We start from the raw sequence: 54,584 nt of genomic DNA on the forward strand, positions 1-54,584 counted from the left end.
GCGTGGGGCCGTGGGCCAGGCCTGTACCGCCTGCAGGGCACTGAGTGCAGCCCGGGCGGACCGGCCGGCCTCGGCGAGCTCGGGCACCTCCGGGCCGATCACCACTGGGCCGGAGCCGAACCGGGGCAGCAGTGCTCCGGCCTGGTCCCGCAGGTTCCCCTCACCGCCGAGCACCACGATCAGCCGGTTGCCCTGGATACCCACCAGGGCGTCCTGGGCGGCGCGGCGGGCGGCCCGGCGCAGCTCGGCTGCGCCCACCTCGTCGAGCGGATCGTCTGCGGTGCCCACCATCACCAGCGCGCTGCCGCGACCGGCCCAGCCCAGCGCCGCCACCCGTGAGTGCAGTGAGTCGTCCGGGTCGCCTCGCAGCAGGGAGTCCACCACCAGCGCCTCCAGGCGGGCATCCCACGCACCCCGGCTCTCCGCGGCGCGGGCGTAGACCTCGGCAGCGGAGAAGGCCACCTCCCGGGAGTAGAGCAGGACCGCCTCCCGCAGGGCCGAGTGCTGCCCCGGGGCGGCCAGCTCCTCGGTGTGCTGCTCCACCACCTCCACCACGATCCGCACCAGCTGCAGGGTGTGCTGCAGCGAGATCGATCGGGTCAGCTCGGGCGGGGCGGCACGGAAGATCTCGCTGGCGTTGTAGGCGCCGCGGCCTGGGTTCTCGTACCAGGCGATGAAGCTGGCGATCCCGGACTGGGCGACCAGTCCGATCCAGGAACGATCCTCGGCGGGCAGCGCCCGGTACCAGCCGAGCTCGCTGTCCAACCGCCGCAGTGCAGCCGCGGTGAGCAGGTCGCTGCCGCCGCGCAGCCGCCGGACCATCTCGCCGGTGGCCACCGCATCGCCGGGGGAGGTGGTCATGAGCACGAGGATACGAGGGCTGACGATTGTGGGAAACCCACAAAGAGCCGGCGTGGCGAGGATCACCGGGTCCGCTGCCGCCCCCGACCGGGTGGAGGTCCGGCTCGGCTCACCAGGAGATGGGAATCTCTTGGCGTTACCCTGACGCTATGGGATGGCGCGAACAGGTCCGGAAGGTCTTCCGTGCTGCTCCCGCCGAGCGCGGGCCGCAGCGGCGAGAGAGCAGTGCCCCACCGCCACCGGACGCCGCCCGCGAGGATCGGCTGCGCGCCGTGCTCGCCGAGGACCCCAATGACGTGGCCGCGTTCAACGAGCTCGCCGAGATCGTCCGCGGGCGTGCCGCGGAGGTCGCTGCACCGGACCCGTTAGCAGCCGATGCCTCTCCGATCAGCTCAGCTGACGCCGCGAACACCGCCCACTGGGCCCTGGCCGAAGAGCTCGCCGGGAAGCCGCACGGCTGGTACGCGCTGATCGAGATGGCTCGGCTCTCCCTGGATGAAGATCGGGGAGGGCGCGATGCGCCGGTTGGGTGCCGCGTGCGAGCGGGACCACAGCGGTGCCGCCCTGATCCAAGGTGTCCGGATGCTCCGGGAGGCCCACCTGCCTGCCGAGGCTCTCGGCCTGGGCGTGGGGCACTGGTCACCGGCCGACCACGACCCGGAAGCGGGCCGGGAGATCGTCCAGGCGGCGCTGGATGCCGACCGGCCTGCGGAGGCCCGCCGGCACCTGCGCGACCTGGCCGAGCTCGGCGCTCGGCAGCGCGGCACGGCCCGGGTGGTGGCCGAGCTCGAGCCGTTCGTGCAGGCGGCCGAGACGGCGCCCGCGGGAGACTAGCCGGCGCCGGCCGGCCCGCGACTTGCCAAAATCCGTTGCCCAGATCGTGTGTGTGGGCAACGGATTCTGACCAGTCGGCAGCCTAGGGCAGCCGGGTTACGGCAACGGTCAGGAGTCTCCGCCGGCCGAGCCGGTGGTGCCGGCGTTCACATCCAGCAGCCGGTACTTCTCCACCGCCTGGCCCGGCGCCGCCTCGTCCACCTCGCCGCGCTGGGCCAGGGCCTGCAGCGCACGGGTGACGATCGACTCGGTGTCGATGAGGAAGTGCCGGCGCACCGAGGGCCGGGTGTCGGAGAAGCCGAAGCCGTCCGCCCCGAGCGTCAGGTAGTCGCCCGGTACCCAGGCCCGGATCTGGTCCGGCACCTGGAAGTCGTAGTCCGAGGTGCCGATGAACGGGCCTTCGGCACCGGACAGCTTCGAGGTGACGTAGGCCTGGCGCTGCTCGCCACCGGGGTTGATGAAGGCCTCCCGGTCTGCCGCCAGACCGTCCCGGCGCAGCTCGTTCCAGCTGGTCACCGACCAGACCCCGGCGCGTACGCCCCAGTCCTCGGCGAGTACCTCGCGGGCCTTGAGCGCCCACGGCACCGCCACACCCGAGGCGAGGAGCTGGACCACGGGACCATCGCCGTCGGCCGGAGCCTCGAGCTGGTAGATGCCGTTGAGGATCCCCTCGACATCGACGTTCTCCGGCTCGCTCGGCTGCAGCATCGGCTCGTTGTACACGGTGAGGTAGTAGATGACGTTCGGGTCGCGCTCATCTTCGCCGTACATCCGCTGGAGACCGTCCTTGACGATGTGCCGGATCTCGTACCCGTACGCCGGGTCGTAGTGCACCACCGCGGTGTTCGTGGAGGCGAGCACGGGGGAGTGCCCGTCCGCATGCTGCAGGCCCTCACCGGTGAGCGTGGTGCGACCGGCGGTGGCGCCGATGAGGAACCCGCGGGTGAGCTGGTCGCCGGCGGCCCAGAACTGGTCACCGGTGCGCTGGAACCCGAACATCGAGTAGTAGAAGTAGAACGGAACCATGACCTCGCCGTGGGTGGCGTAGGAGGTGCCGACCGCTTGGAACGCCGCTGCGGACCCGGCCTCGTTGATGCCGGTGTGCATCAGCCCACCGGACTCGGACTCCTTGTAGGACAGCAGCAGGTCCCGGTCCACCGGCAGGTAGTGCTGACCGGTGGTGTTGAAGATCTTCAGGCTCGGGAAGATCGCGTCCAGGCCGAAGGTGCGGGCCTCGTCCGGGATGATCGGCACGATCCGCTTGCCGAAGTCCTTGTCCTTGAGCAGGTCCTTGAACAGCTGCACCAGTGCCATGGTGGTGGCAGCTTCCTGGGTCCCGGAACCCTTGGCGAGCCGCTCGTAGGCCTTGTCCGCCGGCAGGGTGACCTCGGTGTGCTTCGAGCGCCTCTCGGGCAGGAACCCGCCGAGCTGACGGCGCCGGTCGAGCATGTACTCGATCTCGGGTGCGTCCTTGCCCGGGTGATAGTACGGGGCGTTGAACGGGTCCTCGAGCTCGGAGTCGGGGATCGGCAGCCGCAGCTCGTCCCGGAGCAGCTTGAGGTCGTTCTCCTTGAGCTTCTTCATCTGGTGGGTGGCGTTCCGCCCGGCGAACGCCGAGCCGAGGCCGTAGCCCTTGACCGTGTGCGCGAGGATCACCGTCGGCTGACCGGTGTGGTTCATCGCCGCGGAGTAGGCCGCGTAGAGCTTGCGGTAGTCGTGCCCGCCGCGCTTCAGCGCCCAGATCTCGTCGTCGGTGAGGTTCTCCACCATCGCCTTGGTGCGCGGGTCGCGACCGAAGAAGTGCTCCCGGATGAACGCGCCGTTCTCGGCCCGGTAGGTCTGGTAGTCCCCGTCCAGGGTCTGGTTCATCAGGTTCACCAGGGCGCGGTCCTTGTCCGCCTCCAGCAGTGCGTCCCACTCCCGGCCCCAGACCACCTTGATCACGTTCCACCCGGCGCCGCGGAAGAAGCCCTCGAGCTCCTGGATGATCTTGCCGTTGCCGCGCACCGGCCCGTCGAGGCGCTGCAGGTTGCAGTTCACCACGAAGGTGAGGTTGTCCAGGCCCTGCCCAGCGGCCAGCTGCAGCATGCCGCGGGACTCCGGCTCGTCCATCTCACCGTCGCCGAGGAACGCCCAGACGTGCTGCTGGGAGGTGTCCTTGATGCCCCGGGACTGCATATACCGGTTCGTCCAGGCCTGGTAGATGGCCGAGGCCGGGCCCAGACCCATCGAGACCGTGGGGAACTCCCAGAAGTCGGGCATGTTGTGCGGGTGCGGGTAGCTCGGCAGGCCGCGCCCGCCGGCGGTGCGGGAGAGCTCCTGGCGGAATCCGTCCAGATCGGCCTCGCTGAGCCGGCCCTCGAGGTAGGCGCGGGCGTACATCCCGGGGGAGGCGTGCCCCTGGAAGTAGATCTGGTCCCCGCCGCCCGGGTGGTCCTTGCCCCGGAAGAAGTGGTTCAGCCCGACCTCGTACAGCGTGGCCACCGAGGCGTAGGAGGAGATGTGCCCGCCGACGGCGATGTCCGGGCGCTGCGCGCGGGTGACCATCACGGCGGAGTTCCACCGCAGGTAGGCGCGGTAGCGGCGCTCGACCGCCTCGTCACCGGGGAAGTAGGGCTCGTCCTCCACGGCGATGGAGTTCACGTACGGCGTGGTCATCGCCGAGGGGACGGCCACCTGCCGCTCCCTCGCCCGCTTGAGCATGTTCAGCAGGATGTAGCGCGCGCGGGGTCCGCCGCGGTCGTCGATCAGACCATCCAGCGACTCCAGCCACTCGCTGGTCTCGTCCGGGTCGATGTCCGGTACCTGGCTGAGCAGCCCATTGATCAGAGGACCGGCTTCGTTGCGTGACGTCACGACTCTACTCTTCTCTCCGCGCCCGGTGGGGCGCTCAGCGACATCAGCCCTGGCCCGAGGTGTCTCCTGGCTGGGGCTATGGTGACGCTCCCATTGTCGTGCCTTGACGCAGGTGCGTCACCTTCTTGGGGTGTGAGATCCGTGACATCACCGTTTCACATCGCGGGCACTGGCGCGCGTTGCCAGCATCTCGGTGGGCGAGCATGCGATTCCGTGCAGTTGCCCCGGGTGGTCCCGGTACGGTGTGGTGAGAAGCACACCTCCGCCGCTGGGGCGGAGTGGACGAAGGAGAGGACACACGTGGCAGGGACCACGAACGCCGCGAGCGACAGCGCAGGCGTCCGTTTCGGAGTGAAGCAGGGGCAGGTCATCCAGGAGTTCGGTTACGACGACGACGTCGATTCCGACCTGCGTAGCGCCCTGGAGGAGGCTACGGGCACCGAGCTCGTGGACGAGGACTATGACGACGTCACCGACGCGGCACTGGTCTGGTGGCGCGAGGACGACGGTGACGCGCACGATCTGGCGGATCTGCTGATGGACACACTCACCACCTTGGAGGACGGCGGTCTGATCTGGGTGCTGACCCCCAAGCCGGGGCGGTCGGGGCACGTGTCTGCACCCGAGGTGGACGAGGCTGCTCGTACTGCCGGGCTGCACAGCACGAGCACGATCTCCGCGGCCGAGCACTGGAGCGGGTTCCGGCTCACCACCCGCGGCCGGGGTAGGTGAACGACGCCGGCACCTCGCCTGGTCCGGGCGGGTTCGCCCGGACGATGGATACGCCCGACGGCGCAGCGCTGCCGGGCGTAGGCGACCTCGCCCCGGACTTCACCGCACCGAACGTGCATGGCGCACCCGTGTCCTTGGCCCGGCTACGTGGCGGGCCGGTGCTGGTGGTGTTCGTCCCGTTCGCGTTCACCCCGGTGTGCACGGCCGAAGCCGCGGCCCTGCACCGGGCCTGGCCCGGGTGGCGAGAGCGGGATGTGCAGCTGCTGATGATCAGCTGTGATGCCGTGCCGACGCTGCGGCGCTGGGCCGAGGAGCAGCAGGTCGGCTTCGAGGTGCTCTCCGACTTCTGGCCGCACGGCCAGGTGGCCCGCGCCTACGGGGCGTTCTCGGAGCTGGACGGCGCGGCCGACCGGGTCAGCGTGCTGATCGACGCCGACGGGGTGGTCCGCTGGCGGAGGAGTACGGGTCGCGGACTGGCTCGGCCGGTGAGCGACTATCAGGGTGCGATCGAGGAGCTGCTCCGCGGCGGTAGCGAGGGCAGTCTTTCGTGAGGCTCCAGCTGCCCGCCGGGCCGCTGGCGATCGCCCACCGAGGCGGCGCCGGGCTGCCGGCGAACGCCGGGATCGAGAACTCGCTGCAGGCGGTGGCGCACGCCGTGGACCTGGGCTACCGGTACATCGAGACCGATGTGCAGGCCAGTGCCGACGGAGTGGCGTTCGTGCTGCACGATGCGGACCTGCAGCGGGTGGCCGGCCGGGCCGTGTCCGTGGAAGGCCTGACCGCGGCGGACCTGCGCGCGATCACTCTCAGCGGCGGAGAGTCGATCCCCACGCTGGCCGATCTGCTTGAGGAGTTCGACGGTCTGCGGTTCAACATCGACCTGAAGTCCGATGCCGTGGTGAACCCGGCGGTGCGCACGCTGCGGGCGGCCGGGGCAGGGGGCCGAGTGGTGCTGGCAGCGTTCAGCCATCGCCGGTTGGTGCGAGCCCGCCGGCTGCTGCCGGGAGTGGCCACCTCGGCCTCACCGCGAGAGATCGCGGCCCTGCGGTTCGGCCGGCTGCCGCTGGCCGCACGTGCCGGGGCGGTGGCCTTCCAGGTGCCGATCCACACCACCGTCCGGGGTCGGCGCGTGCGGATCGTCACCGACTCCTTCATCGCTCGGGCGCACGCCCGCGGCCAGCAGGTGCACGTGTGGACCATCGACGATGCCGCGACGATGCACGAGCTCTTCGAGCGCGGCGTGGACGGGATCGTTGCCGACCGCATCGATGTCCTCCGCGAGGTGCTGATCGAGCGCGGCGTGTGGCCCGCGCCGGGGGAGTGGAGCTGAGCACCGGCAGCACCGCCGTCGTGCTGGTCGGCTGAGGTGTGGACAAGTCCGGGGAACTGCGCCGTCCCACGGGGTTGGCACCAGCACGGCCTCGGCGTACAGTCGGAAGTAAGTAACCACTTACTGACGTGGGAGGCCCACGATGTCGAAACGGTCCCAGCGGTCCATCGCCACACTCTCGGATGCGGCCAGTCCCGACCTTCGCCGGCTGGTGGCCAGCGGCACCGTGCTGCTGCAGACGCGCAAGCGAGACGGGACGTGGGTGGGTGCCCCGGTCAGTCTTGTCGGAGACGGTGACCATGCCTACTTCCGGTCCTGGAGTACCGCCGGAAAAGCGAAGCGGCTGCGGAACTTCTCCGCTGTGCGCCTCGCCCCCAGCAGCTTGACCGGGACGCCCACGGGCGGCGAGGTCGATGGTCGCGCGCACCAGGTGCACGGCGAGGAGGAACGGCGGGCGCGGGATCTGCTCTCCGCCCGGTTCCCCGTGCTGCACCGCCACCTCGTGCCGTGGCTGCACCGCCGGAAGGGGCGCACCACGGTGCACTACGTGCTGGCCGTCCCCGGTGAGCGCAACGACGATGGTCGCTGAGGGCTCTGGTCACTCCGGCGCAACCGCACCGCGCGGAGACACCCGGAACCGGGTCCTGGCGGTCGCGATGGAGCTGTTCGGACGGCACGGTTACGGCCCGACCACTGTGGCGCAGATCGAACGAGCGGCCGGACTGTCGGCAGGAGCCGGTGGACTCTACCGGCACTTCCCGTCCAAGAAAGCCCTGCTCATCGAAGGGTTGCGGCGGGAGGGAGGAGCGGGTCGAGCGCTCCTGGAACGCCTCGATGACCTGGGGCAGGTGGGTGCAGCGCCGAGGGAGCGGCTGCTTGCAGTAGGGCGCGCGGGGTTAGCGCGCTTGGAGCAGGAGCGGGACCTGAACCGGCTGCTGGTGCGCGATCTCGACCAGTTCCCGGAGCTGCTGGAGCAGGTCCGGGAGCAGGAGGTCGAGGCCGTGTTCCGGGGGTTGTCCCGCTGGCTCGCCGGCCAGCCGGACGGACGGCCGGACACCGACTGGGACGCGCTGGCCGCGGTGCTGCTCGCTGCCGTGAGCCATTACTGGATCCTGCGCGACGTCTACGGCGGCAAGCATCCGCACCAGATCTCGGCAGAGCGGTTCCTCGGCATGCTCACCGATCTGGCCGCGACGGTCTTCACCGGCGTGCCCGACCGGTAGCCGCGGTATGCATCGACAGCGAGCCGTGGATGCGCGTCAGGCCACGGTCTTCACCATCCCGCCGTCAACGAGGTAGTCGGACCCGGTGATGTTCGCAGCCCGGTCGGAGGCCAGGAAGGCAACCAGGGCTGCGATCTCTTCGGGTTCGCTGATGCGACCGGTGCTGATCGCCATCTGCGCGGGCAGCACTCGATCCATCACGTCCGCCACAGTGGTCTGTGCCTGCGCGGCGATGCCATGCGCGAAGCCTCCGGTGCCGGTCCACATCGGAGTGCGTACCGGCCCGGGGGAGATGGTGTTGACCCGGATGCCCTCCGGTGCGAGTTCCTCCGCCCAGGCCTTGGACACGTTCGACAGCGCAGCCTTGGCTGCGCAGTATGGAGCGATCGGACCGGAGGGAACCTTGGCGTTCACCGAGCCGATCGTGACGATGGCTGCCCCGGGACGCCCCCGCAGGTGAGGAACCGCGGCGCGTACGGTGCGCACCGCACTGAACAAGGTGACGTCGAAGATGCGCTGCCACTGTCCGTCGTCGAAATCGATCGAGGACGGAGCCGGCTCACTCCCGCCGACGTTGTTCACCACGATGTCCAACCCTCCCGCAGGGCCAGCAGCCTCGGTGATGAGGTGGTCCGCTCCACCCGGTGCCGCCAGATCGACGGCGACGAAGCGCACATCGTGACGACGTTGCAGGTCAGCAAGCTCCACGGTGCGTGTCCGTGCGCCCACGACGACGCGGGCTCCCCCCTGGGCGAGCACCTCGGCGATCGCCAGGCCGATTCCGCCATTGCCCCCGGTCACCACGGCGGTCTTCTCGGTCAGGTTCAGGTCCATCGTCTCCTCGATTCGGGTGGGGATGTGGTCACGGATGCGGTGGCTGCCATCCACGGTGTAGACGCATCGGGTCACCGAGATGTGAGGTCCGATTTGCGTGAGAGACTCACAGCGTTCGATCGCGGAGAAGAGGGTGCAGATGACCAGGCAGCGACTGACCGACCTTCTCGGTGTACAGGTCCCGATCGCGCTCGGCGCCTTCGGCGGCGTGTCCTCGGTGGAGCTGACCGCGCAGGTGAGCCGGCTCGGTGGTCTGGGGTCCTATGGGCTGTACGGCTACGACGCGGCGCGAATCAGCGAGACCATCGGTGCGCTGCGAGCGGCGACGACCGAGCCGTTCGCGGTCAACCTCTGGGTGCCGACCGGGGATGAGGTCCGGCCCGAGGACGTGGACCTCGACCCGGCCCTGGCCGCCGCCGAGCCGCTGTTCGACACCGTCGGTGTGCCTCGCCCGCAGCTGCCGGCCGCGTTCCTGCCCGATTTCGGTGCTCAGATCGCAGCAGTGATCGAAGCACGGCCACCGGTGGTCAGCTTCGTGTTCGGTCTCCCGGAGCCGGCGGTGATGAACCGGCTGCAGAAGGCAGGGATCCGGGTGCTCGGCACCGCCACCACGGTCGAAGAGGCCGTGCACGTCGCCCGTGGCGGCGCGGATGCCATCATCGCCACCGGCCTCGAGGCCGGTGGGCACCGCGTCTCCTTCCTCCGCCCCGCGGAGGAGTCCCTGGTAGGCACGTTCGCTCTCGTACCCCAGGTGGTGGACGCCGTCGACGTGCCGGTGCTGGCCGCGGGCGGTATCGCGGACCGCCGCGGAGTGGCCGCTGCCCGGGCGCTCGGGGCCGAGGGGGTGCTGGTGGGGACAGCCTTCCTGCGTACCCGCCAGTCTGCGGCCAGCAATGCACACCGCCAGGCGATCGCAGACGCGGGCGCAGCCGGCACCGTGCTCACCCGGGCGATGAGCGGAAGACTCTCCCGCGGCGTGCGCAACCGGGCGGTCGAGGTGCTGGAGAGTGGTGGGCAGGTCGCACCGTTCCCGGCGCAGAACTGGCTGACCGGACAGTTCCGGGCGGTGGCCAACCGGGAGGGGATCGGTGAGCTGCAGTCGCTCTGGGTGGGGCAGGGCGCCGGACTGGCCCGGTATGCCGATGCCGCGGAGGTGTTCGCCGAACTGCGCGCCGGGCTCTGATTGAGCCGTTCGGCAGGGCAGGTGCCGGTACAGCCTCAGTAGCCGCGCAGCTTGGTGATCTCGCGCCGTTCGCGTTTGGTCGGGCGCCCCGCACCTCGCTCACGCCGTGGCACAGCGGGCTGTTCCACCTTGGGTGGGGGAGGGGGAGTGTGGTCGATCATCGCCTGGGCCGCCCGCGGGGCGCTCACCCGTTTGCGTAGCGGCTCACGAACCTGCAGGTCGCGCTCGCGATCGGGTGCGGTGACCACGATGCGAGTGCCGATCCCGACCAGCGTGGCGGGCTTGACGCTCTCGCCGTCGATCTTGACGTGTCCGCCGCGGCAGGCGTTCTGTGCCTGGGTGCGGGTCTTGAACACGCGGACCGCCCACAACCAGCTGTCCACGCGTACCGAGTCGGCCATGGTGGGAGCCTACGTGGCACGGGCATCAGATGTGTCCGGTGCGGCTCGGGTCCGAAGCCGAAGGGCCGGAACCACTGCGATGAGGCTGAGCAGTGCGAGGAGCAAGAAGACGTCGGAGTACGCGGGCGCCGCCGTGGTGGCCATCGGGTTGACGGTCTCGTTGCTGCCGGTCTGACGCCAGGACAGCAGCACACCGAAGACTGCGGGTCCGACCCCGGCGCCGAGGAACTGGGCGCTCTGGAAGATGCCGATCCCGCTGCCGACCAGCGGGGCCGGGAGCACCTGGCTGATGGCATGAGTGCTGAGGGTGACCACGAACGCGAAACCGGCGCCGAGAATCGCGACCGCTAGGGCAGCGAGGACGGGCGTACGTCCCGCGACTGCGGACATCACCAGCATCGCGACAGTGAGGAGACCGAGGCCGAACACGGTCAGCCTGGTGGGGCCGGCACCGTTGGCGGCGAGTCGGCCGGCGAGGGTGGAGGTGAGGGCGAGCGTGATGCCGCCCGGGACCATGATGAGGCTGCCTTCGCCCGGGGTGAGTCCGTTGACGTCGATGACGAGGAGGGGGACGAGAACGAGGGCAGTGAGGTTGACCAGCATGGCCAGGAAGATGACTCCGACAGCGGCGAGGTAGCCGCGGTACCTGAACAGGGCTGGCGGAATGAACGGGTCTGTCATCGTGCGACCGCGCACTGGGACCAGGATGAGTGCGACCACACCCAGGAGCAGGCAGCCCCACGACGCCGGGGCCGAGAACCCGTGTTCACCTCCGGCACGGGTGACGCCGAAGAGCAGAAGGCCGACACCCGCGCCGAGCAGGGTGCCACCCACCAGATCAAGGCGCCGAGCCACCGTCGGCCGTGAGTCCGGGAGTATCCGGGCCACAGCAGGGATCAGGGTGATCCCGAGGGTGGTCATCAGCCAGAACAAGGACCGCCAGCCGAGCCACTGGCCGAGCCCACCGCCGACCGCCGGACCGAGCGCCGCACCCAGACCGCCGGCAGCGGCGATGAACCCGACACCGAGCGCGGTCTGACGGCGTGGCAGAAGGCGGGTGGCCGCGACGATCGTCAGCACGGGGATGGCTGCACCGCCGGCACCGGCGACGATTCTCCCCGCGACGAGGACCGGCAGCACCGGCGCGACCGCACTGATCAGGCTCCCGGCCGCGTACACCGCTAGGGCAATGACGAACAGGCGGCGCAGGCTGAAACCGTCAGCCATCCGGCCATAGAGCGGGATGCCGATCCCACAGGCCAACAGGAACCCGGTGACCACCCAGGCGACGTCCGCCGTCGATGCTCGGAACTCAGCGGTGATACCCGGCAGGACCAGCGAGACCATGTCGCTGGAGACCGGGACCACCATCATCGCGGGGACGAGGACTAGGAGCAGACGGCGGAGGGTGGGTGGCGAAGCCATGTCGAGTGAGTGCCGTGGGGATGGGCAGGCGAGGGTCATCGTGCCTCCGTTCAGATAATGAAACTGAAATGGTTACAGTTGTGGTCACGGGTGTGAGCCCAGTGCTACGGGCCAGTTCAACGGGAGGAGGCTCCGGTGTGCTCGTGGCCGAGGATCCGATCGAGGATCTCGGCGATCGAGGTCTGCGCGAGGCGCTCGTCCAACGCCCTCTGCGCAGCAGTGAATTCGGCCTCGAGCACGGACTGGGCGTGGCGGCCGATCACGCAGCCCTGGTTGGGCGTATGTGCATGGGTCGGCAGCAGCGCACGGCTGTCCTCGACAGCCGCATAGGCGTCGAGAAGTGAGATCTCCTCGGCGGGTTTCGTCAGCTGCCAGCCACCACCACTGCCCTCGAGGGCGTAGACAAGACCGGCGTCTCGCAAGGCGCCGAGGACCCGGCGGACCAGCACGGGGTTGCTCTCCAGGCTGTCGGCGATCGTGGCTGAGGACTGCACGCCGTCGTCGGTCCAGTAAGCCAAGAAGGTCATCGCGTGCGCAGCCGTTGCCGTTCGTGTGCTCACGGCCATCGGTACTCTCCTGATCCTTTGCGCATCGGACGATCTAAAACTAACACGGTTACAGTTATGGTCGGCCGGCGACGTCGTGCTCCTCCTGGCCCGCCGGGTTGGTAGCATGAGCCTCCGCCAGGGCCTATAGCTCAGTTGGTTAGAGCGTCGCGTTTACACCGCGGATGTCGGGGGTTCGAGTCCCTCTGGGCCCACCCAGTGGTCGACGTTCCAACCCTGCCCCCGTGATCGGTGGGCAGGGTTGCTTCGTTGTGGTCCAGGTCGTCCGCCGACACTTCCGTTCGCGTGCATGTCTAGACGGTATGTAGTGACCTGTCCGGCGTGGAGGGGTTGCGGGCCGGGGCCTCTCTCACACATGTTCGTGGGTTACCGAGCAGGGGCCGCCTGCTCGGCCTATCCGACAGTTGTGGGAGGCCCCGGTGTTTACCGAGCGTACGAGTGTGGGGCTCGACGTGCACGCAAGGTCGGTCGTTGCTGCAGCGATCGATGGCGTCACGGGCGAGTTCTTCCGAACTAGATTGACGCCTTCGCATGAGGAGATCCGATCCTGGGTGAACGACCTGCCTGGCCCGGCGGCGGTCGCTTATGAGGCTGGCCCGACAGGGTTCGGGTTGTATCGGCATCTGATGGCGACTGGGATCCGGTGCGAGGTGGTGGCGCCGTCGAAGTTGCAGCGCCCCAGTGGCGATCGTGTGAAGACCGATGCCAGGGACGCGGTGCATCTGGCGCGGTTGCTCCGGCTGGATGAGTTCACCGCCGTGAGGGTCCCGACCGTGGACGAGGAAAATGCTCGTGATCTGGTCCGTGCTCGTGAGGACGCCCGTGGTGATCTGATGCGGGCTCGCCACCGGCTCTCCAAGCTGCTGCTGCGCCATGGGCTCGTCTATTCCGATGGGCGGGCCTGGACCGGCGTGCATGAGGCGTGGCTACGCCGACAGCGGTTCGAGTCGCACGCACTGCAGTTGACTTATGAGTCTGACTTCGAGGCTGTGTTGACGGTCCAGGCGCGCCGGGACCGCCTCAATGAAGCGATCGCGGCGATGGCCGCGGACAGTGAATTCACTCCGATCGTGCGACGCCTTGGCTGCCTGCGCGGGATCGGCGACCTGACCGGACTGGCCCTGGCGGTCGAGGTTGGCGACTGGCACCGCTTCACCGGAAACAGCATCGGCTCGTTCGTCGGCCTTGTCCCTTCGGAGTACTCCTCCGGTGCCTCCCGGGTCCAGGGCTCGATCACCAAGACCGGCAACACTCACGTGCGGCGGCTCCTGGTCGAAGCCGCCTGGCACCACCGAGCCCGCTACGTGATCGGCAAGACCATCCAGGACCGCTGGGAACTGGCCCCACCGGCTGCCCGGGCCCGTGGCGATGCCGGGAACCGGCGCCTGCACCAGCGCTGGAACACCTTCCGCGAACGCCGCAAGCGCCACGTGGTCGCCAACGTCGCCATCGCCCGAGAACTGGCCGGCTGGTGCTGGTCCCTGGCAGTACTCGAGGAATAGTCCCCACAGACCGCTTCGCCGACCAACGCGGTGGGAGCAGCGCGTGGAGCGACCCGCGACACAGCTATGAGCAACCGGGCCCCTGGGCCAGGCCACGCTCGACCCTAGACACGCGGACCGCTCCTGCCGAACACCCCGTCCTGCGGTAACCAACCCGCGCATATCAGTCTGACCGCGCGTCGCCAACGACACGCTCACCACCTACCCAGGCCGGCGAAGCAGAGGCGCCCGCCCCCAGTAACGGGGGACGGGCGCCTCACCCTGCCACTTGACAAAAACGGCTACATATCAGCTGGTGCTGGATTGAAGGGCGCGGAGCCCGAGGACGAAGCCGAGGATGGCCGTGGCGATCGCTGCGAGAAATCCGGAGCCGACATTCCAGGTGGCGAGGTGACCGGCGAAAAGGTCGCGTTCGGCGTTGACGACGTGGGTGAGGGGGTTGAACTGTGAGAGGACGCGAATCCACGGGGGGCCGTCATCGAGAGGAAGCAGCATGCCGGAGAGGATCATCAGCGGGAAGAGGAGTGTCTGTTGGATCGTCCAGAACATCCAGTCCTGCTTGCGCACCGCGATTGCCAGGGCGTAGCTGAGTGAACCGATGCCGACTGCCAGGATGCCCACGAGCAGGAGCCCGATGGCGCCGCCTGGAATGCTTGGCCTGAATCCGAACGGGATCATGACGAGAACGATCACCACCGCCTGGATGACGATCGGCACGAACGCTTTGAGTGATCGTCCGATGAACAGTGCGGATCGGGTCAACGGGGTGACCAGGAGGCGTTCGTGGGAGCCGCCCTGCATGTCGTACTGGAGGTTTGAGCCGGTGGCTGCGGTGCCGAAGAGCGAGGTCATGACGAGGATGCCGGGGACGAACCATGCCCAGGGTGATTCCTGGTTCGGCGCTGCGGTGGCTGCGACGAGCGGGCCGAAGAGCAGCAGGAAGAAGAGCGGCTGGATCATGCCGACCACGATGGAGAACGGGTCGCTGGCGACTGGGCGCAGTTCGCGGCCCATCACGATGAGGGTGTCGGTGAACGGGTTGCGGCGTGGTGGGGCTGTGGTCGTGGTCATTTCGAGGGCTCCTGGAGTTCTTGGTTCGGTTCGTTGATCTGGTTCTCGTCGGCGGTGATCTCGCCGGCGTCGCGCAGGCTCCGCCCGGTCAGTTCGAGGAACACGTCGTTGAGCGTGGGGAGCTTCGTATCCGCGGCTGTCACGGTGATGCCGTGGCTCTGCGCGGCGGCGATCGCGGCGGGGAGGGCCACGCGCCCGTTGCCCACCTGTGCGATGACCGTGCTGCCCTGTGTGGCGACGGTGTGAACCCCGTCCGTCGCCGCGAGCAGGCTGCGGAGTTGTTCGGCGGTGGTCGCCTCGAGCGTGTCGAGGGTTAAGCGGTCGCCGACGTGTTTCTGCTTGAGCCGTGTCGGGGTGCCGTCCGCGATGATGCGTCCGTGGTCGATGATGACGATGCGATCTGCCGCCTGATCTGCTTCCTCCAGGTAGTGGGTGGTGAACACGATCGTCATGCCGGTCCGCTGCCGGGTTCGGGCGACGTGATCCCAGAGATTGCTCCGGTTCTGGGGATCGAGCCCGGTTGTAGGCTCGTCCAGGAAGAGCAGGGGCGGGAGATTCACCAGCCCGATCGCGAGGTCGAGACGGCGCCGCTGACCACCGCTCATCTCCTGGCTCTTGCGCTTCTGCAGTTGCTCCAGGCTCAGGATCGACAGCAGTTCGGCGGCTCGTGCTCGGGCCGCCGCGCGGCCGAGGCCGTAGATGCGGCCCTGTGTGATGACCTCGTCGATCACGCGTTGGGTGTGTCCTGCGCCGTTGCCCTGGCCGACGTAGCCGATGCGCTCGCGCACCTGCGAACGTTGCGTGATCACATCCAAGCCGGCGACTTCTGCGGTACCGCTCGTGGGAGGCAGGAGGGTGGAGAGCATCCGCATGAGCGTGCTCTTGCCAGCGCCGTTGGGGCCGAGAACGGCCACCGTCTCTCCCTGCGCGACGGAGAAGTCGATGCTCTGGACGGCGAGGACGTGGTCGCCGTCGGGTGCGCGGAAGCTCCGCGAAAGGGATGTCGTCGTGATCATGTGCTGGCTGTGCTCCGTTCCTTCCGGTGATGACATGCACCAACCTCACGGTCGTTGTGGTCGGTATACGGCCACAAGTGGAGATAGCCTTGCTCACATGTCCACCGGCACCCGAGCGCTCGAACTCCTCGGCCTGCTCCAGGCACGACGCCATTGGCCGGGCGACGAGCTCGCACGCCGCCTCGGGGTCAGCCAGCGCACGCTCCGCCGCGACGTCGACGGGCTCCAAGAACTCGGCTACCCGATCACCACGACACGCGGGACCGGCGGCGGGTACCAGCTCAGCCCGGGTGCGTCGCTCCCGCCGCTGGTGCTCACTGAGGACGAGGCTGCTGCGGTTGTCTTGGGTCTCAAAGAGACCGTCGCGGGCATTCACACCACCTCGGGGGATGCCGCGGTCAGCGCGATGGCCAAGATCGTCCAAGTGCTTCCGGTACGCATCCGCCGCCGTATCGACAGCCTCCGGAATGTTGCGATCCCGCGGGCAGCACCTCGGCGGGCCGGGATCACCGATGTCGTGGCCTTGACGACCGTGGCTCTCGCCTGCCGTGACCATGAAGCGCTGAGATTCACCTACCGGGCACGAGACGGTCAGGTCTCGGAGCGAAGCGTCCACCCGCACCGAACCGTGAGTGTGGACGACCGCCTCTACCTCGTGGCGTGGGATCTTGACCGAGGCGACTGGCGCACCTTCCGGATCGACCGGATCGACAACCCGATTCGGAGCGGACAGCGGTTCGTTCCACGCCGATTTCCCGGTTCCGATCCCGTCGAGTTTGTCCGCAGCCAGATCAGGTCGATGCCGGCGAGGTATCCCGTCCGCGCCACGGTCCGGGCACCGGCCGAACGAGTCAAGGAGGAGGTCGGGCAGTACGGGACCGTCGAGTCGATCGATGACACCTCATGCGAGGTGTTCATCCCCTCCGACTCACTCGATTGGGCAGCGTTCTGCCTCGCAGCGACCGATGCTCGCTTCCTCGTCCACGGGCCACCGGAGGCGATCAAGTACATGCGTGGCTGGGGCGAACGCCTGATCGCCGCCACGAACGAAGGACCCGCAGATGCCCAAGGCTGACACGCCGACCGTCCGGCCGGTGACGGACCGGGAGCGTCGCGCTCGAATCGGCGTCAGGCACGCTCTCGCCAGATCATCGAGAGTTCTTACTCCCGACGATGCGGCCCGGTCGGTCGTCTGCCTGCACGCGACCGACCCGCCGAGCGTGCATCTGTCCTGCTGGGCGCGCAGCGACACGTTGAGCATCGATGACGTGGAGCGGGCGCTCTACGAGACCCGTTCACTGGTGCGACAGCAGTCCATGCGCGAGACGATCTTCGTGTTCCCCCGCGAACTCGTCCCCGCGGTGTGGGGCAGCGCCGCCGCGCGAGTCGCTGCCGTCTCGCGGCGGCGACTCGTCCGAGACCTCGAACGCTGGGGCGCCGTGCCAGAAGGGGAAGGCGCCGGCTGGCTTCAAGGTGCGGAGCGCGCCGTCTTGGATCACCTTGCCGACGGGGTGCCGCGATCGTCCAGGCAACTGCGCGAGGAGGTGGCGGAAGTCGGCGGGTTCATCGTGCAGTCCCCGGACAAGGCTTGGGGCGGCAAAGTCGCCATTGCACCGAGACTGCTCGCCCAACTCAGCATGGACGGCGTCGTCGCCCGGGCTGGCAATGCCGGGGCGTGGTACACAAGCCGACCGCTGTGGACGACCACTGAAGCATGGTGGGGTGGTGACGTTCCGAAGGCACTCGAATCACGAGAAGGCTACGCCGAGCTGGTGAACCGGTGGCTGTGGTCGTACGGTCCTGGCACGGTCGAGGACATCACATGGTGGCTCGGCAGCACCAAAGCGACGGTGCGCGCGACCCTTCAGGACCTCGGCGCAGAGAAGGTGACTCTGGACGACGGCTCGATCGGCTGGCTGCGGCCAGACGACCTCGATCCCGTCAATGATCCCGAGCCCTGGGTCGCGTTGTTGCCGCTTCTCGACCCCACCATCATGGGCTGGAAAGGGCGAGACTTCTTCCTCGGGCCGCACGGATCCCAGCTGTTCGACAGCGCCGGCAACGCCGGCACCACTGCCTGGGCCGATGGGCAGGTGGTCGGCGTCTGGGTACAGGACGCCAAAGGAGTCGTGCAACTCAGATTCCTGGAAGAGATTGCTCCGCTGGCTCGTGACGCGCTGCGCGCCGAGGCTCGACGGCTCACCGAATCGTTGGACGGTCAACGAGTCTTCACCGTGTACCCGTCACCAGCGATGCAGCCCGGAATCAAGCTGCCGGAATGGTGAGGTGGGTGGTCCGCCAAGCACGGAACACTGGACTCCGACTCGCCATCCAGCCTCCTCAGAGTCACCGCACACCAGTCAGGGGAGCAGGAAATCGACGGGCGTCACACCGAGAAGTTTGCGGAAGTGGCGGGTCAAATGGGCTTGGTCATAGAAGCCAGCGGCCGCAGCAGCGTTGGCCGGGCTCATCCCTGTGAGCAGGAGGCGTCGCGCCGCGTCGACGCGCCTGCCGATCACGTAGCGGTGTGGTGGGATCCCGTATGCGTCGGAGAACGCTCGGACAAGGTGGTTCGGATGACTGCGGAGCGTGCGCGCGGCCTCCGCGATCGTGAACCGTTCGGTCAGACGGTCGTCGAGAAGTTCTCGAAGTCGACGTGCGAGAGGGATGTCCCTGGTGGTGACAGAAGTGTGCTCGAACTGTGCCTGGGCAACTTCCTGCAGCTTGTGGATGCCGTATTCGGCGCTGAGCGTGTCGGTCCGCGACGACAGCGCGCCATGTATGTATCGAGCCACTTGCACCGCACCGTCGTCGCACAGCCACGGCGATTTGGCGGCAGCGTCGACACTGCGAGGTGGTAGCCAAAACGGATCGAGGTAAATGACCCGCTTGCGAAAGGGGTGTCCTGGCGTGGCCGATTGGCCGTCGTGGGGCACACCGGGGGGCAGGAGCGTGAGTTGGGACGGTTCCGCGTGCCGTTCGGCACCGTCGAGGCGATAGGCGACTGCTCCCTCGTCGATCAGGAGCACGGTCCAGGAATCGTGCGTGTGCGTTGGATAGGAGTGCCGTCGGAACGTGGCATGCAAGACCTCTTGGACGAGTGGCACATCCGGATGCCACGCATTCACGATGTCGCCCACGTGAGAAACGTACAAGACGCGCCCGGGCGCCGGTCCGAAACTGGTGATATGGATATCGATGCCGCTGCTTCCCCTGTTCGATTCGATACGAAGGTTGCAGTTCTTCTCCGCGATGACCTCCTGTCGTGGCAGGAGCTGAACGTCACCGCGTTCCTGATGAGCGGGATTGCGACGAGTGCGCCTGACCTGGTAGGCGAGCCCTACCTCGACGGCGACGACAACGAGTACCTCTCGATGCTGCGACAGCCCATCCTGGTGTTCACTGCAGAGGCAAACAAGCTTGCCGAAGTGCGCCGGAAGGCGGTCGAGCGCGACCTCTCGATCGCCCTCTACACGCACGACCTCTTCGCCACGGGGCACGATGCGGCCAACCGTGCGGCGGTGGCCGCCGTGCCCGCGGATGAGCTCGATCTCGTCGGGCTAGCGCTGCGCGGTCCGCGCAACGTCGTCGACCGGATGACCAAAGGCGTGACCATGCACCACTAGAGGAGGAGTATCGGCCCTCGGGCCACTTTCTCAGGATGACGTGACGTCTGGCGGTCGGCAGGAAGCCTGCGACCGCGCCGACTGACCGCCGGTACACCCACTGGACGGCGTGGTCAGGGCGGGGCCGGCACAGCGATCACCGCCCACCGTCGTGGACCGGAAGAGGGGTCGCGTGAATAACCCGCTCCGGGTCGAAACGGTCCTTGATCTCCATCAGCCGGGCGGCGTTCGGTCCGTAGGCCGCCTGGGCCTGTTCCTGGTCGTCGGGCCCGAGGAAGTTCGGATAGCCGCCGGGCAAGGCGTGCGGTGCGAGCGTCGCGCTGGTGTTCCTGGTCCAGCCCGAGAGAGGTTCCCCGCGCTCGATCATCTCCACCATCAGGTGATCCTCGCGCCGACCGAAGGCCGTGTCCCGGACGTCCAGCTGAGTCGCGCGCCCGTGGAAGTGCTGGACGTTCAGGAACGAGGTGGTGTGCACCCGGGCGCTGTAGGCCTCGAGCAGGGACGCCGCTGACGCTGGGGTGAGTTGTGCGAGGTTGCGGGTCCGAATTTCATAGTGGGGACCGTTCGGAAAGGCACCGTCGAGCTGTCGCAACCTGGTCAGTGGCGACATCGCTGCGACTGTGGTGGCCAGCGGCGTTCCCAGTGCTGCGACCTCGTCCATCGCTGCCGGGCCGTCCGGAATAGCTCCCGACCAGGTGGGCGAGACCACGATCACCGGGGTGCCGTCCGCACCGGGCACGATCGCGAGCAGCACGGTGAGATCGTCAGGGGCCCTACTGACCAGCTCGGCGTATCCCGCCAGGACCTGGTCCGCCTCCTCGAGCGAGAACCGAAACGAGCCCACCAGCACCTCTGGCAGCGGGTGCAGCGCCACCTCGATCGAAGTGACCACACCAAAGTTCCCGCCGCCACCACGCAGTGCCCAGAGGAGATCGGCATCACCGTGCTGGCCGGCGCGAACCACCTGACCGTCGGCGAGCACCACTTCCGCAGCCACCAGGTTGTCCGCGGCCAGGCCGAGCCGGCCGCACAGCGGGCCGTATCCGCCGGCCAGGGTCAGTCCGACGATCCCGACCGCCCCGACCGTGCCGGTCGCCAGAGCCAACCCCTCGCCATCGGCCGCCGCGGCCACGTCGTCGGCGGTGGCTCCGCCTGCCACTGTGGCGATGCCGTCCCGGATCGAGACCTCGCGCATCTCCCGGAGGTCGATCACCAGGGCGCCTGGGCGGATCGCGCGACCGGTCCAGTCATGTCCGCCAGAGCGGACCGACACGGGCAGGCCGCACTCTCGAGCCGTGCGGAGCGCCTGCTGGACCTCCGCAGTCGACCTGCACCGCACGACCATCCTCGGCCGGTGGTCAATGGCACCGCTCCACACTGCTGCCGCGGCAACAAGCTCTGCGCAGCCGGTCACTATCCGTGCCGGATCGATCGTCCTGCTCAACGCCCCCAGCGCAGCAGCGATCCGTTCCCCCTCAGTGGTCCCCATCGGCCCATCCCCTCATCGTGAATCGTGGCTGCCAGGGTACAGATAGCCGGAAGTCGCACCACGTGTCGCGTTGCCCTAGCTTCGGACGGCGCACGTCTCGGGCCATGTCGAGCGTCACTACCCAGGCGTAGAATGCCCTGCGGACGGCTGGCCTCCACTGTCAGGCGCGAGGTGATGTCGCCACGATGGTCGGAGATGGCATGAGACAGGCCCACATCATTCAGCGGTTCGAGGCCGGAGCGATCGCCCTGCTCGCTCTCGGTGCAGTAGTGGTCGTGTATTCCGGATGGTGGTGGGTCATCTTTGCTGCCTTCGTGCTGTTCGACCTCTCGATGCTGGGATACGTGCGGTCTACCGCTGTAGGGGCGACGTCATACAACCTGATCCACAACTACGGGTTCCCGGCCCTGATCGGGCTGACCGCGTTCGTGACGCAGTCCTCATTCCCGGGCGTCTCGACGGTGGCGGGACTGCTTGCCTGCGCATGGGCATTCCATGTCGGCGTCGACCGCGCCCTCGGCTACGGCTTGAAGCTGCCCGACGCCTTCGGGCACACCCACCTCGGATGGGTCGGCAAGGATCGAGAGAGCGGGGACCAACGTTCCGAGAGCGACGCTCCGGGCAGGTGAGGCCGACGAGGGAAAAGAACTATCACCAGCTTGATAGCTTTCCGTTGTGGCTCATCTCGACGTTGCTGCAGTGACGTACTCCCTTCCCGATGGGCGGCCGTTGTTGGACGGCGCATCCTTCCGAGCAGGGGAGGGGGAGCGGGTAGCGCTGATCGGTGCCAACGGTGCTGGAAAGAGCACGCTGGTGCGGATCATCACGAAAGAGCTCACGGCCGATGCCGGCGCGGTCGCCCGCACCGGCACGCTGGGTGTGATGCGGCAGTTCCTCACCGGCGGCACGGTCCGTGAGCTGTTGCTCGCTGTGGCCCCGCCCGCGATCCGGGACGCGGCAGCGCGGCTCGCCCGGGCGGAGGCGGCGATGGAGGAGCGGGGCAGCACAGACTCGCAGATGGCGTTCGCTACTGCGGTGACCGCATGGGGCGATGCCGGCGGCTATGACGTCGAGGTGCTCTGGGACAGCTGTACCGTGGCGGCACTCGGCCTGCCGTTCGAGCAGTGCCACGATCGCCCGGTGGCGACGCTTTCCGGTGGCGAGCAGAAGCGGCTCGCCCTGGAGGCTCTCTTCCAGGGCCCGGATGATCTGCTGCTGCTGGACGAGCCGGACAACTCCCTGGACGTGCCGGGCAAGCGCTGGTTGGAACAGCAGCTTCGGACCACCAGCAAGGGTGTGCTCTACATCAGCCACGACCGGGAGCTTCTTGCCCGGAGCGCCACGGCGATCGTCACTCTCGAGCTGGGCGCTGCCGGGAGCACCACCTGGACCCACACCGGGAGTTTCGAGACCTACCATCAAGCGCGAACGGAACGCTTTGCGCGGTTGGACGAGCTCCGCCGTCGATGGGATGACGAGCATGCGAAGCTGCGTGCCCTCGTGCAGATGTACAAGCAGAAGGCCGCCTACAACTCCGATATGGCTTCCCGCTACCGCGCCGCCCAGACCCGGTTGGCCAGGTTCGAGCAGGAAGGTCCGCCCGAGGAACAGCCGCAGGAGCAGCAGCTGGCGATGCGGCTGCGTGGCGGGCGTACTGGCAAGCGGGCGCTGGTCTGTGCCGGGCTGGAGCTGACCGGCCTGATGCATCCGTTCGACCTGGAGGCCTGGTACGGCGACCGGATCGCGGTGCTCGGGTCCAACGGGTCCGGTAAGTCGCACTTCCTCCGGCTTCTTGCTGCCGGTGGCAGCGATCCCGATCTCGAGCACGCGCCGGTGACGGACCTGCTGATTGACCCGGTTCCGCATACCGGTGCGGCGAGGCTGGGAGCCCGCGTGCGCCCGGGATGGTTCGCACAGAATCGCGGACGCCCTGACCTGCTGGGGCGGACGCTGCTGGAGATCCTGCACCGCGGCGACGAGCACCGGTCCGGGATGCCTCGCGAGGAAGCGTCTCGTGCCCTGGCACGCTACGAGCTGGCACGCGCGGCCGAGCAGACCTTCGATTCCCTCTCCGGGGGACAGCAGGCGAGATTCCAGATCCTCCTGCTCGAGCTCGGCGGCGCGACCATGCTGCTCCTGGACGAACCGACCGACAACCTGGACCTCGTCTCCGCCGAGGCGCTACAGCATGCGCTGAGCCGGTACGAGGGGACGGTGCTCGCCGTCACCCATGACCGTTGGTTCGCCCGGGACTTCGACCGGTTCCTGGTGTTCGGTGCCGACGGTGACGTGCGGGAGAGGACCGAACCGGTGTGGGACGAAGGCCGCGTCGCCCGAGGTAGCCGCTGACCGGTGGAGGGCGTCCTCCGGGCGCCCCGAGGAGTCCCGTGCCCAGAAACGATCAGGGCCGCGGGTCAGCCGGTGCGGGCTGACGTCCGCTCCACACCGTCCAGGATGAGGTCGAGCCCCTCGGCGAACCAGTCCCGGTCACCGGCCGGTATCGGCTCGCCGATCAGGTGGCGCAGGCGGGGAAAGGCTTCGAGGTCGGCGCTGTGCAGGCGTTGCTGCCAGGTCCGGCCCGGATCGTCCGCGGCGTCGGCCTGCCGGGTACCCAGGACCACGCGTGCACTGCCCTGGACGTAGTTGTTGATGGTCATCACGGCACGAGCGGCGGCATGGGGCGGCAGGTCCAGCTCCTCGAGCGAGGTGAGCGCCCACTCCATCGCGGCCAGCGAAGCGGTGCCGAACGGAGGGGTGACAGTGGCGGTCGCGGTGAGCATCCACGGGTGGGCGACGAACGCCGCCCAATCCTGTCGAGCGAGAGTGTGCATCGCCTCTCGCCAGCCGAGGCCGGACCGTTCGGGATAGGCATAGGACGCGCTGACCTGCTCGACCATCGACTCGATCAGTTCGTCCTTGTCGGCCACGTGCCGATACAACGACATCACCCCAGCGCCGAGCTGCTCGGCCACCCGTTTCATGGTCATCGCGGCCAAACCTGCCTCGTCAGCGACTTCGACCGCTGCGGTGACGATCTTCTCGCGTGATAGCGGGCCCGACGGGCCGACTCGTGGGCTCACCACACTCACCTCCTCGAGGTAAGTCTAGTGCGATGCGTATGGGATACGCTACGCTGCATGCGTACGACATACGCAACGAACGATGGAGGAGTGCTATGCCCGCCTCACCCGTGAGCTCGCCCGGGGCGCGATCGCGATGGCTCGGCCTGGCAGTGCTCACGCTGCCGGTGATCCTGACCTCGATGGACATCACGATCCTGCACATCGCGATCCCGACCATCACCCACGAGCTGACCCCGAGCCCGAGCCAGACGTTGTGGATCCTCGACGCCTACGGTTTCCTGTTGGCCGGGCTCCTGATCGTGATGGGCAACCTCGGCGACCGGATCGGCCGGCGCCGGCTCCTCCTCATCGGCGCCGCCCTGTTCGGAGCGGCCTCGACGCTGGCCGCGTTCGCGCCGGGCTCCGAGGTGCTGATCGCCGCGCGCGCCCTGATGGGGGTCGGCGGCGCCACCCTGATGCCCTCGACCCTCTCGCTGATCCGGAACATGTTCACCGACCCGGGCGAGCGCACCCGTGCGATCGGCATCTGGACGGCCAGCCTGTCCGGCGGAATCGCTCTCGGTCCGATCCTCGGCGGACTGCTGCTCGAAGCCTTCTGGTGGGGATCGGTTTTCCTCATCAACGTGCCGGTCATCCTCCTCCTGCTGGTGCTCGCGGCGCGCCTCGTGCCCGAGTACCGGAGCCCGGCCTCGGCGCGCTTGGACGCACTCAGCGTGCTGCTGTCCTTCGCCGCGATCCTGCCGGTCGTCTGGGCGATCAAGGCCGCCGCCGAGGACCTCGCCCTCACTCCGTCGGTGGCCATCGGACTGGCGATCGGCCTCCTCGCCGGCGCGGCGTTCCTGCTCCGACAGCGTCGACTCCGTGCGCCGCTGGTCGATGTCGGCCTGTTCGCCAACCCGCAGTTCAGCGGTGCGGTCCTGGGCGCGGGGCTCGCGATGTTCTCCCTCGTGGGTGTGATGCTCTACAGCGCCCAGTTCCTGCAGCTCGTCGAGGGCCTCTCACCGCTGATCGCAGCGGTGGCGATGTTGCCCGTGATGCTCGCCGTGGGCCTGATGGCGGTGCTGGCTTCCGTTCTTGTGCGCCGCTTCGGGTACCCGCTCGTCTTCGGCGCCGGCGCCGCCGTGGCGGCCGCGGGAATGCTCGCTTTCAGTCGCGTCCCGGTCGAGGACGGGCTGGTGCTGGCCATCGTCTCCTCGGCGTTCATCGGTGCAGGCATTGCGCCGATGATGACGTTGGCCACCGATGTCGTGGTCGGCTCGGCGCCACCGGACCGCTCAGGTGCCGCATCGGCGCTCTCGGAGACTGCCGCGGAGCTGGGCGCTGCGCTCGGCATCGCCGTGCTCGGCTCGATCGGCACCGCCCGGTTCCGGTCCCAGGTGCTCGACGGGGTGCCGGAGGACGTCCCGACCGCGGCCACCGAGATCGTCAGCTCCAGCCTCGGCGCGGCCCTCAGCGTCGCGGAACAGCTCCCCGCCGACGGCGCGACTCACCTTGCCGATCTCGCTCGCCAGGCGTTCGTCGACGGTCTGGGTGCCGCGACCATCACCGGCGGCCTCATCTTGGTCGCGGCGGCGATCGTGTGCCCGTACCTGCTGCATCGAGGCAGTCGCGCCGCACAGGTTGCCGGCGGGTCCAGGGGGCCTCGTTGACCGGGCCGGGGGCTTGTTCACCTCCACGCGCGCCGAGGATCTCAGGGCCGGGGTGCCGCAGAGAATCCGGTCCAGCGAAGCTCGGCAGGCAGGTGGCTCATCTCGTTCATCATGCTGATGCTCGGTGGTACCGCGGGGCGGTACTCGATCACGGTCAGCGCGGCGTTCGCGACCGGGAGGCCGAACCAGCGGGTCGGCGGGGCGGCGAGGGCGTCCCGGAGCAGCCAGGCGATCTGAAACGCGTGCGTGATGAGCACCTCCCGGACGTCGTCGTGCTCGGGAGCAGTGGCGAACCGCGCCGTGAGGCGCTGAGCGATCCGGTTCCCGGCTTCGGCCTCCTCGGCGTCATAGCCATCGAAGAACGGCACCCAGGCTGCGGGCGTCTCCTCGGGTGAGGGCACATAGGGAATGTGGTCGATGAGCTCCTCGGCCGCGGCCACCGGGGTACCGGTGGCCAGCTGTCCGGCGAGCTCGACCGCGCTGGCCTCGGCCCGAGGCAGCGGCGAGTGCCAGACGGCATCGATCGGCAGGTGCGCCAGGCGCCGGCCGAGCAGCTGTGCCTGCTGGTGTCCGGTCTCAGTGAGCTCGCCGAACGGATCGGCGCTGCCGTGTCGGGCGAGGTACAGATACCTGGTGGCCATAGCCTGGTTCTCCTAGTGTTGCGGGTCAGCTGGGCGTGACGGTCCCGCGGGTGCCGTCGATGGTGATGATCTGGCCGTCGCGGATCGCTGTGGTGGCGTCCGGTACGCCGATCACCGCGGGGATCTGGTGCTCCCGGGCGACGATCGCGGCATGGGAGAGGGCGCCTCCGGTCTCGGTGACGATCCCGGTGGCGATCCGGAACGCGGGAGTCCACGACGGGTCGGTGTACCGGCAGACGAGGATGTCCCCGTGCTGGAGATGGCTGAGCTCGCTGGTGCTGCGCAGCACCCGGGCCGGAGCGGTCAGGCGCCCATGAGCTCCCGGGGTTCCGGTCAGCGTGGGTCCGCCGGCAGCTCGATCGTGGTGCGGCAGTGGGGGAGCGGGGGCGGTGATCGGGCGGGACTGGAGGATCCAGATCCGCCCACCGGCGATCGCCCACTCGATGTCCTGGGGGCCGCCGAGGATCGTCGCAGCCTGTCGCCCGAGCGCCGCGAGCTTCCCGGCGCTCGCCTCGTCGATCGCTGGAACGTCCTGCCGGTGTGCCGGCACCTCGGAGACGGCGAGTCCGCCGCGGCCCGGGCGGCGGTCCACTCGGGTGGTCTTGTGCCCGAGGGCGGGTCGGGCGGTGCCATCCGGGCCGATCTGCCAGGTGTCGGGAGTGACCGTTCCGCCGACCACGGACGGACCGAGCCCCCAGGATGCTTCGATCCGGGTGGCGCCGCCGGTGGTCGCCGGGGTGAACATCACGCCGGAGGCGTCTGCGTCGACCAGCTGCTGGACGATCACGGCGATGTCCGGGTCCTCGGGCGCTTCGCCGGTCAGCTGGCGCCAGTACTCGGCCACCTGAGTCTCGCGGGCAGCTGCCCAGCACCGGCGGATCGCTGCGTCGACCTCGGCCGCGCCACGCACGGCGAGCACGCTCTCGTACTGTCCGGCAGCGGAGGCTTCGGCCGTGTCCTCGTGTGCGGCGGAGGAGCGGACTGCGACCTGCGGGTCGCCCAGCGCGGTCAGGGCCTCGGCCAGCTTGCTGCGCAGAGCGCCGGACAGCGCGCGTGCATCGACAGCGTGCGCTTCGTGGGCGGCGAACGGCACCACGAAGGCGCGGGGCACCGGCAACCCGGCGCGTAGCAGGGCGGCGAGTGCGCCGGCCTTGCCGCCGCAGGTCGCGGTGGTGGCGGACAGCAAGGGGGTGATCATCGATCCTTCCAGGAGCGGCGTTCGAGCCGAAGGTCTTCTCTGCGTATCAACGAAAGATTGACAACGTTGTGTTGATTCTGCAGGCTGAGGCCATGGAACGCAAGGAAGGGCCGGAACCCGCGGCTGCGGACAACGTCCAGGCCCGACGAGAGCAGGGTGCGCAGGAGCAGCTGCTCGCGCGGGGCGCCGACAGCCTGGCACCGCGGCCGTGGCGACCGGCTCCGGCACCGCCGACCGCTGTGGACCTCACCCAGTTCGCGCTCTGGCGCGCGAGCGATCTCACCGCAGCGGAGCTGCTCGCCGCCCTGGCTCTGCTCCCTGCCGCTCGGGCGGAGGTCGACGGCGTGGAGTCGGGTCTGTTGTTCATCGCACGCGGCGCTGGGCTCACCTGGGCGCAGATCGCCGAGGCGACCGGATTCCGGTCACCGCAGGCCTGCCAGCAGTACTACACCCGGTTGGCTGCGAGGGCGGAGAGCCGGTGAGGCTCGACCCGCTGCCCACGTGGCGGCTCCTCCATGCGCTGCGCCTGCTCGGGTTCGCCGACGATGCCGGCATTGCCGCCAGGGTCGGCAGCGACCAGGCCGAGGTCGCCGAGGAGCTGCTCGATGCCCAGAGCCGCGGCTGGGTCCAACACACCGCGTTCGCGGATCTGGACGGCTGGTCGCTGACTGACCGGGGTAAGGCCGAGAACGAACGCCTGCTCGCGGACCAACGGCAGGAGGCGGACCTCGGCGGAGAGGTGGACGCCGTCTACCGGGAGTTCCTGCCACTGAACGCCCGCCTCCTGCGCGCCTGCTCCGACTGGCAGCTCCGCCCTGCCGATGGCGACCCGCTGGCCGCGAACGACCACCGAGACCCTGCCTGGGACGATCAGGTGCTGGCCGAGCTCACCGAGCTCAACGAGGAGCTCGCGCCGCTGGTTGGCCGCCTCGTCGCAGTGCTTGACCGGTTCGCTGGCTACGACGACCGGTTCGCCAGCGCCCTGCGCCGCGCCCAGGCGGGGGAGCCCGGGTGGGTGGACAGTTCCACCCTCGACTCCTGTCACCGGGTCTGGTTCGAGCTGCACGAAGACCTCATCGCCACGCTCGGCATCGACCGCAGCGCAGAGCACTGACCGGGCCGGCGTCAGCCTCGCCCACTCAGCCCTCTCGCCGGCGCACCAACTCCGCGATCCAGGTGGGGGCGTAGGGGGAGGTGCAGCCGGGGGAGGTGGGGTAGTCCTTGAGCACCTCGAGGCGTTCCCCGATCGCCACCGCCCGCCCGCGCTCGCCAGGATGGTGGATACCGATGGTCGCCAGCGTTTCGTTCATCGACCACTGCAGCGGGTCCGGAGCGTCGGCCAGCTCGGTCTCCACCTGGTCGAGCAGGCCGGGCAGGTCCAGCCCGTCAGGCTTCTTCGCCACCCGGTCGCTGGTTAGGGCCCAGCCAGCGCTGGCCACCTGTGGATCGGGATCGGCCAGCCAGGTCAGGCGCAGGTCCTCCGCGTGCGGGTTCTTCTTCACCACGTAGTTGACCAACCAGGTGTGCACCTTCGGTGTGCGCGCCGCGCGCAGCATCTGGTCCAGGTCCTCTCGCCCGAACGCCTTGGGCCGGCAGATCAGCAGCGCCAGGAGCCGGGCGGCGCTGTCCCCGCTACGCCAGAGGCCGACGGCGAGCTCCTGGTTGGTCTTCAGTCGTTTCGCGACGGCGCGCAGCTTGGTGAGGTTCACTCCGTGGTCATCGCCGTGGCGCTCGTTCACTGCCCGGACCGCTGGATCCTCCAGTGCGGCCAGCTCCTTGAGCACGTCAGCCACGTTCGCGTCAGTCATCGCGCCACCTCCGTCGAGGCGAGCCTAGAACACCTCGGGGCCGGACGGGCCCGATGTCACACTCTGCGCCCCCGGCCCGACACCTCTGATGACGCGCACCCGCGTCAAGCTGCCGGGCGCCGGAACGCCGGGTCCGGGAAACGAGAAGGGAAACTCCATGCCCCGCATCGAGATGAGCCGCACCAACAAGCTCGGCTACGCCGCTGTCATCGGGATGGAGGGGTACGCACGGCGGTCCGTCGACCCCCTCCTGTATGACCTGGTGAAGCTGCGTGCCTCGATCCTGAACGGCTGCGCGTACTGCGTGGACATGCACTCCACCGACGGCCAGAAGCGCGGCATCCCGACCCGCAAGCTGTTCGCTGTGGCCGCCTGGCAGCACGCCCCGAACATGTTCGACGCCCGGGAGCGTGCCGTGCTGGCCCTGACCGACGCCGTCACCCAGCTCGGACCGGACACGGTCACCGACGAGATCTGGGCCGCTGCCGCGGCGCACTTCGACGAGTCCGAGCTCGGTGGCCTGGTGCTGGCGATCGCCACCATCAACGTCTGGAACCGGATCGCCATCGCCACCGAGATGTCCCCGCCCATCGACGATAAGCACCCGCTGGTGTGACCGGGCCCGGGTGGCGCCGCTACGGTGAGGAGCATGACCGCCCCCAGCGTCGCGGCCCTCGCCTGGCAGTCCGAGCAGCCCCGGCTGCTCGGTATCGCCTACCGGATGCTGGGCGACTACGGCCACGCGGAAGACGTCGTCTCCGAGGTCGGGCTGGAGGCGGTGCGCGCCGAGCGGGAGGGGGCCGTGCGCTCCTGGCCGGCGTGGCTGACCACCGTCTGTGTGCGCCGCGCCATCGATCGGCTGCGCTCCTTGGCACGAGCCCGGGAGGAGTACCCGGGGCCCTGGCTCCCGGAGCCGGTTGCCACCGACCTGCTCCCGGAGGAGGTGGTCGCCCAGCGGGAACTGCTCTCCATCGGCCTGCTGCACTTGGCCGAACAGCTCAGCCCGGAGTCGCGCGCGGCGCTGGTCCTGCACCGGGCGTTCGCCATGACCGCAGTGGAGATCGCCGAGATCCTGGACAAGACCCCGGCAGCGGTGCGCCAGCTCGTCTCTCGCGCCGAGCGCAGGTTGCAGGTGCACCCGGAGGCACCTGCCCCACGGGCCGCGGACCCGGCGATGCTCGCCGAGCTGGTCACTGCCCTCGAACGCGGCGAGATCGGTACGCTGCTGCGGCTGCTCGAGGACGACGCCATCCTCTGGACCGACGGCGGAGGCGTGGTGCGCGCCGCCCTCAACCCGATCTACGGTGCGGAGCGGATCGTGCGGTTCTACGCCGGCGTCTACGCCAGCGCCCAGGACCAGAACCCCGAGGCACCGATGCGAGCCACGGTGGTGCCCATCAACGGCGAGCTCGGCCTGGACGTACGCCAGGCGGGCCGGCAGGATCTGGTCACCTTCGACGTCGGCCCGACCGATCGCCTGCGCGCGCTGCACCAGATCGCCAACCCGGACAAGCTCACCCGCACCGGGACTGAGCCGGTATGACCGGCCAGGCGCCGCCGTCGACCGCTGTGTTCGGCTACGGTTCGCTGCTCGAGCCGCGTTCACTGCACCGCACCCTGCCCGAGATCGACCTGCAGGAGTGCATCCCCGCCACTGCCGGTGGTCTGGTCCGATGCTTCGACGTGGCGTTCCCGAACGACGGCAGCCAGGCCGACAAGGCCTACTATGCCGCCGACGGGCACCGGCCACCGCGGATCCTGCTCTGCAACCTGCGCCCGGACACGGGCCGGAGAGCCAACGGCGTCTGCATCCCGGTCGGTCCGCGTGAGCTGGCCGCCCTGCGTGATCGGGAACGGCGCTACACGCCCACCGACATCACCGAGCTCGTGGTTGCCTACGCGGGCCACCGGGCGCCGGCCGGCCGCGTGCTGGCCTTCCTCGGCCGAACGGAGTTCACCAGAGCCGAGGACGCCGCCCGAGGCGTGCTGTCGGCGGCCTACCGGGACACGATCCTGGCCGGTGCGGCGTACTGGGACCAGCGGGTGCCCGGCTTTGCCGCGGACTTCCACGCTGGTACGCACCTGCCCGCGCCGGACCGGGTCCAGCCGGTCCGGCAGGTGGACCTGCGCGCCCCCTAGCAGCCGTCCCGTCCCGACGGCGGAGCGCGCCCGCCGTACTCGGGTTCGACTGGGGCCCGTGGGTGAGCTTCTCGGCGCCTGCGTCTTCGGCGCGCGCCGAAGACGTAGCGCTGGAACACTCGCAGCACGGCTGATCGACCGAGCATCGTGATGCCCGGCACTGGGAACGGAGGTAGTGATGGCACAGTCGGAGCCCACGCAGAGCCAGCAGCTGGACCGCAAGTGGAGCGAGCTCCTCCAGGAGTTGCGGGTCGCCCAGACCGGTGTGCAGATCCTCACCGGCTTCCTGCTCACCATCCCGTTCTCCGCCCAGTTCCCCGACCTGGACCCGAGCACCCGCACGGTCTACCTGTACGTGCTCTGCGGATCGGTGCTGGCCACCGCGTTCCTGGTGGCTCCGGTGGCCTTCCACCGGAGCAAGTTCTACTCCGGTCAACGCCCCTGGCTGCTGGCGGCGGCGAACCACACCGCGCGCTACGGACTTGCCACCCTGGCGGTGACGATCGGCGGAGTCGTGTGGCTGGTGTTCTCCGTCGTGGAGAGCACGACCACCGCTTTCATCGCCGCGGGGTGCGTGCTGCTGTTCTTCCTCCTGCTCTGGGGCCTGGTCCCGTTGATCGGGCGTACCGATCGCCAGGACGCCGGCCGCGACGGTCAGTAGGAGAGGACGAGAACGGCGACCCCTTGTCGTGTTCGGCCGGCGGCGCAAGCCTGGCGTACCGGCGCCGGATAGGCTCGGGCTCGTGACCTTCGCGGACGCACCCACCCTGCAGCACGCCGCCGTGCGCCTGGAGCGGCTCGACCAGTCCCACCGGGAGGACCTGGCCGCTGCCGTACGCCCCGGCGAGCTCTGGCGGACCTGGTACACGGCCATCCCCTCCCCGGAGGGGATGGCTGCGGACATCGACCGTCGGCGCGCCGAACATGCGGCCGGGCGCGTGGCCCCCTGGGCGGTCATCGATACCAGCACAGGCACCGCCGTCGGCGTGACCACCTACCTGAACCTGGACCAGACGCACCGCCGCCTCGAGATCGGCAGCACCTGGCTCGCCCGTCGCGCCCAGGGCACCGCGATCAACCCGGCTACCAAGCTCCTGCTTCTCCGGCGTGCCTTTGACGAGCTGGGCTGCCTCGCCGTGGAGTTCCGCACGCATTGGCACAACCACCAGTCCCGGGCAGCCATCGCCCGGCTCGGGGCGAAACAGGACGGCGTGCTGCGCAGCCACCGGATCCTGCCCGATGGCAGCGTGCGGGACACCGTCGTCTTCTCCATCCTGCATGCCGAGTGGCCGGCGGTCCGGGCCGGACTCGTGGCACGCCTGCCACCGGCCGAGGAGTGGCAGTGAGGGACAAGGTCGACCTGAAGAAGAGCCTCGACTCCTACCGGGCCCGGCGCGGGCAGTTCCGCGTGCTGGACGTCCCGGAGCTGCACTACCTGATGATCGACGGGCACGGCGACCCGAACACCGGCGCCTTCACCACCGCTGTCGAAAGCCTGTACCCGCTGGCCTACACGCTGAAGTTCACCAGCAAGAGCGAGCTGGGTCGGGACTATGTGGTGCCACCGCTGGAAGGGCTGTGGTGGGCCGAGGACATGGACTCCTTCACGGCGGCACGGGACAAGAGCGCCTGGGACTGGACGCTGATGCTGCTCGTCCCGCACTGGATCGACGCCGCGATCGTCACCGCCGCGATCGCGAAGGTCGAGAAGAAGGGGGCACCGGCCCGGCTCGCGGATGTGCGCTGGCAGGCGCTGGCCGAGGGCCGGTGCGTGCAGACCCTGCACGTCGGCTCCTTCGACGAGGAGGCCGGGGTGCTGGCGCAGCTGCACCACGAGTTCATCCCCGCCCACGGTCTGCGGCTGCGTGGCACCCACCACGAGATCTACCTCAGTGACGTGCGCAGAACCGCACCGGAGAAGCTGCGCACGATCCTGCGCCAGCCGGTCGCGGCGGCCCACGACGCCGGCCGATGAGCGCCGACGATTCCGTGGTGCCGGCTCCGGCCGAGAGCCAGGGTGGCTGGCTGCGCCGGGTGCTGCTCTGGGTGATCGTGGTGGTGGTGACCATCGCGATCGCGCGCCTGATCGGGCGGATCGAATGGGCCGCCGTGTGGCAGGCGATGGGCCGGTTGACCTGGTGGCAGCCGTTCGTGCTGCTCGCCATGCTCGCTGTGCGTCAGGTCGCCAATGCGGCACCGTTGGCCTTCTACATCCCCGGAGTGAGCCTGTACCGGGCCACGGTGAACGACCTGGGTGCCTCCACGATGTCCGCGTTCGCCCCGCCGCCCAGCGATATGGCGCTGCGGGTGGCGATGTTCACGTCCTGGAAGGTGGAGCCCACGCGGGCCGTGGCCGGCACGGTGATGAACGCACTGACGTTCTTCATCGTGCGGTTCGCCGCCCCGCTGCTCGGCTTCGCGGCAGTATTCGCGGGCGGACGCTCGCTCGGACTGCGCTGGCTGGACCTGATCAGCCTCGCGGTCGCGGCCGTGCTGCTCGCCGGGGTGCTGCTGCTGGTGCGCACCGACTCCTGGGCGGCGTGGTGGGGTCGCACCGCCGGACGGATGGTACGCAGGGTCCGCTCCTCGGTGGACCCGGAGGCGTGGGCCAGAGCGTGCGTGCAGTTCCGGGGCGCGATCGCCGCCCGGTTCGGCTACGGCTTCCCGCGCTCGCTGGCCGTGCTGGTGCTGATGCTCGCCGCGGACATGATGATCCTGTTCTGCGCGCTCCGGTTCGTCGGTGTGGGCGGGGACCAGCTCAGCGTGCTGGATGTGGCGATCGCGTTCCTGTTCGCCTACCCGCTGACCGCGTTCGCGATGTCCGGGCTGGGCCTGGTGGACATGGTGGCGCTGGCTTCGCTGGTGGAGGCCGGCGGCGACGCCGTGCAGGAGCCAGCGCTGGCGGCGCTGATCATCTGGCGGGTGTTCACCGTGGCCGGGCCGCTGATTTCCGGCCTCGGTGCGGTGTGGCTGTGGCGCCGCTCCACCCGCGCCGACCGGCGGGGGAGCGTAGCCAAGCCAGGCAACTGACCCGGGCCCGGTTCCTCGACCGGCACCCGACCACGCGACTGGACGACATCCATTGCTCCGGGCGGGGTGGGTTCAGGTGGTGAGTGCACGGACCTCGGCCACTCGCGGCAGTCTCATCGCGCGGGCGCCGGACATCGGTGCCAGGGTCGAAGGATGATCCCGCAGGTGTCGCTTCGCAGACTGCCCGGCCTGCTCACCGAGGGATACGCGTTCATCTCCCGCACCTGCGACAACGTCGGCACGGACGCTTTCCGGGTGCACGCCTTCGGCCGGCCGGTGACCTTCCTGCGAGGTGCGGACGCCTCCCGGCTGTTCTATGGCGGCCAGGGCCGCTTCACCCGGGCGGGAGCGGTGCCCACCTTTGTGCAGCACCTGCTGCAGGACGAAGGCTCGGTACAAGGACTCGACAGCGCAGCTCACCGGCATCGGAAAGCGATGTTTCGCGCTCTGCTCACCTCCTCAGATGCCGGCCGGATCGTGGATCTGTTCGCCGAGGACTTCGCTCGGGCAGCGAGGTACTGGGCCGAGCAGGACCGGATCGCGCTGCACAGCCAGGCGGAGCTGCTGCTCACCCGGACCGCGCTGCGCTGGGCCGGTGTGCCGCTCGCGGGCACCAGTGTGCGCCACCGCGCCCGAGAGCTGTCGGCGATGGTGGACTGGATCGGCTTGGTCGGCCCGGGGAACTGGGCGGCCCGACTGCTCCGCCGCCGCACCGAGGCCTGGGCGGCGGGACTGGTGTCCGCGGTGCGTGCGGGTGAGCTCTCCCCGCCCGGCCGCAGTGCCTTGGCGGTGATCGCCGGCTTCCGGGATGACCACGGTGACCTGCTGACCGAGGAGGTGGCCGCCGTCGAGCTGATCAACGTGCTCCGCCCGATCGTGGCGGTGAGCCGTTTCGTCACCTTCGCCGCGGTAGCACTGATGACCCATCCGCACTGGCGAGAGACCTTTGCGCAGGGAACGGAGGCGGATCTGCAGCCATTCGTGCACGAGGTGCGCCGCTACTATCCGTTCTTCCCTGCGGTGCCGGGCCGGACCACCGAACCGTTCACCTGGCAGGGCGCAGAGTTCGCCGCCGGGGAGCTCGTGGTGCTCGACCTGTACGGGACCAACCATCACCGGAGCCTGTGGGAGCTGCCCGAAGCGTTCGCCCCGGAGCGGTTTCGAGACTGGGACGGCGACCCGCACACGCTCATCCCGCAGGGCGGCGGGGACTCTGTCACCGACCACCGGTGCCCCGGCGAGCCGATGACGATCGCGCTGATGAAGGAGGCGGTGCGGCTGCTCACCCGCTCGGTGACGTACACCGTGCCGGTCCAAGACCTGAGCGTGCCGCTGAACCGCGGGCCGGCTCTGCCGCGGGAGGGCGTGCTGCTGGCGGGCGTGCAGCCGGTCGGCTAAGGTGGCGCCGCTCCGCCCGGGCCGGCCGACGGGGGAGCGTGGTTCTGTGGCCGCGACTGGACAAGAACTGTTGCCCAGCCACGCTCGGGCCAACACACTTTGGCAAGTCGGCGGCATTCGTTATCGGCCGGCCTCGGATGTCACAGGTGAGCCGAGCATCTTGTCTTCGGGGTGACAGGTACGCAGAGCCGGAGGAGGGTGGGAGGTATGCGTGGGCAGGGCAACGGTGCTGCACCGGGCGCAGGAACGAAGCGCGCCGAGGAGTTCACCGAGCTGCGTCCGCTGCTGTTCGCGATCGCCTACCGGATCCTGGGCAGCGTGACCGAGGCCGAGGACGTCGTTCAGGACAGCTGGTTGCGCTACGACGCTGCCGAGGCGCGGCCGGAGTCGCCGAAGGCCTACCTGTCCACGATCGTCACCTGGCTCGCGGTGAACGTGCTGAAGTCAGCCCGGGTGCGGCGCGAGGAGTATGTGGGGGAATGGTTCCCCGAACCGTTGCTCGAGGATCCGTACCAGGATCCGGCGCGGAGCGCGGAGCTGGCGGACTCGGTCTCGATGGCCGCGCTGGTGCTGCTGGAACGGCTCAGCCCGCTGGAACGGGCCACGTTCGTGCTGCGGGACGTGTTCGGCTTCGAGTACATCGATATCGCTGCGGCGGTGGGGCGGTCCGAGTCGGCCTGCCGGCAGCTGCTGGTGAGGGCCAGGCGGCACGTGCGCCAGGGCCGGCCGCGGTTCGAGGCGGACCGGGAAGCCCGCGACGAGCTGGCCGCCCGGTTCTTCGAGGCGATCGGCAACGGTGACCTGGACGGCCTGCGCGACTTGTTGGCGGCCGACGTCCAGCTGGTCACCGACACCGGCGGCAAGGCCCCCGCGCCGCCGAGGCCGATCGTCGGTGCGAAGCAGAACCTCCGGTTGCTCGGCGCCATCATCCCGGATCTGGACCGCATCGGCCTCACCCTGGAGCCGCAGGAGGTGAACGGCGAGCCGGGAGCGCTGGCTCGCGACGGGGAGGGCAACATCGTGCAGGTGATGACCCTGGACATCGCCGGCGGCCGGATCCAGACGATCCGGATGGTGAGCAACCCGGAGAAGCTCGCGCACCTCGGACCGGTAGCCGATCAGTGGGCAGTGGCACGGGAGTACCGCCATGGGCGGGACGCCCGGCGCTGATCTGGATGGACTGGTGCTGATCCGCACTGGCGCTGATCTGGACGGACTGGTGCTGATCCGCACTGGCGCTGACCTGGACAGCCACTGGTGCTGATGCTTGCTAGCACCGGCGATGTCGCGGCGTGCCGTCGTGCTGTCTTCGGGGTGGACCGCATCTCTCACTCAGAACGGAGACCGCCATGACTGCCGAGCCCGCCACCGGTCGCGGAAGGACGCAGCAGCGTCCGGCGCTGCCCAGGACCGTGCTGCCCAGGACCGTGCTGCGCAGGGCCGCCTTCGGGCTGCTCGCCGCGACCGCGATCAACCTCGCCCTCTACGCCACCGGTCGCCTGGTCGGTGCAGCGCTCAGCCTGGACCCAGCGATCGGCCCACCGAACCACCACCTCACCGCCTTCGATGTCGCCTGGAAGACCTTCGTCCCGCTGAGCCTTGGGGTCGGGGTGCTCCTGCTCGCTCGGTTGCGCTCGCGGGCCTGGGTGAGCGCCGTGATGGTGCTCGGCGCCGCTGTGGCGGTGTCCACCGGCGCGGTGCCGCCGCTGTACGCCCACGACGGGATCACCGCTGTGCTGCTCGCGGGGATGCACACTGTGCCCGGGGTGGCGCTGGTGTGGATCGGCCTGGCCGTGCGCCGCGCTAGTCGCCGCCGCTGAGGGCGGCGAGTCGGCGCAGCAGATAGCGCTGCTCCGGCAGGATGGTGGTCAGCCGCGCCGCCTGCCGGTAGTGCTCGGCCGCCGCGGCCCGGTCGCCGGCCAGCTCGAGCAGGTGGGCGCGGACAGCGTGCACCCGGTGTTCCTCCACCCCCTCGGGGTGGTCCAGCAGTGGGTCGGTCATCTGCAGCCCGGTGCGGGCATCGTGAGCCATCGCGACGGCGACCGCACGGTTGAGAGTAGTGGTCGGGCTGGGTGCGACTCGCCCGAGCAGGTCGTAGAGCACACTGATCTGCAGCCAGTCGGTCTGCGCGTAGCTGGCAGCGTCGGCATGCACAGCGGCGATCGCCGCCTCCAGCTGGAACCGGCCCACGTGCCCGCGGGGAAGCGTCCGTTCCAGCAGCTCGCGGCCGCGGTCGATCAGCCCGGTGAGCCAACGGCTCCGATCCTGCTCGGCCAGCGGGACCAGATCGCCGGCCGCATCGGTACGTGCTGGGCTGCGGGCATGGGTGAGCAGCATCAGCGCCAGCGCACCGGACACCTCGTCATGGTCGGGCAGCGCCCGGTGCAGGTGCTCGGTGAGCGCGATCGCCTCGCCAGCCAGCTGGACGTCCTGCAGCTGGGCACCGGCGGTGGCGGTGTATCCCTCGGTGAAGATCAGGTAGCACGCGTCCAGGACAGCGTTCACCCGGGCCGGCAGCTCCTCGGGCGGCGGGAGCTCGAACCGGGCGCCGGACTGGCGGAGCGTGCTGCGGGCGCGGGTGAGGCGCTGGGTCATCGTGCGGGCCGGCACCCCGAACCCGGCAGCGATCTGAGTCACGCCCAGCCCGGCGACTGCGCGCAGGCAGAGGCACACCTGCGAGGATCTGGTCAGCGACGGGTGCGCACAGAGCAGCAGCAGCAGCCGCAGCCGGTCAGCGTCCGGCCCGGTGGCCACGCCCGCGCCCTGGCCAGGCGCACCGGAGGGCTCCCCGGTGCGTGCGCCGTCGTCGACGACCTGCTCCTCCCGCCGGGTGCGCGCGGTATCGGCGCGCACCCGGTCGATCAGCCGGCGGGAGGCGACCCGGATGAGCCAGGCACGCGGATCAGCCGGTGTACCCGTGCGGGGCCACTGCCGCACCGCGGCCTCGGCCGCCTCCTGCACGGCGTCCTCACAGTCGCCGTAGTCGCCGTGCCGGCGCAGCAGCGCGGCGAGCACCTGCGGCGCCTCGGCCCGCCAGAGCCGGGCCAGCGGGTCACCGGGGGCCGCGGGCTCGCTCCCGGTGGCCGCACGTGGCATACCCGTCACGCCGGGTCGTCACCCGCTGAGCCCATCACCGGTCGCAGCTCCACGGTCTCGTCCGGGCCGGCGAACCTGGCAGCGATCTGCTCGGCCCGCTCCGGGCTGGCCACGTCGATGAGGAAGAACCCGGCCAGGTGCTCCTTGGTCTCCGAGTAGGGGCCCGCGGTGGGGACCGGTGCGCCGTCGGCCCACCGGTACAGCCTCGAGGTGGTCGGATCGCCGAGCGCCTCCCCGCCGAGGAGCTCACCGGCCGCCTGCATCTCGCCGAGGGTCTCCTCGAAATCGGCGTTCAGCTGCTCCCGGACCTCAGCGGGCAGCTGCTGGTGTGCCGCCAGGTAGTCGGCAGTGGGGTGGCCCCACGGCTGCGGGTTGGAATGGATCAGCAGCACGTACTTCATCGTGGACTCCTCTAGTCAGGCGACAGGCGGATCCTGTCACGTGCTGAACGTCGGAGCCAGTATCGCGATGTCGACATGTGCGGTGCGCGAGGGTGTGGTGAGGGTGGCGATTCCACACGATCGCAGCCACAGAGTCACCCCCGGCGCGCTAGGTCGTCTCCTGAGTCACCTCGGTGTGCACGCTGGTGGCCAGCGGCACCTCCTTGAGGAAGATCAGGGCGACCAGTGCCACCACCGCCAGCGGCACCAGGAACGCGAAGATCGGCATCAGCGCGTGGTTGTAGGCGTGCACGATCACGTCGCGAAGCTCCTCCGGGAGCGCGTTGACACCGGCCGGGGTGAGCGAGTTGATCGCCATGCCGTCCGGCACCCCGCCGGCGCTAGGCAGACGCGCGGTGAGCTCGGCGGTCAGCCGGGAGGCGAACACCGAACCCACCACGGCCGACCCGAGCGTGGCCCCGACCTGACGGAAGTAGTTGTTCGACGCCGTCGCCGTGCCCACGATCGCGTTCGGGAAGGTGTTCTGCACGATCAGGGTGAGGATCTGCATGCTCATCCCGATCCCGAGGCCGAACAGGCAGATGTAGGCGCACAGCACTATCAGCGGAGATTCGACGGTCAGAGTGGAGATCAGCAGCATGCCGATCGCCATCACCACGGACCCGGTCAGCGGGAATGCCTTGTACCGCCCGGACCGGGACACCATCTGCCCGGAGACCACCGAGGCCACCAGCAGGCCACCCATCATCGGGATCATCAGCAGTCCCGCCTCGGTGGCATCCACCCCGGTGACCATCTGCAGGTAGGTGGGCATGTAGCCGATCGTGCCGAACATCATCACCCCCACCGAGAGGCTGGCGACGGTGGTCAGGGCGAAGTTCCGCTCGCGGAAGAGGCCCAGGGGGATGACCGGGCTGCTCGCACGGGACTCGGCCCAGACGAACAGGCCCGCCAGGGCCAGGAACGCCACGGCCAGACCGATGATCTGCGGGGAGAGCCAGTCGAACTCGTGCCCGCCCCAGGTGGTGACCAGCACCAGCGCGGTGGTGGCGCCGGCGAGCAGCGCCATGCCCAGGTAGTCCAGCCGGGGCCGGCTCGCCGAGGCACGGCGGGGCAGGTGCAGGAGCAGGCTCACCGCACCGATCGCCAGCGCACCCAGGGGCAGGTTGATCCAGAACGCCCAACGCCAACCGGGGCCCTCGGTGAACCAGCCACCGAGCAACGGCCCGGCCACTGAGGAGACGGCGAACACGGCACCGAGAGCGCCCATGTACTTCCCACGTTCCCGGGCAGGGACGACGTCGGCGATCGCGGCCTGGGACAGGATCATCAGCCCGCCGGCGCCAAGGCCCTGGATCACCCGAGCGAGGATCAGCGCCGCCATGTTCGGGGCGAGACCGCCGATCACGGACCCGGCGATGAACAGGGCGATCGCGGCGAGCAGTACGGGTTTGCGGCCGAGCTGGTCGCTGATCCGCCCGTAGACCGGCATCATGATGGTGGAGGCGAGGATGTAGCTGCTGATCACCCAGGTCATCTGGTCGACCCCGTGCAGCTCGCCGACCATGGTTGGCAGGGCGGTGGCGAGGACCGTCTGGTTCAGCGATGCCAGCAACATCGTGACCATCAGTGCGGCGAACAGCAGGCCCACGTTCGTGGGTCGTGATTCATCCTCTTCCGGAGCGGGTATTCGGGATGAAGGCACGCACGAACACTACGCATGTAGATTACACATCACAACCTGGCAGCCGGCTGGCGGTCGGTCGGCACGACCTGGTCTCAGGTCGATCAGGAGGTGGCGACGGCGTCCCGTGGGTGCGAATCAGCGGGTGGCGACGGCGTCCCGTGGGTGCGAATCAGCCGGCGCAGTGGTAGCCGTACAGGTCGTCCTGGGTGCCGTTCACCCAGAGCTGGTGACCGTCCGGGATCTGGACCAGGAGGGTGCGGTTGTAAGCCTCGTCCACCACGGTGGCCCGCACTCCGGCCTCGCTGAGCCGAGTGCTGAGTGCGTCCAGATCACCGGAGTGCTCCAGGGCCAGCTCGAGCGCTACGGACGGTGCCCGGTGCCAGGCCACCTGCCCTCCGCCGTCGGCCGTGAAGTCCTTCCAGTTGCCAGAATCGGAGGCGAGCCGGGGCTGCAGGCCCAGGCCGGTGAGGATCGCAGTGGGTTCGTCCGGATCCGGGCCGTACCAGATCGGCATGATCGCCACCTGCGTCTGGCCAGAGGCGAGCGTGGGGGTGGGGGAGTCCTCGACGGCGGGACTCACCGTGATCGTGGTGCCGTCCGTGGCGCCGACGGCAGGCTCGGCGACGGTGGCGACCGTTTCGGCGGTGGCCAGTGCTGCGCTCGGGTCGGTGACCAGGATGTCCAGGTGGGTGGTGCCGGCGGCGGTGGCCTCGGTGGTTTCGTGCACGGTGAGCTGGCCGCCACCGGTATAGCGTCCGGGCTCGCCGGTGGGGGAGAAGCCGAGGATCGGGGCGACTCGCTGCCACCAGCTGAGGTCGGTGGTGGTGTAGACGGCGTGCACCGTGGTCACTGGTCAGCCTCCGCGAGATAGCCGGACATCACGCGTTCCACCAGAGCGGACAAGGACTCCTCCTCGTCGATGGCGCGGTGCTTGATCTGGCGAACCAGGTCCGCCGGCAGATACACGTTGAACTGCACCTTGGCTTCTCGCATGCTAGCAGTGTAGCAACACCCTGAGTGCGGGCCCTGGCCATCGGGACACTCGGCAATCTGGACGGCGATCTTCACGGGCCAAGCCGCCCTTTCAGTGCCGCCCTTGCATTAGATCCAGAATCCTGGATATTGTCTGGTTCGTGGCCGTTCCCGGGATTCTGATGTCGCGCGCAGGTTTCGCCGCGATGCGCCTCGCCCAGCGCCTCTCCGCGCTCTCGGCGGGCGACCGGATCCCGAAGTTCGAAGACCTGGCCACCGAGCTCGGCTGCGGGAAGGGCACTGTCCAGGCGGGCTTCGACCTGCTCGGCGAGGCGGGCGGGCTGCGGCTACGCTCCCGCGGACGGCTGGGCACCTTCGTGGACGAGATCGACCACACCGTGCTCTGGCGGCTCGCCGGGCAGCGATCGGTATCGGTCGCGATGCCGTTGCCCTACTCGCGCCGCTACGAGGGGCTGGCAACGGGTCTGCATGCCAGTTTCGCGGATGCCGGTATCCCGCTGACCCTGATGTTCATGCGCGGATCGGTGGCCCGGCTGCGGGCGCTGGCCGAGGGCCGCGCCGACTTCGTGGTGATGTCCGCCCTGGCGGCCGGTAGCAGCGATGACCTCGAGATCGTGCACAACTTCGGACCGGGCAGCTATGTGGCCGCCCACGCCCTCATCCTCGCCGACGGCTGCACCGCCGACACCCCCGGCCTGCGGGTGGGAGTCGACCCGGCCTCGGAGGACCAGGTGCGTCTGGTGGATCGGGCCTTTGGTCCCCTCCCCGGTGCGCAGCGAGTCGAAGTCTCCTACAACCAGCTCGAATCGGCGTTCCGCGACGGGCGCATCGACGCCACGGTGTGGAACGTCGATGAGATCCGCGCGCACATCAGTGCGCCGGTGAGTATCGAACCGCTGGCACTCGCACGCGATGCGGCCAATACGCAGGCGGTGATCGTCCGGGCGGCCACCGAGGTGCCGGTACCGGTCGGTGTCCGGGCTGCGCTCACCGCTGCGACTGTTCTCGACCGGGCCCACGACGTCGTCGCGGGCCGTGCAACCCCGACCTATTAGGAGCAGCAGATGGATCCGACGCTGCAGGAGCGACTCGACATCTTCCGCGCGATGCCCGCCGTACCGGACGAGGCGGTCGACCTGGTCGCGGCCGAGCTCACCCGGCTCGACCCGGCACAGACACTGACCGACGACCAGGCCGGCAGCTTTGTCTCGCACGCCGTCAACGCGCTGGCGCGACTGTCCGCCGGAGACGTCTCGGTCGAAGCGCCCAGCGACACCGTCTACCAGCAGGTGCGGGATGAGGACCCCCAGGCGGAAGAGCGGGCGCGCGCCTTCGTCGAGCGCGTGCAGGCCCGGCTCGGCCGAGCACTGCCGGAGGCGGAACTGAAGTTCATCACCATCCACTTCGCTGCGTTGGCGCAGCACACCAGAAAGGAGCACCCGTGAAGATCATCACCGGCGGTGTCGGAAAGGCCCAGGTGGCCGAGGTCCTGAAACCCCTCCTGCGACCCGAGGACGAGGTGAGCGTCGGCAGTGACATGGATGCCGCGATCAAGCTGCAGTCCGGCCAGGCCGACTTCTTCCTCGGCACCTGCCACACCGGTGCTGGTGCAAGCCTGGGGGTGCTGGTCGGCCTCCTCGGCGGCGACCGATGCCACACCTTTGCCCGGAAGATCCCCGCTGCCGAAGACGTGGACCACGCGCTGGCGAGCGGCGCGGTCGCGCTCGGCTTCTCCGTGGACCAGATCACCGAGGCGGTACCGGTGATCTACGCCGCGCTGCAGCGCCGGAACGAGGGCTGAGATGGGTCACCTCCCGATGGACGTCACCGCTGGCGGCGTCAGCTTCCTGCTCTGGCAGTCGATCGTCGTCATGGCGGTGACGGCGATCGGTGCGATGATGGCGCACTCCGCTCTTGCGGTGTTCAACGACGGCGCCCGGCCGTTCATGCTTGACTTCGTCCGCGGTAAGACGAACCGGGCGGCGACGGCCACGATCGTGTTCGGGCTCTCCGCCGGGTTCATCTTCGGGCTCGGGGCTCCGATGGCCCTGGCCACCGGGGTGCTCAATCCCTGGCTGATCTTCCTGCCTGCCGAGATCCTCGGTCTGCTCGCCCCCTGGCGCTGGTTGGCAGGTGTGGCCGGTGCGGCTTGGGGCGCGGTGTGCGCGTTCGGTCTGGGTACGGTCAACTCCGTCGCTCAGCAGCTTCCGGTCGACTTCATCACCGCCCTGCAGGTACTGGGCGACCCGATTCTGTGGCTGTTCTCGATGTTCCCGGTGCTCGCGGTGGCCCGCCAGTTCGGGCGACTTCGCGGGTTCATCACCCTGCTGGTCGAGGCGGGCATGATCGTCCTCGCCACCCAGCTCTGGCCGGACATGTTCGCCGGGTCCCTGGCGATGGCGCTCGGTGTGGTGCTGCTGCTGGTGTTCGCGCTGACCAAGGACCGCACCGCCAAGAGCGAGGAGAAGGTAGCACTCGCGGCGATGAACGCGGACCAGCGCACCGCGGCCGCCGAGGCGGAGGCCACCAGCGCAGCGGCGGTGAACCAGCTGTTCGGGCCGAACGCGCTCCGGCTCCGCAAGAACATCGTCTGGCTCGCGCTCCTCGGTGGCGCGGTGGCCGCCCTGTCCGCCACCCACATCTTCGGTGGGGGAGAGGCCACCAGCTTCCTGCTCGCCGACGGCAAGGTGACCGAAGCGGCCCAGGTCGACTTCTACCGGGCGTTCGGGTTCATTCCGCTGATTGCCACCACCGCCCTCGCCTCCGGGGCCTACGCGATGGCCGGGTTCACCTTCGTCTACCCGGTCGGCTACCTGATCGGCGCGGGCTTCGACTCGCCGGCGCTCGCACTGGCCGTGGCGTTCGTCGCCGGTGCCGTGGTGATGGCGCTCGAAGTGCTGGCCCTGTCCTGGGTGGGGAACTGGCTACAGCGCTGGCCGAGCGTGCGCGACTCGGCCGACCATATCCGCAGTGCGATCACCGAGTCGCTGCAGGTGGCGATCCTGGTCGGTTCGGTCATGGCGGCCAGCCAGATGGGTGGCGGATTCGGAATCTTCCTCGTCGGTGGCCTCTACCTGGTCAACGAGGCGCTCGGCCGGCCCGTGGTCCGGATGGCAGCCGGCCCGGCTGCGGTGATCGTCAGCGGCGTGCTGCTCAACCTGCTCTATCTGGTCGGGCTGTTCACCCCGATCGCTGCTTAGGAGAACCGATGCTCATCCAGACGGTCCTCGGCCCGATCCAGCCCGATGCGGTCACCGGACCGGTACTCCCGCACGAGCACCTTGCGCTCGACCTGCGCACCGAGGCGGACGCCGGTGGCATGCTGTCCGGCCGGCATGCGGCCGCGGTGGCCGCCGAGCTCGCCGACGCCCGCGAGCGGGCGGACCTGAGCCTGGTGATCGATCAGACCTGCCGGGGGATGGGTCGGGACCCGGACACCCTGCAGACGATCGCTGCTGACTCCGGTGTGCCCGTGGTGGCCAGCACCGGCTGGTACTACCAGCGTTTCCACCCCGAGGGCGAACCGGGACCGGACCTGGACGCCGCGACCGAACTGCTGCTGACCGATCTGAGGGTGGGGATCGATGGCACCGACGTGTGCGCCGGTCTGATCGGTGAGATCGGTACCCACGGGCCCGCGCCGACCTCGGCCGAACGGACCAGCCTGCGCGCCGCGGGCCGCGCCAGTGCCCGCACTGGCGCACCGATCGCCACCCACGCCCACCTGGGCATCGGGGCGCTGGGCCAGCTCGACGTGCTGGCCGACTCCGGTGCCGACCTGGCTCGGGTGTGCGTCGGCCACCAGGATCTGATCGACGACGTCGACCAGCACGCCCGGATCGCCGACGCCGGTGCCTACCTCGCCTTCGATACTGTGGGCAAGGAGTCCTACCAGGGGGACGACGTTCGGGTGCGGATGCTGCTCGCGCTCCTCGAGCAGGGTCTGGGCGCCCATCTGCTGCTGTCCAACGACATCTCCCGGCACTCCTATCTGCGCAGCGAAGGCGGGCAGGGGTATGCGCACGTGCTCTGCCCGTTCGCGGACCGGCTGCGGGCCGCCGGCGTCGACGGAGCCACCCTCACCATGCTCTACCGGGACAACGCCCTGCGCTGGCTCACCGGGAGCGAGGACATCGGCCCGGCTGCGGCCCTGCGGATCGGGGTGCGGTCATGACCGGGCCGGTGCTGCCCCGCACCCATCCATTGCCGCACCTGGACGTCGATGCAGCCTTCGGCTTGCAGCAGCGCCTGGTGGCAGCCGCCGGCGACGAGCTGCCCGGGGCAGCCATGTTCACCGCCGACGCCGGGGTCCGGCCAGAGACAGGACGGCCGCGGACCACGGCGGCCGTTGAACGCGTCCTCGCCACCGCGTTCGGTGCGCAGGCTGCCTGCCTGGTCCAAGGTGCCGGTACCGGAGCGATCCGGACCGCCCTGTCCGCAGGGCCCTGGGAGGCCGGCGACCGGCGGCTGCTGGTGCACGACGCCCCCGACTACTCCACCACCGCCACCACGTTCCGCGACGGGATGGTCCAGCCGGTCCGGGCTGACTTTGACCTCCCCGACGCCGTCCAGCGGGCCCTGGCCGACCCCGACGGCCCCGCCTGGGTGTACATCCAGCACAGCCGGCAGCGTCTGACCGACAGCTTCGACCCGATGCAGGTGGTCGCTGCGGCGCGGGCCGCAGGCCGGCGGGTGATCGTGGACGAGAACTACGCGGCGGTGCGCACCCCGGCGATCGGCACCGAGCACGGTGCCAGCGCCTCCGCCTTCTCCCTGTTCAAGCTGCACGGACCCGAAGGCATCGGGGTGGTGCTTGGTGATGACGACCTGATCGAGACCGCCCACCGCGCCAACTACTCCGGCGGCGGTCAGGTGCAAGGCCACCAGGCGCTGCACGCTCTGCAGGCCCTGGTCAACGCCCCGCTGAACTGGGCGCGGCAGTCGGCCGAGGTGCACCGCCTCGCCGGCCTGCTCGGCCAGGGCGCGGTCCCCGGGATCGTCGACGCGAAGGTCGCGAACGTGCAGGATCTGTGTGTCGTCGCGCTGCTCGCCGAGCCGGAGGCCGACCGTGTCCGGGCCGCCGCTGCCACCCACGGGGCCGCGCCCTACCCGGTCGGCTCGAACAGCCGGTTCGAGGTGGCACCGATGATCTACCGGCTGTCCTCCTCAGCGCTGTCCGCCCAGCCCGAGCTGCGCGACTGGACGCTGCGGATCAACCCCATGCGCGCCGGTGCCGACCTCGTGGTCGACATCCTCCGCCGCTCGATCCCGAACTGAGGGGGCTCATGTTCCTGTCGCTGACCCAGCGCCGTAACCCGGCACTGCTCGATTCCGCCCGCGAACTGCACGCCTACGGTCGCATCGGTCCGGACACCTACGTGCTCGACCTGGACGTGATCACCGAGAACGCTCAGACGCTGGCCGCCACGGCCGCCGGTCACCAGATCGAGCCCTGGTTCGTGACCAAGCAGATCGGCCGAGTGCCCCCGGTGGCCGCCGCGATCGCCCAGCACATTCGCGCCGCCACGGCGATCGACGTCCGTGAGGCACGAGCGGTCACCGCTGCCGGAGTGCGGCTGGGCAACGTGGGCCATCTGGTCCAGGTGCCGCGCCGGGCGCTGCCGGAGATCCTCGCCTCCGGCCCGGCGTACGTCACCGTCTTCGACCTGGCCAACCTGCGCGCCGTGGCGGAGGCAGCGGCGGGGCTCGGGATCGTACAACCGGTGCTGCTGCGGATCGCCGGTGACCCGGCCACCACCTACCCCGGCCAGGAGGGCGGCATCGAACCCGCCGCCGTCGCGCAGGTCCTGGACCTCGCCGCCGGTCTGGAGCACGTCCAGATAGCCGGGGTGACCGCCTTTCCGTGCCTCCTCTTCGACGACGTTTCCGCCCAGGTCCGCCCCACCCCGACCGCCGACCGGGCGCTCGCCGCAGCCGATGTGCTCCGCACGGCCGGAATCGACCCGGTGATCAACCTGCCCAGTCAGTCCAGCTGCTCGACCATCCCGCTGGTGGCCGCGCTCGGTGGCACGCACGTCGAACCTGGCCATGCCCTGACCGGGACCACGCCCGAGCATGCCGTCCGGGACCACCTGCCCGAGCGCCCGGGCATGGTCTACGTCTCCGAGATCGCCCAGACCGAGCCGACACCGGCGGTCTTCGGCGGCGGTTTCTACGCCCGCGGGCATGCTCGGCAGGTGCTGCTCGGGCGCGGACCGCAGCTGCGAGAGGCCACCCTGGTGGACACCCCAGCGGAGAACATCGACTACTACCGCCGGCTCCGCCTGGGGGGCGGGAGCGAGCCGGAGCTCGGGGAGGTCGCCCTGATGGCGTTCCGGACCCAGATCTTCGTGACCCGGTCCCAGGTGGCGGTCGTGGCCGGGATCCAATCCGGCAGCCCCCAGCTCGTCGGCCTGTTCGACGCCACCGGCCGAGAGCTCTCGGAGGTGGGCGGTTGAGTACCACGATCCTCGTCCTGGACGGGTTCGGGATCGGTGCCCTGCCGGACGCGGGTGACCTGCGCCCGGGGGACGTTCGCGCGGACACGCTCGGCTCCCTGCTCGCATGGAGCCGGGACGAGCGCCGCAGCACCGCGAACATCCCGTGGTTGACCGCACTCGGCCTGGCCGTCCTGCGCCCCGACCTGAACCTGCCCGCACCGCAGCCGGCGCCCGCGCACCTGGAGGTGACTGCCCGGCGCAGCGCCCTCGGCTACCCCGGCGCGGACACCTTCGCCGGGCACCAGACGATGATGGGCGCGGACATGTCCCACGTGACCCATTGCCGGGTCGGGGAGCGGCTTGAGCAAGTACGGGAGGCACTTGAGCTCATCGGTCACCACACCGAGCTTCTCGACGGCCGGGCGGTGATCCTCGTCGACGGGCAGATGCTCGTCCACGACAACCTCGAAGCCGACCCAGGACTGAACTGGAATGTGTCCGCACCGCTGGACAAGGTCCGGTGGGAGGACCTGCTGCACGCCGCCCAGGCCGTGCGCGCCGTGGCTCCGGTGGCGCGGGTGATCGCCGTCGGTGGCTACGCCGACGAGCCGTTGCCGGCCTACGTTCGCCCGGGGGAGGACGCCACGATCGGCCTGGACACCCCGACCAGCGGCTTCTACCGCAACGGCGGCCTGCAGGTGCGCCACCTCGGTGCCCCGCTCGACCATCACCGTCAGCTGCCGGAAGTTGCAGCCAACGCCGGCCTCCCGGTCACCCTGATCGGGAAGGCCGCCGACATCCTCGCTACCGAGGCAGCGGTGGAACGCCGACCCGGAGTCGACACCGCCGCCGTGCTCGCCGACACCCTCGAGGCATCCGGCCGACCGGGTCTGGTGATCACCAATGTCCAGCAGACCGACCTGTCCGGGCACCAGCAGGATCCCGGCCGCTACCTCGACCTGCTCGAACAGGTCGACGTCGCGATCCCCGACCTGCTCCGCGCACTGGCACCCGGGGAGCAGTTCGTGGTGGTGGCCGACCACGGGAACGACCCGAGGATCGGGCACGCCTTCCACACCCGTGAGTACGTCCCCGTGCTCGCCGCCGCCCGGACCACGGAACCGGCCATACCGGTCCGCCGCGGAGACGATCTGCCGTCGCTCGCCGACGTCGGCGCCTCCGTGGCGCTCAGCCTCGGCCTCGGCGAACACGCCCTCGGCCACGGCGACGCCCACCATCTGACCAGCAGCGAACCCGACCCCGCTACCAGGAGGACCCATGCCTGAGCGCACCGCCACCATCGCCTCGACCTCTGGCCTGCACGCCCGGCCCGCGAACCTGTTCGTCCAGGCCGTCCAGAGGGCCGGACTGCCGGTCCAGATCGCGCGGGCCGGCCAACCCGGCGTGGACGCGCGCAGCATCCTGTCGGTGATGGGTCTGGGGGCCAAGCATGGCGAGCAGGTGGTGCTCAGCACCGACGCCGATGACAGCCAAGGGGCACTTGAGGACCTGGTCACGCTCTTGGAAACCGACCTGGACGCCGCCGAGAGCACTGACCGATGACGCCTGGGACTGCCCGTGGTGCTGGCGTCGGGTATGGCGCCGGAATCGGCCTGGCCGTCCACGTGCCACCAGCGCCGGTCGCGCCCGAGCACGAGGCCGCCGAGGACATCGAGACCGCCACGGCCAGGATCCACGACGCGTTCGACCAGGTTGCCCGCGCGCTGACCGATCGGGCCGCGCACGCCACCGGCCCGCTCGCCGAGACGCTGGCCGCGGCCGCGACGATGGCGGCGGATCCCGCACTGACCGATCAGACCGTCCGGCAGGCCGGCGCGGGCTTCGGCCCGGCAACCGCTGTGACCCGGGCCGTCGAGAGCTTCGCCACCACCTTCCAGGAGGCCGGCGGCTATCTGGCCGAACGGGTGACCGACCTGGTCAGCGTCCGGGACCGGGTGGTCGCCCTGCTCCTCGGCCAAGACGAACCTGGCATGCCGGCACTGATCGGGCGGAGCGTGATCATCGCCGCCGATCTGGCCCCTGCGGACACCGCAGCGCTCGACCTGGACCTGATCGCCGGCATCGTCACTGCGGCCGGCGGTCCGACCAGCCACACGGCGATCATCGCCCGTCAGCTCGGTATCCCCTGCGTGGTCGGGGCAGCCGCCGCACTCCAGCTACCCGCCGGGGCCCGCATCCTGGTGGACGCCGCCAGCGGGACCGTGGTCGCCGACCCCGACGAGGAGAGGGTCGCCCTAGCCCTGCGCCGTGCCCGGCGACTCGCTGAGGTTGCCGAGGACGACCGGCCCGCCGCCACCAGCGACGGCCACCGGATCCAGCTCCTGGCCAACATCGGCACCCCGGAGGACGCGCTACGCGCGGCGAGTACCGCCGTCGACGGCGTGGGACTGTTCCGTACCGAGATGCTGTATCTCGACCGGGCCGCCGCGCCCAGCTCCGCCGAACAGGTGGGTGTGTACCGGCAGGTGCTCGACGCATTCGACGGCCGCAAGGTCGTACTGCGCACCCTCGATGCCGGGGCAGACAAGCCGCTCACCTTCGCCACCGCTGACGGCGAGGCGAACCCCGCGCTCGGGCTGCGCGGCTACCGCACCGCGCGCCGGCACCCGGAGCTGCTCGAGGACCAGCTCGCCGCCATCGCCGAGGCTGCCACCGACCACCCATCCCCGGTATGGGTGATGGCGCCGATGATCAGTACCGCTGGTGAGGCGGCAGAATTCGCCGCGCGGGCCCGCTCGCACGGGATCACTACCGTCGGTGCGATGGTCGAGGTCCCCAGCGCGGCCCTGCTCGCCGACGAACTGCTCGCCCCGCTCGACTTCCTGTCGCTGGGCACCAACGACCTGACCCAGTACGTGATGGCGGCCGACCGGCTCAGCACCGACCTCGCCGACCTGACCGACCGGTGGCAACCGGCCGTGCTCCGGCTGGTGGCGGCCACCGTCCGTGCCGGAAAGACGGCGGGGAAACCCGTCGGCGTGTGCGGGGAGTCGGCTGCCGACCCGTTGATGGCGCTGGTACTCACCGGACTGGGCATCTCCAGCTTGTCCATGTCTGCGCCGTCGGTCGGCGGAGTGCGCTATGCCTTACGCGCTCACGACCTGCGCGCCTGCCGCCGGATGGCCGAGGCGGCGCTGGCCGCCCCTGATGCTGCGGCCGCTCGCTCGGCGGCAGCGGCGCTGCTGGACGAGACGGTCCGGGAGACTCTGCACGTCTGACCCGAGATCTACTGGGACAGGCGGACCGATCGGTCCCCGGGGGTCACGGCCGCCGGGGTCCGGTAGAGATCAGGCGAGCGCTCTCGAGCAGGTCGTGCAGTTCCTGCGCGTCGTGGGCGAGGCCGATGGGTACCGAGGTGGTCTTGGCCTCGCCGACCAGCGCCACCATCAGTTGCCCGCGACTACTTCGTTGGATCTCGATGTCGCGGATGGTTGACCAGGACACCGCGGGCCGCAGCGGGCCGGCCTGACGCGCTACCCGGACGCCGTCGGTGGTGAGCACCAGGCCGGGGCTGGCGCCGATGAGGCGGCGCACTGCGAGGACTACCAGCGGGACCATGATCAGCACGGCGACCAGGAAGAGCAGGATCACCGCTGCGGCCAGGGCCCGGCGGCCGGCGGAGAGCTCCGCGTCCGCCAGATCCGCAAGAGAGCCCGGGATCGTCGCGATCGTCAGGATGAGCATCAGCAGCGTGACCGCGCCGCCCAGGATCAGCTCGCGCCTGGCGTAGGCAGTGCTGAAATCAACCTCGACGCGCCCGGCGGCGCGGAACTGGTGCAGGGTGTGCTCGATGGTCATGCCTGTTGGCCTCCGGTGGCGACGAGTCGGGCGTTCTCGAGGAGGTAGTGCAGCTCCTGGGGGTCGTACTGCATGCTTCGCGGGACATAGACCGGGCGTGCCGCGGTCATCAGGGTGACCACCGGTTGCCCCGAGCCTCGCTGCTGGAGCGTGATCGAGTCGATCGCGTTCCATGGCACTGGTGTCTTGGGCCTGGCCAACGCTGTGCCGACGGACACTCCCTGGCGACTGAGCAGCAGCCCTGGCGCCGGTGACTCGGCGTTCATGCGTTCGCGAACAAGGATGATCGTCCACAGCATGAGTCCGACCGGCACGGCGAACAGCACCAGAAGGCCGACCATCGCCGGGACGGCCCAGCCGGGCCCATCCTCGCGAGTAGCCTCGGCCATCAGCGAGGTGGTGTAGACGCACACGGCGCAGACGGCAACGAGCAGCAGCAGGCCGATGATCGCGCTGATCAGGTCTTTGCGGCAGCGCGCCCGGTCGTAGCCCACCTGGGTCTGTCCGGTGCTGCGGAACTGGCGCAGGACATCGTCGATGGTCATGAGCTCCCCTTGGTATGCGCCGGCGATCTCCGCACCATAGCGGGCTAGCGCGGGGGTGGGGCGAACATCCGATGGGCAGAACTCACCAACGCATAGAGCCGTTCATCCTCGAACTCCAGGCGGATCGGCACCGTCTTGCCCTTCTTCCCGGACATGATCAGCACCACGGTGCGGTGAACGATCCGCAGGGCGCGCACCTCGGTCACCTGGGGCCAAGGCACCGACGCGGTCGCGCGTCTGCCGGGTGCCCCGACGGCGGCGCCCTGCGCGGTCAGCACCAGGCCGGGGTGCTGACCGTTCACCCGGCCCGCAGCGAGTGCCGCCAGCCAGGCAGCGAGGCCGACCAGCCCGGCGAGCACACCGGCGCACACGGCGAAGATCGCCACGCCGGCCGGGTCCGGCTCGCTGCTCAGTCCGGTGATCTGCCACAGCCGCACCAGGCCGGCCAACCCCGCGACGACGACGAACGCCAGGGCAATCAACGAGCCGATCAGGTGGGCGACGGCGAAGCGGTGCTGGTAACGCACGGCGAGGTACCCGGTATGCCGGAGCTGCGCGAGTGCCTGGTCGACGGTCACAGCTTCTGCCCCCCATTTCGGTGATTGCTGCCGGGTAGCGTAGCCCGGCGTCGGGGTGGGCGGATACATTCGAGGGATGGACCCGCCACTGCACCTCCGCGACGTGATCGGCTACCTGGAGCGACGCTACCCGCCCGCCACTGCCGAGCCCTGGGATGCGGTGGGGCTGGTGGTCGGGGACCCGGTCGCACCGGTGGAGCGGGTGCTGTTCGCGATCGACCCGACCGAGGAGGTGGTGGCCGAAGCGGCCTCCGCCGGTGCGGACCTGCTGGTCACCCACCACCCGCTGCTGCTCAAGCCGGTGCACTCCGTGGCCGCCACCGGTGCCAAGGGCCGGGTGGTGCACTCCCTGATCGCCTCCGGGATCGCGCTGTACGTGGCGCACACCAACGCCGATATCGCCGCCGGCGGGGTGAACGAGGCGCTTGCCGCCACGTTGGACCTGGCCGAGGTCCGCCCGCTCGTGCCCGCCCCGGGTCAGTCGCTGGATGTGCTCGTGGTGTACGTCCCGGAGGAGGAAGCCGAATCGCTCCGGGCAGCGCTGGCCAGTGCCGGTGCCGGGGCGGTCGGGGACTACACCGGCTGCGCCTGGTCGGTGACCGGCACCGGGGAGTTCACCCCGCACGACGGCGCCGACCCCACCATCGGCGAGATCGGCCGACACGAGCGGGTGGCCGAGCGGCGGATCGAGATGGTCGTGCCGCCGCATCGCCGGGACCAGGTGGCCGCCGTGCTCCGGGAGTCCCACCCGTACGAGGAACCGGCATTCTCCTTCCTGACCACGCAGGCACCGTCCGGGTCGGTGGGCAGTGGGCGGGTCGGGTACCTGCCGTATGACATGACCTTGCGCGAGCTGGCTGAGCAGGTGGCCGCGGCGCTGCCCGCCACCGCTCAGGGCATCCGGGTCAGCGGTGACCTCGATCAGGTGGTCTCCACCGTGGCGGTCTGCGGCGGTTCCGGGGACGCCTACCTGGAGGCCGCGCACCGCTCCGGTGCCGACGTCTACCTCACCGCCGACCTGCGCCACCACCGTGCCGAGGAGGCCCGCGCCGAGTCCGGTGCGCCGGCCCTGATCGACGCCGCGCACTGGGCCACCGAGTGGCCCTGGCTGCCGGTGGCGGCCCGTGCGC

59 protein-coding genes and 1 tRNA gene (2 of these 60 only partly in view) are annotated in these 54,584 nt (G+C 69.7%); 38 read left to right on the forward strand and 22 right to left on the reverse strand.

Annotated features, from left to right (window positions below):
- On the reverse strand, nucleotides 1–861 hold the 5' portion of the coding sequence (locus FU260_RS10340) for a PucR family transcriptional regulator (RefSeq protein ID WP_147916986.1). The gene continues 318 nt to the left of window position 1, outside the view; only the first 861 of its 1,179 coding nucleotides appear in the window; its start codon is at nucleotides 859–861; its stop codon lies off the left edge, out of view.
- Nucleotides 862–1,356: 495 nt separating this feature from the next.
- Between FU260_RS10340 and FU260_RS10345 the strand changes: the two genes are divergently transcribed.
- Nucleotides 1,357–1,695: a hypothetical protein gene (locus tag FU260_RS10345; protein ID WP_147916987.1), complete on the forward strand. Its 339-nt coding sequence runs from the start codon at nucleotides 1,357–1,359 to the stop codon at nucleotides 1,693–1,695.
- Between the two features lie 108 nt (nucleotides 1,696–1,803).
- Here FU260_RS10345 and aceE read toward each other — a convergent pair whose 3' ends face one another.
- Nucleotides 1,804–4,551 carry a pyruvate dehydrogenase (acetyl-transferring), homodimeric type gene (gene aceE / locus FU260_RS10350; protein ID WP_147916988.1) on the reverse strand — a complete coding sequence of 916 codons (2,748 nt, stop codon included), beginning with the start codon at nucleotides 4,549–4,551 and terminating at the stop codon, nucleotides 1,804–1,806.
- A gap of 300 nt (nucleotides 4,552–4,851) precedes the next feature.
- Between aceE and FU260_RS10355 the strand changes: the two genes are divergently transcribed.
- The 5 genes from FU260_RS10355 (at nucleotide 4,852) to FU260_RS10370 (ending at nucleotide 7,836) form a co-directional block, all read left to right on the forward strand.
- The gene (locus tag FU260_RS10355) at nucleotides 4,852–5,283 is read left to right on the forward strand and encodes a DUF3052 domain-containing protein (RefSeq protein ID WP_235912192.1); all 432 of its coding nucleotides are present in this window, start codon (nucleotides 4,852–4,854) and stop codon (nucleotides 5,281–5,283) included.
- 44 nt (nucleotides 5,284–5,327) lie between these two features.
- Nucleotides 5,328–5,834 carry a redoxin domain-containing protein gene (locus FU260_RS10360; RefSeq protein WP_147916990.1) on the forward strand — a complete coding sequence of 169 codons (507 nt, stop codon included), beginning with the start codon at nucleotides 5,328–5,330 and terminating at the stop codon, nucleotides 5,832–5,834.
- Entirely contained in the window at nucleotides 5,831–6,613 is a 783-nt protein-coding gene (locus FU260_RS10365; protein WP_147916991.1) for a glycerophosphodiester phosphodiesterase family protein, read from the forward strand. Before FU260_RS10360 ends, FU260_RS10365 begins: the two co-directional genes overlap by 4 nt.
- A 142-nt stretch (nucleotides 6,614–6,755) precedes the next feature.
- Nucleotides 6,756–7,202, forward strand: coding sequence for a PNPOx family protein (locus FU260_RS23580; RefSeq protein ID WP_168211731.1), 447 nt, complete (start codon nucleotides 6,756–6,758; stop codon nucleotides 7,200–7,202).
- Nucleotides 7,177–7,836 (forward strand): TetR/AcrR family transcriptional regulator, encoded by a 660-nt coding sequence (locus FU260_RS10370; protein WP_168211732.1) that lies wholly within the window; start codon nucleotides 7,177–7,179, stop codon nucleotides 7,834–7,836. The genes FU260_RS23580 and FU260_RS10370 overlap by 26 nt, the downstream gene beginning before the upstream one ends.
- Nucleotides 7,837–7,872: 36 nt before the next feature.
- On the opposite strand, the gene FU260_RS10375 is transcribed toward FU260_RS10370, so the two are convergent.
- Nucleotides 7,873–8,745: an SDR family NAD(P)-dependent oxidoreductase gene (locus FU260_RS10375; protein WP_222847969.1), complete on the reverse strand. Its 873-nt coding sequence runs from the start codon at nucleotides 8,743–8,745 to the stop codon at nucleotides 7,873–7,875.
- Between the two features lie 64 nt (nucleotides 8,746–8,809).
- Here FU260_RS10375 and FU260_RS10380 point away from each other — a divergent pair, with 64 nt between their 5' ends.
- Nucleotides 8,810–9,853 carry an NAD(P)H-dependent flavin oxidoreductase gene (locus FU260_RS10380; RefSeq protein WP_147916993.1) on the forward strand — a complete coding sequence of 348 codons (1,044 nt, stop codon included), beginning with the start codon at nucleotides 8,810–8,812 and terminating at the stop codon, nucleotides 9,851–9,853.
- Nucleotides 9,854–9,888: 35 nt separating this feature from the next.
- Here FU260_RS10380 and FU260_RS10385 read toward each other — a convergent pair whose 3' ends face one another.
- The 3 genes from FU260_RS10385 to FU260_RS10395 form a co-directional block, all read right to left on the reverse strand.
- On the reverse strand, nucleotides 9,889–10,254 hold the full coding sequence (locus FU260_RS10385; RefSeq protein ID WP_147916994.1) for an RNA-binding S4 domain-containing protein: 366 nt from the start codon (nucleotides 10,252–10,254) through the stop codon (nucleotides 9,889–9,891).
- A gap of 9 nt (nucleotides 10,255–10,263) precedes the next feature.
- Nucleotides 10,264–11,679: an MFS transporter gene (locus FU260_RS10390; protein ID WP_147916995.1), complete on the reverse strand. Its 1,416-nt coding sequence runs from the start codon at nucleotides 11,677–11,679 to the stop codon at nucleotides 10,264–10,266.
- 116 nt (nucleotides 11,680–11,795) lie between these two features.
- Nucleotides 11,796–12,239 carry an Rrf2 family transcriptional regulator gene (locus FU260_RS10395; protein ID WP_210418240.1) on the reverse strand — a complete coding sequence of 148 codons (444 nt, stop codon included), beginning with the start codon at nucleotides 12,237–12,239 and terminating at the stop codon, nucleotides 11,796–11,798.
- Between the two features lie 126 nt (nucleotides 12,240–12,365).
- Between FU260_RS10395 and FU260_RS10400 the strand changes: the two genes are divergently transcribed.
- Together FU260_RS10400 and FU260_RS10405 are read left to right on the forward strand one after the other, a co-directional pair.
- Nucleotides 12,366–12,439 (forward strand) — tRNA-Val (locus tag FU260_RS10400).
- A 225-nt stretch (nucleotides 12,440–12,664) separates the two neighbouring features.
- Complete coding sequence (locus tag FU260_RS10405) at nucleotides 12,665–13,747, forward strand: IS110 family RNA-guided transposase (protein WP_147915652.1); 1,083 nt, start codon at nucleotides 12,665–12,667, stop codon at nucleotides 13,745–13,747.
- A 288-nt stretch (nucleotides 13,748–14,035) separates the two neighbouring features.
- Here FU260_RS10405 and FU260_RS10410 read toward each other — a convergent pair whose 3' ends face one another.
- Nucleotides 14,036–14,761 (reverse strand): ABC transporter permease, encoded by a 726-nt coding sequence (locus tag FU260_RS10410; RefSeq protein WP_342355254.1) that lies wholly within the window; start codon nucleotides 14,759–14,761, stop codon nucleotides 14,036–14,038.
- A gap of 53 nt (nucleotides 14,762–14,814) precedes the next feature.
- Complete coding sequence (locus tag FU260_RS10415; protein WP_147916998.1) at nucleotides 14,815–15,834, reverse strand: ABC transporter ATP-binding protein; 1,020 nt, start codon at nucleotides 15,832–15,834, stop codon at nucleotides 14,815–14,817.
- A 97-nt stretch (nucleotides 15,835–15,931) separates the two neighbouring features.
- On the opposite strand from FU260_RS10415, the gene FU260_RS10420 reads away from it, so the two are divergent.
- Both FU260_RS10420 and FU260_RS10425 read left to right on the forward strand, forming a co-directional pair.
- Nucleotides 15,932–16,909 carry a helix-turn-helix transcriptional regulator gene (locus tag FU260_RS10420; protein ID WP_147916999.1) on the forward strand — a complete coding sequence of 326 codons (978 nt, stop codon included), beginning with the start codon at nucleotides 15,932–15,934 and terminating at the stop codon, nucleotides 16,907–16,909.
- Nucleotides 16,896–18,119, forward strand: coding sequence for a winged helix DNA-binding domain-containing protein (locus FU260_RS10425; RefSeq protein ID WP_147917000.1), 1,224 nt, complete (start codon nucleotides 16,896–16,898; stop codon nucleotides 18,117–18,119). The genes FU260_RS10420 and FU260_RS10425 overlap by 14 nt, the downstream gene beginning before the upstream one ends.
- A 75-nt stretch (nucleotides 18,120–18,194) precedes the next feature.
- On the opposite strand, the gene FU260_RS10430 is transcribed toward FU260_RS10425, so the two are convergent.
- The gene (locus FU260_RS10430; protein ID WP_147917001.1) at nucleotides 18,195–18,974 is read right to left on the reverse strand and encodes an AraC family transcriptional regulator; all 780 of its coding nucleotides are present in this window, start codon (nucleotides 18,972–18,974) and stop codon (nucleotides 18,195–18,197) included.
- Nucleotides 18,975–19,022: 48 nt separating this feature from the next.
- On the opposite strand from FU260_RS10430, the gene FU260_RS10435 reads away from it, so the two are divergent.
- Complete coding sequence (locus tag FU260_RS10435; RefSeq protein ID WP_147917002.1) at nucleotides 19,023–19,460, forward strand: DUF2000 family protein; 438 nt, start codon at nucleotides 19,023–19,025, stop codon at nucleotides 19,458–19,460.
- 136 nt (nucleotides 19,461–19,596) lie between these two features.
- Here FU260_RS10435 and FU260_RS10440 read toward each other — a convergent pair whose 3' ends face one another.
- Nucleotides 19,597–20,949 (reverse strand): FAD-binding oxidoreductase, encoded by a 1,353-nt coding sequence (locus FU260_RS10440; RefSeq protein ID WP_147917003.1) that lies wholly within the window; start codon nucleotides 20,947–20,949, stop codon nucleotides 19,597–19,599.
- Nucleotides 20,950–21,149: 200 nt separating this feature from the next.
- Between FU260_RS10440 and FU260_RS10445 the strand changes: the two genes are divergently transcribed.
- Together FU260_RS10445 and FU260_RS10450 are read left to right on the forward strand one after the other, a co-directional pair.
- Entirely contained in the window at nucleotides 21,150–21,578 is a 429-nt protein-coding gene (locus tag FU260_RS10445) for a DUF4260 domain-containing protein (RefSeq protein ID WP_147917004.1), read from the forward strand.
- 46 nt (nucleotides 21,579–21,624) lie between these two features.
- Entirely contained in the window at nucleotides 21,625–23,298 is a 1,674-nt protein-coding gene (locus FU260_RS10450) for an ATP-binding cassette domain-containing protein (RefSeq protein ID WP_147917005.1), read from the forward strand.
- Between the two features lie 65 nt (nucleotides 23,299–23,363).
- On the opposite strand, the gene FU260_RS10455 is transcribed toward FU260_RS10450, so the two are convergent.
- Complete coding sequence (locus FU260_RS10455; RefSeq protein ID WP_235912193.1) at nucleotides 23,364–24,029, reverse strand: TetR/AcrR family transcriptional regulator; 666 nt, start codon at nucleotides 24,027–24,029, stop codon at nucleotides 23,364–23,366.
- A 95-nt stretch (nucleotides 24,030–24,124) separates the two neighbouring features.
- Here FU260_RS10455 and FU260_RS10460 point away from each other — a divergent pair, with 95 nt between their 5' ends.
- A complete protein-coding gene (locus FU260_RS10460) occupies nucleotides 24,125–25,681 on the forward strand; it encodes an MFS transporter (RefSeq protein WP_147917006.1) in 1,557 nt (518 codons plus the stop codon).
- Between the two features lie 41 nt (nucleotides 25,682–25,722).
- Here FU260_RS10460 and FU260_RS10465 read toward each other — a convergent pair whose 3' ends face one another.
- Nucleotides 25,723–26,322 carry a histidine phosphatase family protein gene (locus FU260_RS10465; protein WP_147917007.1) on the reverse strand — a complete coding sequence of 200 codons (600 nt, stop codon included), beginning with the start codon at nucleotides 26,320–26,322 and terminating at the stop codon, nucleotides 25,723–25,725.
- 25 nt (nucleotides 26,323–26,347) lie between these two features.
- A complete protein-coding gene (locus FU260_RS10470) occupies nucleotides 26,348–27,520 on the reverse strand; it encodes a PEP/pyruvate-binding domain-containing protein (RefSeq protein WP_147917008.1) in 1,173 nt (390 codons plus the stop codon).
- 92 nt (nucleotides 27,521–27,612) lie between these two features.
- On the opposite strand from FU260_RS10470, the gene FU260_RS10475 reads away from it, so the two are divergent.
- Together FU260_RS10475 and FU260_RS10480 are read left to right on the forward strand one after the other, a co-directional pair.
- On the forward strand, nucleotides 27,613–28,002 hold the full coding sequence (locus tag FU260_RS10475; protein ID WP_147917009.1) for a DNA-binding protein: 390 nt from the start codon (nucleotides 27,613–27,615) through the stop codon (nucleotides 28,000–28,002).
- Nucleotides 27,999–28,634, forward strand: a complete 636-nt coding sequence (locus tag FU260_RS10480) for a transcriptional regulator (protein ID WP_147917010.1) — start codon at nucleotides 27,999–28,001, stop codon at nucleotides 28,632–28,634. Before FU260_RS10475 ends, FU260_RS10480 begins: the two co-directional genes overlap by 4 nt.
- 25 nt (nucleotides 28,635–28,659) lie before the next feature.
- Here FU260_RS10480 and FU260_RS10485 read toward each other — a convergent pair whose 3' ends face one another.
- Nucleotides 28,660–29,328, reverse strand: a complete 669-nt coding sequence (locus FU260_RS10485) for a DNA alkylation repair protein (protein WP_147917011.1) — start codon at nucleotides 29,326–29,328, stop codon at nucleotides 28,660–28,662.
- A 157-nt stretch (nucleotides 29,329–29,485) separates the two neighbouring features.
- Here FU260_RS10485 and FU260_RS10490 point away from each other — a divergent pair, with 157 nt between their 5' ends.
- The 10 genes from FU260_RS10490 (at nucleotide 29,486) to FU260_RS10535 (ending at nucleotide 37,715) form a co-directional block, all read left to right on the forward strand.
- Nucleotides 29,486–29,944 (forward strand): carboxymuconolactone decarboxylase family protein, encoded by a 459-nt coding sequence (locus FU260_RS10490; protein ID WP_147917012.1) that lies wholly within the window; start codon nucleotides 29,486–29,488, stop codon nucleotides 29,942–29,944.
- A gap of 33 nt (nucleotides 29,945–29,977) precedes the next feature.
- Entirely contained in the window at nucleotides 29,978–30,871 is an 894-nt protein-coding gene (locus FU260_RS10495; RefSeq protein ID WP_147917013.1) for a sigma-70 family RNA polymerase sigma factor, read from the forward strand.
- Entirely contained in the window at nucleotides 30,868–31,467 is a 600-nt protein-coding gene (locus FU260_RS10500) for a gamma-glutamylcyclotransferase (RefSeq protein WP_147917014.1), read from the forward strand. Before FU260_RS10495 ends, FU260_RS10500 begins: the two co-directional genes overlap by 4 nt.
- Nucleotides 31,468–31,645: 178 nt before the next feature.
- The gene (locus FU260_RS10505) at nucleotides 31,646–32,128 is read left to right on the forward strand and encodes a DUF6328 family protein (RefSeq protein ID WP_147917015.1); all 483 of its coding nucleotides are present in this window, start codon (nucleotides 31,646–31,648) and stop codon (nucleotides 32,126–32,128) included.
- A gap of 82 nt (nucleotides 32,129–32,210) precedes the next feature.
- Nucleotides 32,211–32,813, forward strand: a complete 603-nt coding sequence (locus FU260_RS10510; protein WP_147917016.1) for a GNAT family N-acetyltransferase — start codon at nucleotides 32,211–32,213, stop codon at nucleotides 32,811–32,813.
- On the forward strand, nucleotides 32,810–33,442 hold the full coding sequence (locus tag FU260_RS10515; protein ID WP_147917017.1) for a GyrI-like domain-containing protein: 633 nt from the start codon (nucleotides 32,810–32,812) through the stop codon (nucleotides 33,440–33,442). The genes FU260_RS10510 and FU260_RS10515 overlap by 4 nt, the downstream gene beginning before the upstream one ends.
- Complete coding sequence (locus FU260_RS10520; RefSeq protein WP_147917018.1) at nucleotides 33,439–34,497, forward strand: hypothetical protein; 1,059 nt, start codon at nucleotides 33,439–33,441, stop codon at nucleotides 34,495–34,497. The genes FU260_RS10515 and FU260_RS10520 overlap by 4 nt, the downstream gene beginning before the upstream one ends.
- A 165-nt stretch (nucleotides 34,498–34,662) precedes the next feature.
- A complete protein-coding gene (locus FU260_RS10525) occupies nucleotides 34,663–35,895 on the forward strand; it encodes a cytochrome P450 (RefSeq protein ID WP_235912194.1) in 1,233 nt (410 codons plus the stop codon).
- A gap of 207 nt (nucleotides 35,896–36,102) precedes the next feature.
- Entirely contained in the window at nucleotides 36,103–37,065 is a 963-nt protein-coding gene (locus FU260_RS10530; RefSeq protein WP_147917020.1) for an RNA polymerase sigma-70 factor, read from the forward strand.
- A 179-nt stretch (nucleotides 37,066–37,244) separates the two neighbouring features.
- Nucleotides 37,245–37,715, forward strand: coding sequence for a DUF6069 family protein (locus tag FU260_RS10535; protein WP_147917021.1), 471 nt, complete (start codon nucleotides 37,245–37,247; stop codon nucleotides 37,713–37,715).
- On the opposite strand, the gene FU260_RS10540 is transcribed toward FU260_RS10535, so the two are convergent.
- The 5 genes from FU260_RS10540 to FU260_RS10560 all read right to left on the reverse strand — a co-directional run bounded on the left by FU260_RS10540 (nucleotide 37,699) and on the right by FU260_RS10560 (nucleotide 42,072).
- Entirely contained in the window at nucleotides 37,699–38,991 is a 1,293-nt protein-coding gene (locus FU260_RS10540; protein ID WP_147917022.1) for an RNA polymerase sigma factor, read from the reverse strand. The genes FU260_RS10535 and FU260_RS10540 overlap by 17 nt on opposite strands.
- Before the next feature lie 5 nt (nucleotides 38,992–38,996).
- Complete coding sequence (locus tag FU260_RS10545; RefSeq protein WP_147917023.1) at nucleotides 38,997–39,392, reverse strand: YciI family protein; 396 nt, start codon at nucleotides 39,390–39,392, stop codon at nucleotides 38,997–38,999.
- A gap of 148 nt (nucleotides 39,393–39,540) precedes the next feature.
- Nucleotides 39,541–41,097, reverse strand: coding sequence for an MDR family MFS transporter (locus FU260_RS10550; protein WP_235912195.1), 1,557 nt, complete (start codon nucleotides 41,095–41,097; stop codon nucleotides 39,541–39,543).
- A 151-nt stretch (nucleotides 41,098–41,248) separates the two neighbouring features.
- Nucleotides 41,249–41,929 (reverse strand): hypothetical protein, encoded by a 681-nt coding sequence (locus FU260_RS10555; RefSeq protein ID WP_147917024.1) that lies wholly within the window; start codon nucleotides 41,927–41,929, stop codon nucleotides 41,249–41,251.
- Nucleotides 41,926–42,072 carry a ribbon-helix-helix protein, CopG family gene (locus FU260_RS10560; protein WP_147917025.1) on the reverse strand — a complete coding sequence of 49 codons (147 nt, stop codon included), beginning with the start codon at nucleotides 42,070–42,072 and terminating at the stop codon, nucleotides 41,926–41,928. The genes FU260_RS10555 and FU260_RS10560 overlap by 4 nt, the downstream gene beginning before the upstream one ends.
- A gap of 140 nt (nucleotides 42,073–42,212) precedes the next feature.
- On the opposite strand from FU260_RS10560, the gene yhfZ reads away from it, so the two are divergent.
- From yhfZ to ptsP, 10 genes are read left to right on the forward strand one after another with little or no spacing between them, the layout of a single operon-like run.
- Entirely contained in the window at nucleotides 42,213–43,127 is a 915-nt protein-coding gene (yhfZ, locus tag FU260_RS10565; protein WP_210418242.1) for a GntR family transcriptional regulator YhfZ, read from the forward strand.
- A gap of 9 nt (nucleotides 43,128–43,136) precedes the next feature.
- On the forward strand, nucleotides 43,137–43,517 hold the full coding sequence (locus FU260_RS10570) for a PRD domain-containing protein (RefSeq protein ID WP_147917027.1): 381 nt from the start codon (nucleotides 43,137–43,139) through the stop codon (nucleotides 43,515–43,517).
- The gene (locus tag FU260_RS10575; protein WP_147917028.1) at nucleotides 43,514–43,873 is read left to right on the forward strand and encodes a DUF2620 family protein; all 360 of its coding nucleotides are present in this window, start codon (nucleotides 43,514–43,516) and stop codon (nucleotides 43,871–43,873) included. Before FU260_RS10570 ends, FU260_RS10575 begins: the two co-directional genes overlap by 4 nt.
- Before the next feature lies 1 nt (nucleotide 43,874).
- Nucleotides 43,875–45,272 carry a YhfT family protein gene (locus FU260_RS10580; RefSeq protein ID WP_210418243.1) on the forward strand — a complete coding sequence of 466 codons (1,398 nt, stop codon included), beginning with the start codon at nucleotides 43,875–43,877 and terminating at the stop codon, nucleotides 45,270–45,272.
- An 8-nt stretch (nucleotides 45,273–45,280) separates the two neighbouring features.
- On the forward strand, nucleotides 45,281–46,246 hold the full coding sequence (locus FU260_RS10585) for a phosphotriesterase family protein (RefSeq protein ID WP_147917029.1): 966 nt from the start codon (nucleotides 45,281–45,283) through the stop codon (nucleotides 46,244–46,246).
- Nucleotides 46,243–47,349, forward strand: a complete 1,107-nt coding sequence (locus FU260_RS10590; RefSeq protein ID WP_147917030.1) for an aminotransferase class V-fold PLP-dependent enzyme — start codon at nucleotides 46,243–46,245, stop codon at nucleotides 47,347–47,349. Before FU260_RS10585 ends, FU260_RS10590 begins: the two co-directional genes overlap by 4 nt.
- 8 nt (nucleotides 47,350–47,357) lie before the next feature.
- Nucleotides 47,358–48,530, forward strand: a complete 1,173-nt coding sequence (locus FU260_RS10595) for an alanine racemase (RefSeq protein ID WP_147917031.1) — start codon at nucleotides 47,358–47,360, stop codon at nucleotides 48,528–48,530.
- Nucleotides 48,527–49,798, forward strand: a complete 1,272-nt coding sequence (locus FU260_RS10600) for a phosphopentomutase (protein ID WP_147917032.1) — start codon at nucleotides 48,527–48,529, stop codon at nucleotides 49,796–49,798. The genes FU260_RS10595 and FU260_RS10600 overlap by 4 nt, the downstream gene beginning before the upstream one ends.
- Nucleotides 49,791–50,075 (forward strand): HPr family phosphocarrier protein, encoded by a 285-nt coding sequence (locus FU260_RS10605; protein WP_147917033.1) that lies wholly within the window; start codon nucleotides 49,791–49,793, stop codon nucleotides 50,073–50,075. Before FU260_RS10600 ends, FU260_RS10605 begins: the two co-directional genes overlap by 8 nt.
- Nucleotides 50,072–51,751 (forward strand): phosphoenolpyruvate--protein phosphotransferase, encoded by a 1,680-nt coding sequence (ptsP, locus tag FU260_RS10610; protein ID WP_147917034.1) that lies wholly within the window; start codon nucleotides 50,072–50,074, stop codon nucleotides 51,749–51,751. The genes FU260_RS10605 and ptsP overlap by 4 nt, the downstream gene beginning before the upstream one ends.
- A 43-nt stretch (nucleotides 51,752–51,794) precedes the next feature.
- Here the strand turns inward: ptsP and FU260_RS10615 are convergent, their stop codons facing one another.
- Genes FU260_RS10615 through FU260_RS10625 form a run of 3 tightly spaced genes read right to left on the reverse strand, consistent with a single transcriptional unit; the run spans nucleotide 51,795 to nucleotide 53,454 of the window.
- The gene (locus FU260_RS10615) at nucleotides 51,795–52,331 is read right to left on the reverse strand and encodes a hypothetical protein (RefSeq protein WP_147917035.1); all 537 of its coding nucleotides are present in this window, start codon (nucleotides 52,329–52,331) and stop codon (nucleotides 51,795–51,797) included.
- Nucleotides 52,328–52,876: a hypothetical protein gene (locus tag FU260_RS10620; protein WP_147917036.1), complete on the reverse strand. Its 549-nt coding sequence runs from the start codon at nucleotides 52,874–52,876 to the stop codon at nucleotides 52,328–52,330. Before FU260_RS10620 ends, FU260_RS10615 begins: the two co-directional genes overlap by 4 nt.
- Nucleotides 52,877–52,920: 44 nt before the next feature.
- Nucleotides 52,921–53,454: a hypothetical protein gene (locus FU260_RS10625; protein ID WP_147917037.1), complete on the reverse strand. Its 534-nt coding sequence runs from the start codon at nucleotides 53,452–53,454 to the stop codon at nucleotides 52,921–52,923.
- 76 nt (nucleotides 53,455–53,530) lie between these two features.
- Here FU260_RS10625 and FU260_RS10630 point away from each other — a divergent pair, with 76 nt between their 5' ends.
- Nucleotides 53,531–54,584 carry the 5' portion of a Nif3-like dinuclear metal center hexameric protein gene (locus FU260_RS10630; RefSeq protein ID WP_147917038.1) on the forward strand. The gene runs 104 nt beyond the window's last position, so 1,054 of the gene's 1,158 nt are visible here — the first part of the coding sequence; its start codon is at nucleotides 53,531–53,533; its stop codon lies beyond the right edge, outside the window.

The sequence above is a fragment of the Ruania zhangjianzhongii genome, assembly GCF_008000995.1.
GTDB classification, from domain to species: Bacteria; Actinomycetota; Actinomycetes; order Actinomycetales; family Beutenbergiaceae; genus Ruania; species Ruania zhangjianzhongii.

Excerpts from the sequence above, each read along its gene's own strand:
- FU260_RS10345 (WP_147916987.1), top strand. The coding sequence starts at position 1,357 with ATGAAGATCGGGGAGGGCGCGATGCGCCGGTTGGGTGCCGCGTGCGAG.
- FU260_RS10360 (WP_147916990.1), top strand. The coding sequence starts at position 5,328 with ATGGATACGCCCGACGGCGCAGCGCTGCCGGGCGTAGGCGACCTCGCC.
- FU260_RS23580 (WP_168211731.1), top strand. The coding sequence starts at position 6,756 with ATGTCGAAACGGTCCCAGCGGTCCATCGCCACACTCTCGGATGCGGCC.
- FU260_RS10380 (WP_147916993.1), top strand. The coding sequence starts at position 8,810 with ATGACCAGGCAGCGACTGACCGACCTTCTCGGTGTACAGGTCCCGATC.
- FU260_RS10385 (WP_147916994.1), bottom strand. The coding sequence starts at position 10,254 with ATGGCCGACTCGGTACGCGTGGACAGCTGGTTGTGGGCGGTCCGCGTG.
- FU260_RS10390 (WP_147916995.1), bottom strand. The coding sequence starts at position 11,679 with ATGGCTTCGCCACCCACCCTCCGCCGTCTGCTCCTAGTCCTCGTCCCC.
- FU260_RS10410 (WP_342355254.1), bottom strand. The coding sequence starts at position 14,761 with ATGGGCCGCGAACTGCGCCCAGTCGCCAGCGACCCGTTCTCCATCGTG.
- FU260_RS10415 (WP_147916998.1), bottom strand. The coding sequence starts at position 15,834 with ATGATCACGACGACATCCCTTTCGCGGAGCTTCCGCGCACCCGACGGC.
- FU260_RS10420 (WP_147916999.1), top strand. The coding sequence starts at position 15,932 with ATGTCCACCGGCACCCGAGCGCTCGAACTCCTCGGCCTGCTCCAGGCA.
- FU260_RS10425 (WP_147917000.1), top strand. The coding sequence starts at position 16,896 with ATGCCCAAGGCTGACACGCCGACCGTCCGGCCGGTGACGGACCGGGAG.
- FU260_RS10435 (WP_147917002.1), top strand. The coding sequence starts at position 19,023 with ATGGATATCGATGCCGCTGCTTCCCCTGTTCGATTCGATACGAAGGTT.
- FU260_RS10440 (WP_147917003.1), bottom strand. The coding sequence starts at position 20,949 with ATGGGGACCACTGAGGGGGAACGGATCGCTGCTGCGCTGGGGGCGTTG.
- FU260_RS10445 (WP_147917004.1), top strand. The coding sequence starts at position 21,150 with ATGAGACAGGCCCACATCATTCAGCGGTTCGAGGCCGGAGCGATCGCC.
- FU260_RS10460 (WP_147917006.1), top strand. The coding sequence starts at position 24,125 with ATGCCCGCCTCACCCGTGAGCTCGCCCGGGGCGCGATCGCGATGGCTC.
- FU260_RS10465 (WP_147917007.1), bottom strand. The coding sequence starts at position 26,322 with ATGGCCACCAGGTATCTGTACCTCGCCCGACACGGCAGCGCCGATCCG.
- FU260_RS10470 (WP_147917008.1), bottom strand. The coding sequence starts at position 27,520 with ATGATCACCCCCTTGCTGTCCGCCACCACCGCGACCTGCGGCGGCAAG.
- FU260_RS10475 (WP_147917009.1), top strand. The coding sequence starts at position 27,613 with ATGGAACGCAAGGAAGGGCCGGAACCCGCGGCTGCGGACAACGTCCAG.
- FU260_RS10485 (WP_147917011.1), bottom strand. The coding sequence starts at position 29,328 with ATGACTGACGCGAACGTGGCTGACGTGCTCAAGGAGCTGGCCGCACTG.
- FU260_RS10490 (WP_147917012.1), top strand. The coding sequence starts at position 29,486 with ATGCCCCGCATCGAGATGAGCCGCACCAACAAGCTCGGCTACGCCGCT.
- FU260_RS10495 (WP_147917013.1), top strand. The coding sequence starts at position 29,978 with ATGACCGCCCCCAGCGTCGCGGCCCTCGCCTGGCAGTCCGAGCAGCCC.
- FU260_RS10500 (WP_147917014.1), top strand. The coding sequence starts at position 30,868 with ATGACCGGCCAGGCGCCGCCGTCGACCGCTGTGTTCGGCTACGGTTCG.
- FU260_RS10505 (WP_147917015.1), top strand. The coding sequence starts at position 31,646 with ATGGCACAGTCGGAGCCCACGCAGAGCCAGCAGCTGGACCGCAAGTGG.
- FU260_RS10520 (WP_147917018.1), top strand. The coding sequence starts at position 33,439 with ATGAGCGCCGACGATTCCGTGGTGCCGGCTCCGGCCGAGAGCCAGGGT.
- FU260_RS10530 (WP_147917020.1), top strand. The coding sequence starts at position 36,103 with ATGCGTGGGCAGGGCAACGGTGCTGCACCGGGCGCAGGAACGAAGCGC.
- FU260_RS10535 (WP_147917021.1), top strand. The coding sequence starts at position 37,245 with ATGACTGCCGAGCCCGCCACCGGTCGCGGAAGGACGCAGCAGCGTCCG.
- FU260_RS10540 (WP_147917022.1), bottom strand. The coding sequence starts at position 38,991 with ATGCCACGTGCGGCCACCGGGAGCGAGCCCGCGGCCCCCGGTGACCCG.
- FU260_RS10545 (WP_147917023.1), bottom strand. The coding sequence starts at position 39,392 with ATGAAGTACGTGCTGCTGATCCATTCCAACCCGCAGCCGTGGGGCCAC.
- FU260_RS10560 (WP_147917025.1), bottom strand. The coding sequence starts at position 42,072 with ATGCGAGAAGCCAAGGTGCAGTTCAACGTGTATCTGCCGGCGGACCTG.
- FU260_RS10570 (WP_147917027.1), top strand. The coding sequence starts at position 43,137 with ATGGATCCGACGCTGCAGGAGCGACTCGACATCTTCCGCGCGATGCCC.
- FU260_RS10580 (WP_210418243.1), top strand. The coding sequence starts at position 43,875 with ATGGGTCACCTCCCGATGGACGTCACCGCTGGCGGCGTCAGCTTCCTG.
- FU260_RS10585 (WP_147917029.1), top strand. The coding sequence starts at position 45,281 with ATGCTCATCCAGACGGTCCTCGGCCCGATCCAGCCCGATGCGGTCACC.
- FU260_RS10590 (WP_147917030.1), top strand. The coding sequence starts at position 46,243 with ATGACCGGGCCGGTGCTGCCCCGCACCCATCCATTGCCGCACCTGGAC.
- FU260_RS10595 (WP_147917031.1), top strand. The coding sequence starts at position 47,358 with ATGTTCCTGTCGCTGACCCAGCGCCGTAACCCGGCACTGCTCGATTCC.
- FU260_RS10605 (WP_147917033.1), top strand. The coding sequence starts at position 49,791 with ATGCCTGAGCGCACCGCCACCATCGCCTCGACCTCTGGCCTGCACGCC.
- ptsP (WP_147917034.1), top strand. The coding sequence starts at position 50,072 with ATGACGCCTGGGACTGCCCGTGGTGCTGGCGTCGGGTATGGCGCCGGA.
- FU260_RS10615 (WP_147917035.1), bottom strand. The coding sequence starts at position 52,331 with ATGACCATCGAGCACACCCTGCACCAGTTCCGCGCCGCCGGGCGCGTC.
- FU260_RS10620 (WP_147917036.1), bottom strand. The coding sequence starts at position 52,876 with ATGACCATCGACGATGTCCTGCGCCAGTTCCGCAGCACCGGACAGACC.